The sequence below is a fragment of the Streptomyces marianii genome (assembly GCF_005795905.1).
In the GTDB taxonomy this organism is placed as follows: Bacteria; Actinomycetota; Actinomycetes; order Streptomycetales; family Streptomycetaceae; genus Streptomyces; species Streptomyces marianii.
Window position 1 is genome coordinate 3,514,976 of the sequence record NZ_VAWE01000001.1, and the last position, 55,825, is coordinate 3,570,800.

Genomic DNA, 55,825 nt, shown 5'->3' on the forward strand with positions numbered 1-55,825 from the left:
CCAGCCCCCACAGGACGAAGAAGCAGCCGGCGAAGACGCCGAGCCGCATGAGGGTGTACCGGAGCGTGGCGCTCGTCTTGCTGTCGGACACGACGGCCCCTTTCCTTCACTGAGTCGCCCGTCCAGTGAAGCACGTCCCGACTGTGGCCTTTTAGGCGGCTCCGGCAGGCCGGGCCGGGACGGCACCCCGGAGAAGATCAGACCAGCGGGAGCAGCATCGTGATGTCGTCGCGGTAGTCGCCGTCGGAGACGCGGATCGCGTCGGGCACCCGCCCGACCTCCTTGTAGCCGCACGAGGCGTAGAACCGCTCGAGTCCGGCGCCGCCACGGCAGGTGAGCCGTATCGCGTCGATCCCGCTCATCCCGCGTGCGGCGCCGGCGGCCGCGGCGAGCAGGTCCCGCCCGTACCCCTTGCCCTGGTGCCGGGGGTGCACCATCACCGTGTAGAGCCAGAGCCAGTGACGCATCAGCCGGTGCGCGTTGAACGTGAGGAACACTGCGGCCGCGACCTGCCCGTCCTCGTCGAGCCCGACGAGCAGCCGCGACCGCCCCTCGGCCATCGCCACCAGGTGCCGCACCAGTTCGGGACGCACGTCCTCCGTGCTCACCGGCGGTACGAACCCGACGGCCCCGTCGGCGTTGCTCACGTCCGTCCAGAGCGCCAGGATCCCGTCGCGGAGTGCGGGGTCGACAGGCGGATCCAGCGTGAATTCCAGAGCCATGACCCGACGATAACAACGCCCCGGCCCCTGTCCGGACGCCCCGGAAAGGGGCCGGGCACGCCCTCGCGGGCGGGTGGGACCGGGGCGCGACCGCCTCGGGTCCGGCTCCGTGCGGGCCGGATGCGTGCGGGGCCGGGTACGTCAGACGCGCATGGGCTGCGGCGACTCACGGCGGTCGCCGTCGGGGCCGGGGTACTCGCGGATGACCTCGTAGCGGGTGTTCCGCTCGACCGGGCGGAAGCCCGCGTCACGGATGAGCTCCAGCAGGTCGTCGCGCGTCAGCTTGTTCGGCGTGCCGTAGTTGTCCGCGTCGTGGGTGATCTTGTACTCGACGACCGAGCCGTCCATGTCGTCCGCGCCGTGCTGGAGCGCCAGTTGCGCGGTCTGCACCCCGTGCATCACCCAGAAGACCTTGACGTGCGGGACGTTGTCGAAGAGCAGCCGGGAGACCGCGAACGTCTTCAGTGCCTCGGCGCCCGTCGCCATCGTCGTGCGGGCCTGGAGCCGGTTGCGGACCTTGCCGTCCTTCATGTCGACGAAGTCGTGCTGGTACCGCAGAGGGATGAAGACCTGGAATCCGCCGGTCTCGTCCTGCAGTTCGCGCAGCCGCAGGACGTGGTCCACGCGGTGGCGGGGCTCCTCGATGTGCCCGTACAGCATCGTGGACGGGGTCTTCAGGCCCTTCTCGTGCGCGAGGCGGTGGATCCGGGACCAGTCCTCCCAGTGGGTGCGGTGGTCCACGATGTGCTGACGGACCTCCCAGTCGAAGATCTCGGCGCCGCCGCCGGTCAGCGACTCCAGCCCGGCGTCGATGAGTTCGTCCAGGATCTCCGAGGCGGTCAGCCCCGAGATGGTCTCGAAGTGGTGGATCTCGGTCGCGGTGAAGGCCTTCAGTGAGACGTTCGGCAGCGCCTGCTTCAGTTCGCGCAGTGACCGGGGGTAGTAGCGCCAGGGGAGGTTCGGGTGGAGCCCGTTGACGATGTGCAGCTCCGTGAGGTTCTCGCTCTCCATCGCCTTGGCGAGGCGGACGGCCTCCTCGATGCGCATCGTGTACGCGTCCTTCTCGCCCGGTTTGCGCTGGAACGAGCAGTACGCACACGACGCCGTGCAGACGTTCGTCATGTTGAGGTGGCGGTTGACGTTGAAGTGGACCACGTCACCGTTCTTGCGCGTACGGACCTCGTGCGCGAGGCCGCCCAGCCAGGCCAGGTCGTCCGACCCGTACAGGGCGATGCCGTCCTCACGACTCAGCCGCTCGCCGGCCCGGACCTTCTCCTCCAGCTCGCGCTTGAGCCCCGCGTCCATGCGGCCGCCTCCCAGATGTCCTCGTACTGCGCTCGTCCCAGGGCCTTTTCCCGGGAGCGCCTCCGGGGTTCGCCGGAGGCCCCACCCACGTTACGCCCAAGGGCCGTCCCGCAATCCCCGGGGGACCAGCGCGGCGGCGTCGGATGCGGCGGGCCGCAAGGCGGAGAATCGTCCTCATACCGGGCGTATTCGGATGATTCGACAACACGGCGAGGCGCCGTGGCCGTTGCCCGCCCGCCCGCCGGGGATCGCGGGACAGCCTCAGACCTCCTCGGGCAGGTCCCCGACCCGGTTCTCCCACTTCGTGGACAGCACGATGGTGGTACGTGTCCGCGAAACGCCCTTCGTCCCCGACAGCCGGCGGATCGTCTTCTCGAGTCCGTCGACGTCGCTGGCGCGGACCTTGAGCATGTACGAGTCGTCGCCCGCGATGAACCAGCAGTCCTCGATCTCCGCCAGGTCGCGCAGCCGGTGCGCCACGTCCTCGTGGTCCGCGGCGTCGGAGAGGGAGATCCCGATCAGCGCGGTGACGCCGAGACCGAGCGAGGCGGCGTCGACCGTCGCCCGGTAGCCGGTGATGACGCCCGCGGCCTCCAGGCGGTTGATGCGGTCGGTGACGGAGGGACCGGAGAGTCCCACGAGCCGGCCGAGCTCTGCGTACGAGGCCCTGCCGTTCTCGCGCAGGGCCTGGATGAGCTGCCTATCCACGGCGTCCATATGCCTGAGCCTTCCATTATTCATCGCTACCGCAATTTTACGTGTGAAATCCAAGGCATGCAGGGTGAACACCCCCGCGCTGCCCATGCGTGTCCGAACGATCGGGAACAGGGACGGCCGGTCCCGCCGGCCGCCCGGCCCCGTCGCCGATCGATCGGTCGGCTAGGAGCGTGTCCCAGTAATCAACGCCGGGCCTGTCATCGGGCGACTGCTCTGCTCGCCCGAAACTTGATGTCGTATTGCCGCCAGAGTTGGCGTCTCGCTCGCGAGAGAGTCGGCGACGGTTCGTGTTCCTGATCGCGGACCTGTCCGTCTGGCACTCCGCGAAAGGCACAGCGCATGCACGTCGTCCCCGGGCTCAAGGTCTTGTACTTCGGAACTCCGGTGGTGCTGATCAGCTCACTCAACGAGGACGGCACTGCGAACCTCGCGCCGATGTCCTCAGCGTGGTGGCTGGACCAGTCCTGCATGCTCGGTCTCGGCAACAACGCCCAGACCACCGCGAACCTGCTGCGGGAAGGCGAATGCGTGCTCAATCTGCCCTCGTCGGCGATGGTCGATGCCGTCGACCGGATCGCGCTCACCACCGGGAAGCCGGCCATGCCGGACTACAAGGCGAAGCAGGGCTACCGGTACGAGCCGGACAAGTTCTCGACCGCGCAGTTGACCGAGCAGGCATCGGATCTGGTCCGGGCCCCCAGGGTTGCGGAATGCCCGGTCCAGATGGAATGCAGGGTCGTCGCGGCCCATCCTTTCGGCGGTCCCGAACCGCATGCCACCGCCTTCGAGGTCGAGGTCCTTCGCGCCCATGTCGAGGAAAACCTGGTCATCCCGGGGACGCACTACGTGGACCCGCTCGGCTGGGACCCTCTGATCATGAAGTTCTGCGAGTTCTTCGGCGGGGGACGCAACGTTCACCCGTCGAGACTCGCCGAGGGCTGGAGCATGCCCCACCAGCTCCGGTCGGCGACCGCCTGAACAGGCATCCGGCGCCCTCATCCATATCTCGTGACCATTCATGCGGGATGATCTCGGTATGCGTGATGGGGATGGGCTGTTCGAGGTCGAGCCGGTCGGTAAGAAACGGCCGCAGGGCCGTCCGACCGCGGTGAACAAGACGTTCCGGGCGTTCGACCCACGCCAGGTCCTGCTGTTGCCGCCGTCGCTGGACGACTGGCTGCCCGAGGACCACCTGGCCCGGTTCGTCGCCGACCTGGTCGACGAGGTGCTCGACCTCGGGCCGGTCCTGGCGGACTACACCGAAAAGCGCGGCTACCCGCCCTACGACCCGCGGCTGATGGTGCGGCTGCTGATCTACGGATACACCACCGGGGTGCGCTCCTCACGGGCGATCGAGCGCCGCCTGGCCGACGACGTCGCGTTCCGGTTCCTGGCCGCCGGCCAGGAACCGGACTTCCGCTCGATCGCCCGGTTTCGCCGCCGCCACCTCGATGCGCTCGCCGGTCTGTTCGCCCAGTCGCTGCACCTCGCGACCAAGCTCGGCATGGTCAAGATGGGACGCGTCGCGCTGGACGGCACGAAACTTGAGGCCAGCGCCTCCAAGCACAAGGCGATGAGCTACGGTCGCCTGGTCGACAAGGAAGAACGCATCGAGGCCGAGATCGCACAGCTGGAGGCACAGGCCCAGGCCCTGCTGGCCGACGCGGAGGCCATCGATGAAGCCGAGGACCACGCCTTCGGCGTGGACGGCAAGGAGACGGACCTGCCCGCCGAACTGGACCGGCGTGAGAAGCGCCTGGCGAAGCTGCAGGCCGCCCGCACGCAGATTGAGGCCGAGGCCGCTGACAAGGCCCGCAAGCATGCCGAGGACAAGGAACGCCGCCGTCAAGAGCGCGCCGACATCCACGACGGGCAGGCCGTCACCAGCGCCGGGGAGAAGGCCGCCAAGGCGGCACGCCCCAAGCCGAAGGCGCAGGCCAACTTCACCGACCCCGACTCGCGGATCATGAAGAACAGCGACGGCGCCTACATCCAGGCCTACAACGCCCAAGCCGTCGTCGACGAAGAACACCAGGTCATCACCGCCGCCGACGTGACGACAAACCCTTCGGATGCGCTGAACTACACCACGATGCTCGACCAGTCCGCCGCCAACACCGGCGTTCATCCCAAGCAGGCCCTGGTCGACGCCGGCTACTGCTCCGAGACCAACCTCGAAGCAGCGCGAGAGCGCCATCTGGCCTGCGGCACCGACACCTTCATGGCCACCGGCCGGCTGACCCACGACGAGCAGGTCCCGCCCGCACCGCGCGGACGCATACCCAAGGACGCCACACTCAAAGAGCGCATGGCCCACAAGCTGCGGACCAAGCCGGGCAAGGCCGCCTACAGCCGCCGCAAGGCCATCGTCGAACCCGTCTTCGGACAGATCATGACTTGCCAGGACGGCCGCCAGCTCCTCCTGCGCGGCGAGGACGGTGCCCGTGGTGAATGGCGACTGCTGGCGGCCTGCCACAACCTTCGCAAGATCTTCCGACACGCCGGGACCGCCGGGCTCGCCGGCCTGACCGGGTAACCCACCAGGCCTCCCCGGCCACACCACGAGCCCTGCACCTGGCAGACCCCCACCGAAGCCCCACAGACCCCGACAGGCCCTCCGCAACCGATCCGCCGACCACAGAAGCCGAGCCGCTTGCTCGTTACTGACCCACGCTCCTAGTCGGCCCTGGAGCCCCCCAGCTCTCCCTCCCAGCGGCGGTACAGGTCGTGCACGACGCCCGCCGCGTCCAGCACCCGCCCCGCCACGAAGTCCACCAGGTCCTGGATATGCGTCGCTCCCGCGTAGAAGGCGGGGGACGCGGGCAGGACCACCGCGCCCGCCTCGTCCAGCGCCACCAGGTGCCGCAGGGTCTGGCCGCCCAGCGGGGTCTCCCGCACGGCCACCACGAGCTTCCGGCGTTCCTTGAGCGTGACGCTCGCCGCCCGCTGGAGCAGGTCCTTGGACAGCCCGAGCGCCACACCGGCGACGCAGGCGGTGGACGCCGGCACGATCAGCATGCCCTTCACCGGGTACGACCCCGAGGACGGTCCGGCGGCCAGGTCACCGGCCGCCCAGTGGCGCACCTCGCTCACGTCCACCCGGAAGGTCCCGGGCTTGCCGTCCGCGCCGCGCTCCAGCCAGGTGCGCAGATCGTCCTGCCAGCGCGCGTCCCGGAACGCGATCCCCGTCTCGTCGAGCAAGGTGAGCCGCGAGGCCCGCGACACCACCAGGTCGACGCTCTCACCGGCGTCGAGCAGCCCGCGCAGTACGGCTGCGGCGTAGGGAGTCCCGGACGCCCCGGAGACCCCGACGACCCACGGGGTGCGGTTGGCGTCGTTCATGGGATTGAGCCTATCCGGCCACCGGGTGGCGGAACTGAGTCAGGTGCCCCGGACGTTTCCGGGGAGAGACGCGGGAATCACAGGGGGCCACGATGTCGACAGCCTCGCTCGAGCCGAGCCGGACCGACCGGGCGAAGGCGGCCGGCAAGCTGGTGCTTGCCTGGGTGGCGCTGCTGTGGGCGCTGGAGGTGGTCGACCACGCCACGGGCCACAGCCTCGACGCGTACGGGATCACACCGCGCGAGCCCGGTGAACTGGCGGACGTCGTCCCGGCGTCCTTCCTCCACTTCGGCTTCGACCATCTGGCGTCGAACACCGTTCCGCTGCTGGTCTTCGGCTTCCTCGCCGCACTCGGCGGCGTCCGCCGGTTCCTGGCCGTCGCCGCGCTGATCATCGTCGCCGACGGCGTCGGCGTCTGGCTGATATCGCCGCCGGGCTCGATCACGGCGGGCGCGTCCGGTCTCGTCTTCGGCCTCTTCGGCTATCTGCTGGTCCGCGGTTTCGTGGACCGGCGGCCGCTGGACATCGGCGTCGGTCTGCTCGTCGGCGCGATATGGGGCAGCTCGATCCTGCTGGGCCTCTCCCCCGCCAACACGGGCGTGAGCTGGCAGGGGCACCTCATCGGACTGGTGGCGGGCGTGGCGGCGGCCTTCATGTTCCGCCGCCGCAGACCGACCGCGACCACTGCCTGACGGGGCCGCTCGGGTCCGGACACGGGCCGGGGCGCGCGGCGTGCTCAGTCCCGGACCGCGGGATCCACGGGCAGTTCTCCCGTGTCCAGCGTGAGTCTTCCGACGCCCGTCTCCACGACCACCGTCTTGCCGTACGGCAGCGTGTCCCGGCCGAGATAGCCGTCCGGGCCGGGATTCCAGAGCGTGAGGCATTGAGCCTCGTAGGGGTCGAAGACCAGGTAGTGGGGGATGCCGCGCCTCGCGTAGGCCCGGTCCTTGATCTCGTAGTCGTTGCGGACGCTGCCCGGCGAGACCACCTCGACGGCGAGTTCGATGAGGTCGGGTGAGTAGGCGCTCAGGTTCTTCTCGCTCTCGGCCCTCGGGATGACGGCGAGGTCCGGGCAGAACTCGTTCGCGTCGTCGAACGGGATCGTGACGTCGCTGATGAAGTCCCACTCGTCGGAGAGCTGGGCCTCCAGGGCATTCCACACCGCCCTGATCGTCTTGGCGTGGTGCGGTTCGACCGGGCTCATCACGATGGCACCCTCGACGATCTCCGTCCGGTAGCCCGGGAACATGCCCTCGAGACGGCTGAGCTGCGAGTGCAGACGGTCGATCTCCGAGACGGTGACGGTCACATCGGCCTCCCTGTCCATGCACTCGATGGTAGGCCGCACGGTACCTACGGGGTGAGGCCCCGAACGCCCAGATCGATCAGGGCGCACACGAACAGGGCAATGCCGATGAAGCCGTTGACGGTGAAGAAGGCCCGGTTCAGCCGGGAAAGGTCGTGCGGCGTCACGATCGTGTGCTCGTAGACGAACGCGACCGCGACGATCACCAGACCCAGCCAGAGGAAGAGCCCGGCGCCGGTGGCGAGGGCGTACCAGACGAAGAGGGCCATCGTCACGGCATGGCAGGCCCGGGCGCCCCACAGGGCCGCCGGGATGCCGAAGCGGGCCGGTACGGACAGCACGCCCTGGGCCCGGTCGGCCTGGACGTCCTGGCAGGCGAAGATCAGGTCGAAGCCGCCGATCCACACCCCGACCGCCAGTCCGAGGATCACCGCGTCCCACGACCAGGCCCCCGTCACCGCCAGCCAGGCCCCGACGGGCCCCATGGCCTGGGCGAGTCCCAGGATCGCGTGCGGGAAGTTCGTGAAGCGCTTCCCGTACGGATAGACCACCATCGGAACGACCGCGACCGGCGCGAGTGCCAGGCACAGGGGGTTGAGCAGGGCGGCGGCGCCGAGGAAGACCACGACGGCGATGCCCGCCCCGGTCCAGGCGGACCGCACCGACACCGCTCCGGTCACCAGTTCGCGGCCGGCCGTCCGGGGGTTGCGGGCGTCGATCTCCCGGTCGATGATCCGGTTGCAGGCCATGGCGAACGTCCTCAGGCCCACCATGGCGACGGTGACGAGCAGCAGCGTCACCCAGTCGACGCTCCCGCCGCCCTCGTACATCGCGGTGAGCGCCGCGATGTACGCGAACGGCAGCGCGAAGACCGAGTGCTCGATCATCACCAGCCGCAGGAACGCCTTCGTCCGGCCGGGACCCGGCACCGTTGCCGCGGACGCGCTCACAGGCCGTACTCCTTCCACCTGCGGTCGACCAGCGCCGCCGTCTCCGGGTCCGAGAGGACCATCTCCGGCCAGCCTCCGTCCCGGGTGTAGCCCTCCTCGGGCCACTTCCGGGTCGCGTCGATCCCCGCCTTGCCGCCCCAGAACTGCTGGTAGGAGGAGTGGTCGAGATGGTCCACGGGCCCCTCGACGACCGTCAGGTCGCGGGAGTAGTCGGTGTTGCCGAGCGCCCGCCACGACACCTCGTGGAGGTCGTGGACGTCGCAGTCGGCGTCCACGACGACGATCAGTTTGGTCAGCGACATCATGTGCGCGCCCCAGATGGCGTGCATGACCTTCTGCGCGTGCTTCGGGTACTTCTTGTCGATCGAGACGATCGCGCAGTTGTGGAAGCCGCCCGACTCGGGCAGGTGGTAGTCCACGATGTCCGGCACGATGATCTTGAGCAGGGGGAGGAAGAAACGCTCCGTCGCCCGGCCGAGTGGACCGTCCTCCGTCGGGGGGCGTCCCACCACGATCGACTGGAGCAGCGGACGCCTGCGCATCGTCACGCAGTCGATCGTCAGCGCGGGGAAGTCCTCCTGCGGCGTGTAGAAGCCGGTGTGGTCCCCGAACGGCCCCTCGGGAAGCATCTTCCCCGGCTCCAGCCAGCCCTCCAGAACGACCTCCGCCTGCGCGGGCACCTGGAGCGGCACGGTCTTGCAGTCGACCATCTCGATCCGCCTGCCCTGCACGAAGCCGGCGAACAGGTACTCGTCGATGTCCCCGGGCAGCGGCGCGGTCGAGGCGTACGTCACGGCCGGCGGGCAGCCGAAGGCGATGGCGACCGGCAGCTTCTCACCCCGCCGCGCTGCCACCTGGTAGTGGTTGCGGCTGTCCTTGTGGATCTGCCAGTGCATGCCGATGGTGCGCTTGTCGTGGCGCTGGAGCCGGTAGAGGCCGAGGTTGCGCACCCCGGTGTCCGGGTCCTTGGTGTGGGTGAGGCCCAGGTTGAAGAAGGAGCCGCCGTCGTCGGGCCAGGTGAACAGCGCGGGCAGCCGGTCCAGATCGACCTCGTCACCGCGCAGCACCACCTCCTGCACCGGTGCGTCCTTCACCTTCTTCGGCGGCACGTGCGTCATCGCCCCGAGCTTGCCGAACGCCTCGCGCACCCCGACGAAGCCGTGCGGCAGCTCCGGCTTCAGCAGTCCGCCGATCTTCGTGCTGATCTCGTCGTACGACTTCAGTCCCAGTGCCTTCAGCAGCCGGCGGTCGGTGCCGTACACGTTCATGGCGAGGGGCATCGACGAGCCGCGCACGTTCTCGAAGAGCAGCGCGGGCCCGCCGGACTTCTGGACCCGGTCGACGATCTCCCCGACTTCCAGGTACGGGTCGACTTCGGCCTTGATGCGCTTGAGGTCGCCCTCGCGCTCCAGCGCCCGGAGCAGCGAGCGAAGATCGTCGTAAGCCATGCCGTCCAGTATCTGCCACTCGCTACGCTGGACTCGTCACGGGGGCCGTTCCACGGCCCCGTTCTCCGCACGCAGGGGGCCGCCAATGCTTCGGGTGCTGATGTTCTTGGTGCCGCTGGCGCTCAGCATCTACGCCTTCATCGACTGCATCTCCACCGACGAGAAGGAGATCCGGCACATCCCCAAGCCGCTCTGGGCGATCCTCGTGCTGCTCTTCCCGCTCGTCGGTTCGATCTCCTGGCTGATCGCCGGAAAGGACCGCGGCGCGCCCCGTTCGACGCGGCGCGGCGGCTGGGTGGCGCCCGACGACAACCCCGAGTTCCTGAAGTCCCTCGACGACGAGGGCGGACCCGGGCAGCCCGGGGACCGGGCGAAGGACCCCAAGCGCGACGAGGACCCGGGCACGTCCTGACGACGGGAGGGCCGGGGTCGTGGACCGGGAGCTGGCACGGCGGTGGCTGTCCACCGCCTACGAGGAGGCGCGCGCCGGCCTCGCGGAGGGCGGCATCCCGATCGGTGCCGCGCTGTACGGGACGGACGGCTCGCTGCTGGGCCGCGGACGCAACCGCCGGGTCCAGGACGACGACCCCTCGGTGCACGCCGAGACGGACGCGTTCCGCGCCGCGGGGCGTCAGCGGTCGTACCGGGGAACGACCATGGTGACCACCCTCGCCCCCTGCTGGTACTGCGCCGGGCTGGTCCGGCAGTTCGGCATCTCCCGGGTCGTGGTAGGCGAGGCGGAGACGTTCCACGGCGCCCACGGCTGGCTGGCGGTGCACGGCGTGGAGGTCGTGCTCCTGGACGATCCCGCGTGCGCGGAGCTGATGCGGGAGTTCGTCGACGGCCGTCCGGACCTGTGGCACGAGGACATCGGCGTCGACGGCTGACCACCGCAGGCGCCGTCCCGTGCCGGCCGGTCAGGCGCGGGCGGCGTACTCCGCGCGGAGCTGCTCGAAGCGCTCCGGTGTCCAGGTGGACCAGTCGGCGGGCCGGCCGTCGAGTGCGTCGGACAGGTACTCGAAGTGCTGGTGCCAGCCGGCCAGGTTGTCGAGGCGCCGCCCGTCCGGGCCGGAGAACTCGTTGGTGAAGCGCAGCACGGTGGCGAGCGAGTCGGCGGGGGCCGGCTCCATGTGGAAGCGGATGCGGCCGTGCGTCGCGACGGTGTACTCGGCGACGGCCTCCCAGTCCCAGGCCGTGACCCGCCCGGAGACCACGGCCCCGTCGACGCTCTCGTCCGCGTTCAGCCAACGGAGCGTCACCGCACCGTCCAGCCGGGGTTCCAGCAGGTCGGCGGCGGCCAGCCACTGCGGCAGGCCCTCGGGGGTCGCCACGGCGGCCCAGACCCGCACCACCGGGTGCGGCAGATGGAGCACGTAGTGCAGGACGTGGACCGGGCCGTCGTCGCCGGCACGGGTCTCGCTGGTGCCGTACGGGATCGCTTCCGTCATGGCACCCAGCGTCGCCCGCACGTGCCGGGTCCGCTACCGCGTCTCGCCCACTCGGACGCCTGCCGGGACGTCCCCCGGGCGTCCCGGCACCGGCGCGGCGGCTCAGACCCCCGCGTAGCCGTGGAGGCTGTTCACGAAGAGGTTGACGCCGTAGTAGTTGAAGAGGAAGCAGGCGAAGGCGATCAGCGCGATGTACGCGGCCTTGCGGCCCTTCCAGCCGGCGGTGGCGCGGGCGTGCAGATACGCGGCGTACGCCACCCAGGTGATGAAGGACCAGACCTCCTTGGCGTCCCAGCCCCAGTAGCGGCCCCAGGCGTCGCCCGCCCAGATCGCTCCGGCGATGATCGTGAACGTCCACAGCGGGAAGATCGCGGCGTTGATGCGGTACGCGAACTTGTCCAGGGACGCCGCGGCGGGCAGGCGCTCCAGCACCGAGCGGGCGAAGGAGCCGGGATCGCCGCCGTCGGCGAGCTTGTTCTCGTAGGAGTCCCGGAAGAGGTACAGCAGGGTGGCGACCGCGCCCAGGTAGAAGACCGCACCGCAGAAGATCGCGGTGGAGACGTGGATCCACAGCCAGTACGAGTGCAGGGCCGGGACGAGCTGGTCGCTCTCGGTGTAGAGCCAGGTGACCGCGATGCCCAGGTCCAGCAGGACGGTGGTGACCAGCGGCAGGCCGATCCAGCGCACGTTCTTCCTGGCGAGCAGGAAGCCGAGGTACGCGCCGACCGCCACCGTGGAGAAGGTGGTGGAGAACTCGTACATGTTGCCCCAGGGGGCACGCTGCACCGAGACCGCGCGGGTGACGACGCCGGCGGCCTCGACCAGGAAGGCGAGGGCGGTCAGCGAGACCGCGATCCGGCCGTACATGTCGCCCTGCCGGTCGCCGCCGGCCGCGCCGGGGCCGTCGGGCACGTCCCGGGCACCGGCCGACGACCGCGTGACGACCTCGGGTCGCTCCAGGACGGCGGTCCCGCCGCCCTTGCGGGCGACCCGGACCTTCGGTGCGGCGGACGAGCCGTCCGCGGTGAGCGCGGCGGCGGTGCGACCGACCTTGCTGCGGCTGCCGAACGTCCACTCGGCGATGTGCGCGAGGAAGGCCAGGGTGTACACGGCCATGGCCGAGTAGATCAGCACGTTGCTGAACTCGGCGAGGCTCTCGTTGTTGGCGGCGGCGAGATTCACTTCTCAGCCCCTTCGGAGGGAACAGCTTCGGCAGGTTCGGGATCGGGCGCGGTCGGCGCCTCGGCGTTGAGCGACGCGGCCAGCTCGGCCAGTTCCTCGGGGAGCCGGGCGGACTCGCTCCGGCCCAGTCCCGCCATCTCGACGACGGTGACGCCGTCCTCACCGCGCACGGCACGCACCCACACGCGGCGGCGCTGGATGAACAGGGAGCCGACGAGTCCGGTGATCGCGGCGACGGCACCGGCGAGGGCGAGTCCGTTGCCCGGCTGCTGGGAGATCTGGAAGCTCGCCCACTCCTTGATCTCCTTCTCGAAGGTGATCGAGCCGGCGCCGCCGGGGAGCTTCATCGTCTCGCCGGGCAGCAGGGTCTGCTTGAACACCTCGCCCTTGCCGTCCCTGAAGGGCTCCATCTTGCGGGTGTCCAGCTGGTACACGTTCTGCGGGACACCCGAGTCGACGCCGAGACTGCCGTGGTACGCGCTGAGGTTGAGCGCCGGGAAGACCAGGGCCGGGAACTGCGAGAACATCTGGCCGTTGCCCTTGCCGGCGTAGGTGGGCACGAAGAACGCCGGGAAGCCGAGCTGTTCCTTCCGGCCGTCCTTGTTCCGGTAGCCGTCCATCACCTTGATGACGCCGGTGGAGCTGACGTTGTTGTCGACGGGCAGCAGCGGCACGGCGGCCTGGTGGACGATCTGGCCCCTGCCGTCGCGGACGGTGACGACCGGCGCGTAGCCGTGGGCGAGCAGATAGACCTTGGAACCGTCGATCTCCAGCGGCTCGTTGACCCGGATGACGGCGTTCTGCTCCTTGCCCTCGGCGCCCTCGGCGTAGGTGACCGCCGCCTCGTAGGTGCGGGCCGTGCCCTTCTGGGGGCCGCTGGGCTCGTACGTGCCCGTGAACTGGTCCAGGGTGAAGTGGAACGGGGGCAGGTCCTCGATGTCGAACATCGACCCGGACTTGAAGTCGTCGTACTGGGTGAGGGTGTTCGCGAAGCCGTCGCCCTCGACGACCAGCTTGCCGCCCTCGGACTTGAAGAGCTGCCCGGCGGCGAAGGCCACGAGCATCACGATCAGGGCGACGTGGAAGAGGAGGTTGCCGACCTCGCGGAGGTAGCCCTTCTCGGACGCCACGGCGTCCCCGGCGGCATGGGCCCTGAACCGCCGCTTCCTGAGCAGCGCGAGGGCGGCCTCGCGGACCGCCTCGGGCTCGGCCCCGGTGCGCCACGTGGTGTACACGGGCAGCCGGGTGAGGCGCTTGGGCGCACCCGGCGGACGGCCGCGCAACTGGTCGGCGAACTGCCAGGTCCTGGGCACGATGCAGCCGATCAGCGAGACGAACAGCAGGATGTAGATCGCGGAGAACCACACCGAGCTGTAGACGTCGAAGAGCTGGAGCTTCTCGAAGACCGGCGTCCAGAACTCGTTGTTCGTCTTCCAGGTGCGGACCTTCACCTCGTCCACGCTGTTCTGCGGGATGAGGGATCCGGGAATCGCGCCCAGCGAGAGCAGGAAGAGCAGGATCAGCGCCACCCGCATGGAGGTCAGCTGGCGCCAGAACCAGCGGATCCAGCCGGCCGTCTCGCGGACGCCCCAGGCGAGCGCGCCGGCGGGGCCCGGCGCGCGCCGTCCGCCGAAGGAGCCGGGCACGGCCCGTTCCTGCGGGGCGGTGGACAACTGCTCACCCGCCCTGCCGAGGTCCCCGGCCTCCTGCCCGGCCCGTGCGGCGTCGGCGCTCTCCGTCGTCGTGTCGGTCTTGCCCATCGATCAGATTCCCACCTGGAAGCCACTGGACCAGCTCTGCATCTCCTGCACGAGGATGTCCCACACGCCTGTGAGCAGCAGCACGCCGGTCGCGATCATCATGCCGCCACCGATCCGCATCACCCAGACGTAGTGCCGCTTGACCCAGCCGAACGCACCGAGGGCCTTGCGGAAGGCGATGGCCGCGAGCACGAACGGCAGTCCGAGGCCGAGGCAGTACGCGGCGGTCAGCAGCGCCCCCCGGCCGGCGCTGCCCTGCTGGGCGGAGAGGAACGTCACCGAGGCGAGGGTCGGGCCGATGCACGGGGTCCAGCCGATGCCGAAGAGCGCGCCCAGGACCGGCGCCCCCACCAGTCCCGTCGCGGGCCGCTTGTGAAAGCGGAACTCGCGCTGGGTGAGGAAGGGCATCAGGCCCATGAAGAACACGCCCATCAGGATCATCAGGACGCCGAGGGCCGTGGTGAGGACTTCGCGGTGTTCCTGGAGGGTCCAGCCGAAGAAGCCGAAGAGGGCCCCTCCGGAGACGAAGACGGCCGAGAAGCCGAGCACGAAGAGCGCGGCCCCGGAGGCCATCCGTCCCTTGCGGGCCTCCGCAAGATCGGTGCCGGTGACGCCGGTCACGTACGACAGGTAGCCCGGGACCAGCGGCAGTACGCAGGGGGAGAAGAAGGACACCAGGCCCGCCAGGACGGCGACGGGAAGCGCGAGCAGCATCGCGCCGCTCATGACCGTCTCGTTCTGCATCCCTACTTCTCCGCGACCACGGGGTCGATCATGGAGCGGAGCTGCTTGTCGTCCAGTGCCGTCAGGGCGCGGGCCGCGATCTTCCCCTCACGGTCGATGACGATCGTGCTGGGGATCGCCTGCGGGTTGAGGCTGCCCTTGGGGAACTTCAGGATCAGCTTGCCGATGGGGTCGTGGAAGCTCGGGTACCGGACGTCGTAGTCCTTCTCGAAGGCGAGCGCCGGGCCGGTCTGCGGGTCGCGGGTGTTGATCCCGAGGAACTCCACGCCCTTGCTCCGGGTCTCCTCGGCGATCCCGGTCAGGTAGGGCGCCTCGGCGCGGCAGGGCGCGCACCACGAGCCCCACAGGTTCAGCACGACGACCTTGCCCCTGTAGTCGGCCAGGTCGAGCGGCTTGCCCGTGAGGTCCTTGCCGGACAGCCGGGGGGCCGCCATGCGCTTGCCCTTGGGAGCGGTGACGATCCCGCCCGTGCCGGTGACGAAGTTGGTGTCACCGCCGCCCCCGGACCTGCCGTTAGCATCACCGGTGCACGCCGACAGCGTGAGCGCGGCGGCGAGCGCGCCGACGGTGAGCAGGATGCGTCGAGGGGCGGGGGCAGACATCATGTGAAAAGTTTCGCATGAGGGTTCAGGCGATCTCGGCCGCCCCCCTGACTGCCCGTAACGCCCCTTGTCAAGGGTGGTTAAGGAGTGTGGCGCGCCGGGGATCCGCACCCCGCTTTCCGGTGTGCGGGCTACGCGGCGTTCTTGAGGAAGGCGTTCCAGCCGCCCACAGGGGGCTGCCCGACCTCGAGGGAGCGGAGTTTCGTGAGGATCTTCGGGTCCTGCACGTCCAGCCAGTCGCAGAACTGCCGGAACGACACGAGCCGCACGTCCTTCTTTCCGGCCATGGACTTCAGGGCCTCCTCGACGGCGTCCATGTATATGCCGCCGTTCCACTGCTCGAAGTGGTTGCCGATGAAGAAGGGGGCGCGATTGGACTCGTAGGCCCGCCGGAATCCGTTGAGGTAGGCGTCGGTGGCCTGCCTGCGCCAGCCCGGGTAGCGGGACGGCATGCCGTTGGTCGAATTCTTCGACTGGTTGGCGAGGATGTTGTAGTCCATCGAGAGCACCTCGAAGGAGTGGCCGGGGAACGGCACGGCCTGCAGCGGCAGGTCCCAGACGCCGCCGCGCTTCTCGGGCCACTTCTGGCGGCCGCCGGGGGAACTCGCGTCGTAGCGCCAGCCGAGCTTCTTCGCGGTCGGCAGGAGACTGTCCTGGCCGAGCAGGCAGGGAGTGCGGCCGCCCACGAGTTCCTTGCGGTAGTCGAAGGGGAGCGGATCGAGGCCCGTCCAGCCGCTGTTGCTCTTCCACCGGGTGACGAAGGACACGGCCTGGTCGATCTCGTTCTCCCACTGGGCCGGCGTCCAGTTGCCCACGGACCCGGGTCCACCGCAGAAGTGTCCGTTGAAGTGGGTGCCCATCTCGTGGCCTTCGAGCCACGCCTGCCGCACGTACTTCAGGGTGTCCTTGATGTGCGCGTCGGTGAGGTAGCCGATGTCGGAGGCGCCGACCGGATTGTTCGGCGGACGGTAGAGCGATTTCCTGGACTCGGGGAGCAGATAGAGCCCGGAGAGGAAGAACGTCATCGCCGCGTCGTGGCTCCTGGCGAGTTCCAGGAAACGCGGGAAGAGCCCGTTGCCGACCTCACCCGCGCCGTCCCAGGAAAAGATCACGAATTGCGGCGGGGCCTGCCCCGGTTCGAGCGGAACCGGGGCCTCGGGCTGCTTCGGCTGCTTTCCCGTGTCGGCGGTCGAGCCGTCGCCTATGAGACGCACCGGTTCCTTTCCGGGACCGGGCGCCCTGCCGTCGTCACCGCCTTCCCGCCGCTGCTTCCCCCCGCCGCCCGAACCGGCGCCGCAGCCCGCGGCACCGAGGGCTGCGGCGGCACCGAGTCCCACTCCCAGCAGGCTCCTTCGGGTGATGTTGCGCATGCCGACCGTCCCCGCTTCCCTGTCGCGTCCCCGCACGTACTCGTATGGAGAGAGATGGCGTGCGGAACGCGAAGGTTCCCGGGGCTAGCACGGAATATGCGGAACGCGCCAGACGGCTATGCGCCAAACGCCTTCGATTTCCCCTTGACCGGTTTGGCGCCGGCGAGGAGATGAGCCGGAACAAGATCCCGCGCGGGTTCCGAATACGCGACCGAGACGATCCTGTCGCCCTGGAACGTGAAGGTCGTCAGCGACGCCAGGGTGCACTGCCGCCGGCGCGGGTCGTGCCAGAGCCGGCGCTGCTCCACATGGCTTCGGACGATCCAGATCGGCAGCTGGTGGCTCACCAGGACCGCCTCGTGGCCGCGGGCGGCGTCCCGGGCGGAGCCCAGTGCGCCCATCATCCGCACCACCTGGTCCACGTACGGCTCGCCCCAGGACGGCCGGAACGGGTTGGTCAGGTGCCGCCAGTTGCCCGGCTTGCGCAGCGCGCCGTCGCCGACCCCGAAGGTCTTGCCCTCGAAGACGTTCGCCGCCTCGATCAGCCGCTCGTCGGTGTCCAGGGTCAGCCCGTGGGACTTCGCCACCGGCGCTGCCGTCTCCTGCGCCCGCTCCAGCGGAGAGGCCACCACATGGGTGACGTCGCGGTCGGCGAGGTGCTCGGCGACGCGGTCCGCCATGCGCCGGCCCAGCTCGGAGAGGTGGTAGCCGGGGCGGCGCCCGTAGAGAACGCCGTCCGGATTATCCACTTCGCCGTGCCGGATGAGATGGACGACGGTCCTTTCCGTATTCATACCCGTACCAGTCATGCCGTGGCCTCCGCGGCGGCGCGGGCGGCGGCGGGCAGCGCGGCGGCGATGCGCTCGACGGCGGCGTCGTCGTGGGCGGCCGACACGAACCAGGACTCGAAGGCGGACGGCGGAAGGTAGACCCCTTGGGAGAGCATCGAGTGGAAGAAGGCGTTGAAGCGGAAGGCCTCCTGGCGCTTCGCGTCCTCGTAGTCCCGTACCTCGCCATCGGTGAAGAACACCGAGAACATGTTGCTCGCCGTCTGGAGCCGGTGGGCGACGCCCTCCTTGGCCAGCGCGTCCGTGACCAGGCCCCGGACTGCCGCGGAGACCGCGTCGACCCTCTCGTACGCGGCGTCGTCCAGCAGTCGCAGCTGGGCGAGGCCGGCGGCGGTCGCGACCGGGTTCCCGGAGAGGGTGCCCGCCTGGTAGACCGGCCCGGCCGGGGCGAGGTGCCCCATGACGTCGGCACGGCCGCCGAACGCCGCCGCCGGGAAGCCGCCGCCCATGACCTTGCCGAAGGTCATCAGATCCGGTACGACACCGTCGACGCCGTACCAGCCGGCCTTCGACGTACGGAAACCGGTCATGACCTCGTCGGAGATGTACAGCGCGCCGTTCTCGGCGCATACGTCCTTGAGGCCCTGGTTGAAGCCGGGCAGCGGCGGGACGACGCCCATGTTGCCCGGCGACGCCTCCGTGATCACACAGGCGATCCCGCCCGGGTGCGCCCGGAAGGCCGCGCGGACCGAGTCCAGATCGTTGTACGGCAGCACGATCGTGTCGCCGGCCTGTGCTCCCGTGACACCCGGGGTGTCCGGCAGCCCGAAGGTCGCGACCCCCGAGCCGGCCGCCGCCAGCAGCGCGTCCACGTGCCCGTGGTAGCACCCGGCGAACTTGATCACCTTGGCCCGCCCGGTGAATCCGCGCGCCAGCCGGATCGCCGACATGGTGGCCTCGGTGCCGGACGAGACGAGTCTCACCTGCTCGACCGGGGCCACCCGGGCCACGATCTCCTCGGCGAGCGCGACCTCGCCCTCACCGGGCGTGCCGAACGAGGTGCCGCGCGCGACGGCCTCCTGCACGGCCGCGGTGACCTCGGGGTGGGCGTGGCCGAGGATCATCGGCCCCCAGGAGCACACGAGGTCCACGTACTCGCGGCCGTCCGCGTCCGTCAGGTACGGGCCGGTGCCGGAGACCATGAACCGGGGTGTGCCGCCCACGGCGCGGAAGGCCCGGACGGGAGAGTTCACGCCGCCGGGCGTCACGAGGGACGCGCGGTCGAAAAGCGTCTGCGAAACTGGGGCGTCATAGGGAAAGCTCACGGAATCCATGGTGTCAGAGGCACGCGACGTTCTTGCGGACAGGTGTTTCACCACACGTCCGTGGGGGAGGTCACTGTCACGATGATCGGGTTGCGCGGCGGGGGCCGTGCGTCCTAAAAAGCAGTCGGGTGGAGATATGCATCGCGGTGGCGGACTGGGCGAGGGGACTGACGACCTGGGTCCTGAGCCTGCCCGGCGTGGGAGGCACCGGAGGCACGAGGCGGGTGCGCCCGAGCCCGTGGAGAACAGGGGTGGCCGAGGTATGGGGGTGACCTACAAGTACTTCGGCGCGCCCGACGGCGCGACGGCCGCCCGAGTGCCGATCTCGATGCGCCCGGAGGAGCTGGGCGGTGACGAGCTCGGCATGGGCGGAATGTTCACCAAGATCAAACCCGAGACGATAGCCGCGATGGTCCTCACGGGTATCCAGGGCATGCCCCTGCACAAGGTCCCCCCGCTCGAGCTCGTGGTCCTCCACCCCGACTACGCCGTGGTGAAACTCCCGATGACGGTCGTCGACCCGCTGCGCGACATCGGCGAGGAATCGGTGGGCGCGGCCGCGTTCATCTGGTCCACCGTCCCGGACCGCGGCGGCCCGCGGGACGCGTTCAACGTCTACCAGCTGCTGCACGAGTGGCAGGACTTCTCGCACCGGTTGCACGAGGCGGGGCACCAGCCGTACTGCCTGGTGTGGCCCTGAGCGAGGTCCCGCGGTCCGGGGCGGCGGCCCTGGACCACGAAGGCCCGCGGACCGGGAGCCCGGCGGGCGCACCGCCCCGGGCCCCGGCCGCACGGTGGACCCCGCCGCGGCTCAGAGCCAGCCGTTGCGGCGGAAGCCCCTGTGGATCACGTGACACGCGACCGCGATGACCGCGAGCACGAGCGGATAGCCCCAGACCGAGCCGGTCAACGGCATGTGCTCGAAGTTCATCCCGTACGCCCCGCAGACCATCGTCGGCACGGCGACGATCGCCGCCCACGCCGTGATCTTGCGCATGTCCTCGTTCTGCGCGACGGTCATCTGGGCCAGGTGCGCCTGCAGGATCGAGTCCAGCAGCGCGTCGTACCCGTGGATCTGCTCACCGGCCCTGGCCAGGTGGTCGGAGACGTCACGGAAGTAGGGCCTTATCTCCGGGGCGATCAGCGACGCGGGCTGGTGGGCCAGGGCCTCCAACGGGCGGTGGAGCGGTGACATGGCCCGTTTGAACTCCAGCAGCCCCCGCTTGAGCTGGTAGATCCGGCCCGCCTCGCTGCGCCCGGCGGCGCCGCGGCCGGCGTGCCCCGAGAAGACGGCCGACTCGACCGCGTCGATGTCCTGCTGGACGGCCTCCGCGACGGCGAGGTACTCGTCCACGACGAAGTCCGCCACGGCGTGCAGTACCGATGACGGGCCCTTGGCGAGCTGTTCCGGAGCGGCTTCGAGTGCCTCGCGGACCGGTCCCAGCGAACCGTGCCGGCCGTACCGCACGGTCACCACGAAGTCCCGGCCTGTGATCACCGTGATCTCGCCCGTCTCCACCACCTGGGTGGTGGAGGCCACCTCGGCGTGCGCCGCGTGGCCGACCGTCCTGAAGACCGCGAGCACGGTGCCGTCGTACGGCACGACCTTCGCCCTGCTGTGCGCGTCGACGGCGTCCTCGACCGTGAGGGGGTGCAGCTCGAAGAGCTCGGCGAGTTCCTCGAACTCCTCGCGGGAGGGCTCGTGCAGTCCGATCCAGACGAAGCTGCCGGCGGGGTCGGCGCCGTTCTCCTCGCGGACCCGGCGCAACGCCTCCGCGGCCGGACAACTCCCGGCCTGCCGCACCCCGTCCGCGTAGCCCACGCAGTCGACGACGGAACTGCCGAGGGGCGACCGGGCCGGATGGCTGAGGTCGACCCTGCGGCGGTAGACGCGGCGCACCGCGCGGCCGAGGGTGTGGATCATCGACAACGCGGGCTCCCGGGCGGGCAGGTGGTGGTGCTTCCCCGGCCAGCCTCCCGAACAGGAAGTCGCTTGTAAACGACGGCGGGTGTGCGAGGCTCCGCGGCCGGGCGCCCGTGTCCCCCACCCGCCGCACGAGCCCGGTGCCGGGTGCCCTCGAACCGGTGCGGGACGGCCGTGCGCCGGAAAGCCGTCGTCGGGCCGGCGGCGGGAGCGCCGGCGAAAGTCCGGTGAGGGCCCTGAGGCGATCTTGCGTTCGCGGCGTCTTTCGTGCCGTGCACGCATGGTTACCGGACATCCTTTTGAGCGGTGAACCAACTCCAGCCGGGCGCCCCGGCTGCCGATGTCCGGACTGCGACCGCCGTGAGTCGCTCCGGCGTGCCGTGGCGGTCCTGACACGAGACACGAGTCTCCCGAGCCCGAGGAGGTCCGGCGTGGGTGACGTTCTGCTGGCCCTGTGCATCCCGCTGACGCTCTGCGCGAGCGGTCTCTACGCGGTGTGCGACAGCTGGTGGCGCCGCCGCGGGCGCGGGGTGGCGCCACGTCACCTGTATCCGGGCGTGTGCTCCTACGTATACGCCTACGAGCACCCCCGCGCGCACGCCGGAGCGCGCCTCGCGGAGCGGGAGATGCTCGCCGCCGCGGAGGAGATCGTCGACGAGGCCTACTCGAGGCTGGCCTGGCTGTACGACGGCACGTGCACCGGCGCGGAAGGCGGCATGAGCGCCGCCCCGGGCAGCGACCCGCGGCCGGCGCCGGCCGGGTCAGTGCGGACTCCACCCCGGATCACGGCCCGTCACGGCCAGCACCCGCGCGAACGGTGACGCGTCCGCCGGAACGCTGACCGCCTCCCCGAACGCGCCGTACCGGCGCGCCCGCGGCGCCATCTCCTCGACGGCCGGACCGAGTTCCGCGATCACCCCGGGATCCGGTGCATACTCCTGTCCGGTCGCGCGCGCCAGGTCCCACGCGTGCACGGTCAGATCGGTCAGCACCATGTGCCCCACTGTCCTCGCGGGAAGACCGAGCGCACCCGTGGTGCCCTCCTCCGCGCCGGGCTCGGCCCAGGCCTTGACCAGGCGCGCGCACTCGTCGGCGAAGGCCTCCCGCCAGTCCCCCTCCGCCGTGCGGTCCGGTGTCGCTGAGAAGTCGGTGCCCTGCTTGGCCGCCAGCGCCCGGAAGTTGACCACGACCTGGAGGAGGTGGTTGATCAGGGCGCGTACGTCGTACTCGGGGCAGGGGGTCGGAGCGGTGAGTGCGTCCCCGGTCACTCCGCGCACCACGGGTATGGCGCGCTCGGCGGTCGCGGCGAGCAGCTCGCTGATGGTTTTCATGCCGCAACGGTGGCGGCGCCGGACCCCGGGCGTCTTGAACAAACGCGACATAGGATCCCGCCATGGCGAGCAGGAGCGAGCCCGGAGGGGCCGGCGGGGCCCCTACGGCCGGCGGGCCGGGACCGCGGCGCGACACCCGGGGCATCGTCGACGCCCCGGAGCTGTTCGCGCGCGTACGGTTCCGGCGTCGCGAACCGGCCCCTCCCCTGCGCCCGTACCTGGAGCACTACTGGCTCGTCGACTGGGACCTGCCCGAGCCGTACATCACGCACGTCGTGCCCCATCCGTCGGTGAACACCGTCTTCCAGCGGTACGGCGACGAGGAACCGTGGGCCGAGGTCGCCGGCATCGGTCTCGGGCTCTTCACCCAGAAGCTGCGGGGGCGCGGGCGGGTCTGCGGTGTGCAGTTCCGGCCCGGCGGGTTCCGGCCCTTCGCGCCCGGGCGGCCGGTGTCGGCGTGGACGGGCCACCGGGTCCCCGCAGCCGACGTGTTCACCGCCGCCGGCGGGTCCGCGGGGGCAGCGCCGTCGATGGACGCCGCGGCCGTCGTCCTCCCCGAGGAGGAGGACGCGAGAGTGGCCGCCCTCGACGCCTTCCTCCTCGCCCTGCGTCCGGAGGCGGATCCGCAGGCGGACCACGCGATGGCCCTGGTCGAGCGGGTGCGCACCGACCGCACGATCCGCAGGGTCGCCCAACTCGCCGCGGCGGACGGGGTGACGGCGCGTACCCTGCAACGGCTGTTCGCCGCGTACGTCGGTGTCGGGCCCAAGTGGGTCATCCTGCGCTACCGCATCCACGAGGCGCTCGAGCGGGCCGAGGCGGACGGCCCGGCCGCAGACCCGGGACGCACCGTCGTGCCGGACGGGGGTACCGGCGCGGATGCGGCCGGCGCGCGTTCCCGTGGCGCCGAGCCGGACTGGTCGGCCCTCGCGGCCGAGCTCGGCTACAGCGACCAGGCCCATCTCGTACGCGACTTCACCGCGACGGTCGGTGTCCCGCCCACGGCGTACGCGGCGACGAGGACTCCGGGGTGAGTTCCCGGCTCGGGGCGTTGCCGGCCGGTCGGGCGCGTTCCGGGCACTGTCGGTCCGGGGGCGTACCGTGCGGGGCATGGACGACACGACACCGATCGTGCGGATCGAGCCCTGGTCGGAGGGCGACTTCGAGCTGCTCCGCGCCCTGAACGCGCCGGAGTCGACGGTGCACCTCGGGGGGCCCGAGCCGGAGGGCAGGCTGGCCGAGCGGCACCGGCGCTACATGGCTCTGAGCGCGGACCGGTCCGGGGCGGGGCGGGTGTACCGCGTGGTGCCGACGGCCGGCGGGGCGCCCGTCGGATCGATCGGGTTCTGGGAGAGGACCTGGCGCGACGGCGAGGTCTACGAGACGGGGTGGAGCATCCTTCCCGGCTTCCAGGGGCGGGGTATCGCGACGGCGGCGACGCTGGCCGTCGTGTCGGAGGCCCGCGCGGAGCACAAGCACCGCCATCTGCACGCCTTCCCGTCCGTCGACAACACTCCGTCGAACGCGGTGTGCCGCAAGGCGGGCTTCTCCCTGATCGGGGAGTGCGACTTCGAGTACCCGTCGGGCACGCCGCTGCGCAGCAACGACTGGCGTCTCGACCTCGGCGGGCCGGAGCCGGAACGGGACGGTCGCGGTGCGGAACCGGGCGCGGACGGGTCGGATCCGGAGGCGGCGGCGACCGGTTCATGAGCGGCGACGCATCCCGAGGCGGTGTCTGGTCCGCACGGGCCGGACCGAGGGAGAACAGGGCACGGTCCGGACGCGGGAGCCAGGGCGGTCGGCCGCCGGGAGGCGAGGGCCGGGCGGCGGGACGGCAGCCGGGGTCCTCGTCCGGGCGCGCACGCGTCCGGCAGGGCGCGCACGCGTCCGGCAGGGCGGCGCCGACCGCCGCCGCGCCGTTGGAAACCGCTGGCTGGGGGCGTCTGCCCGATGGCATGCTGGCGGCGTGAACGGACCGGAGATCCACATCAGCTTCGCCCCAGAGCTGCGGCTCTTCGTCCCGCCAGAGCGCCGGAACGGGCGGACCCCCCTCGTCACGGACGGTTCGTCGAGCCTCGGGCACGTCGTCGAGTCGCTCGGGGTCCCGCTCACCGAGGCCGGGCGGATGCTGGTGGACGGAAGCCGTGTGCGGACCTCGTACGTCCCCGCCGAGGGCGAGCACGTCCAGGTCCTGGGCGTCGAACGCCCGCAGCGGGTTCCCGGCGCCCCTCTCCGGTTCCTCCTCGACGTCCATCTGGGGACCCTCGCCCGGCGGCTGCGGCTCCTGGGCGTCGACGCCGCGTACGAGAGCGAGGACATCGGTGACGCCGCGCTGGCCGCCCTCTCGGCGCGCGAGCAGCGCGTGATGCTGTCCCGGGACCGGGGACTGCTGCGCCGCCGCGAGCTGTGGGCCGGGGCGTACGTCTACAGCGACCGCCCCGACGACCAGCTCCGTGACGTACTGCAGCGGTTCGCGCCCGCTCTCGAGCCGTGGACCCGCTGCACGGCCTGCAACGGCCGTCTCGCGGACACGGACAAGGCGGCGGTGGAGCACCACTTGGAGCAGGGCACGCAGCGTTCGTACGACGTGTTCGCACAGTGCACGGCCTGCGAGCGGGTCTACTGGCGCGGCGCCCACCACGCCCGGCTGGAGGCGATCGTCGAGGGCGCGATGCGCGAGTTCGGCGGCGCGATCGCCTAGCTAGTGCCGCATCAGGCAACGTTCGCCCCGTCGCGGCGCCCGGCACGGCGACTCGCGGCGTTGCCGAAGCAACCGAGTAGGCCCACCACGAGGTCGATCCGGCGCCTTGCGATCTACCCGCACCGGACGCCGCTCCTTGACGGGCAAACCCTGCCTGACGCGGCACTAGCGCCCTGTGAGGTTGAGGACGCGGTCGCCTCGTCGCGCCCCTCTGGACGCGGTCGCCCCGTCGCGGTCGCCGGCAGGCCACGGAGCCACCGGCGTCCGTCGGCGCGGGCGCGCCGAAGGCCGGTGCCCGGCCGCTACGGGCCCTCGGCGGTGAGATACCGCTGGATCGTCGGGGCGAGCCACGCGATCACCTCGTCCCGGGTCATGTCGACCGCCGGCGGGATCCGCAGCACGTAGCGGGCGAGGGCCATGCCCAGGATCTGCGAGGCGGCGAGCGCGGCCCGGCGCGGAACCTCTTCCTTTACGGGGCACACCCCGTCGGCGATGGGCAGCAGCTGTCCCCGGAACACCTCCGCCATGCGCTCGGCGCCGGCGGCGTTGGTGACACCGACGCGGAGCATCGCCGTCAGCACCTCGTCGTGCTCCCACCGGTCGAGGAAGTGGGAGACGAGCACGGCGCCGATGTGCCGTCCGGGCATCGCCCCGAGCTCGGGAAACCGCAGGTCGATCTCGGAGGCCGCGGCGAACAGCCCCTCCTTGTTGCCGTAGTACCGCATCACCATCGACGGATCGATCGCCGCGTCCTTGGCGATGGCACGGATGGTGGCGCGCTCGTACCCGTCCGCGGCGAAGCGTTCACGGGCGGCTTCCAGGATCGCGGCGCGGGTGGCGTCGGAGCGGCGCGGGGCGGGAGGTGGTTCCGAGGTCATGCCAACAAATGTAGGCCAACGAGTGTTGACATGCCAGCACGCTCCCGCCTAGCGTTGCCTACAAGCGTTGGCCAACATTCGTTGACCCGCAGGCGCCGACCCCTGGCGGGAGATGGACATCGGCTCCCTCGGCGCCCGAGTGCTCACAGGAGGCACGCAATGACCGACCGAACCCGCACCGACCGGACCGCAGACCGCAACACCACTACCCCCGCCGCCGCGGAGACGGACGTGACGGTCGTAGGGGCGGGACCCACGGGGCTCCTACTCGCGGGGGACCTCGCGGCGGCCGGCGTCCGCGTCACCGTCGTCGAGCGCCGGCCGCCGACGCGGAGCAACCTGACCCGGGCCTTCGGGGTGCACGCACGCACCCTCGAGCTCCTCGACGCCCGGGACCTCGCCGACGAACTGGTGTCGAAGGGCACGCCCATCACGGGCCTGCGGCTGTTCCGCCGGCTCTCCCTCGATCTCTCCCGGCTGCGCTCCCGCTTCCCGTACCTGCTGATAGCCCCGCAGTACGAGGTGGAGCGGCTGCTCGAGCGCCGTGCACGCGACGCCGGGGCCGCATTCCGGTACGGCACGGAACTGTGCGGCCTGCGCCAGGACGCCGGATCGGTCACCGCCGAGCTCCGCGAGGAGGACGGCGGAGACTCGACGCTGAGCTCCCGCTACCTCGTCGGCACGGACGGGATGCGCAGTTCGGTGAGGCAGTCGCTCGGTCTGCCGTTCCCCGGGGTCTCGGCCATCCGCTCGATCCTGCTCGCGGACGTACGGCTCTCCGAAGAGCCGGAGAACCTGCTGACGGTCAACGGCACGGGGCGGGCCTTCGCCTTCATCGCCCCGTTCGGCGACGGGTGGTACCGCGTGATGGGCTGGCGGCGCGACCGCTCCCAGCCGGACGGCCGGCCGGTGGAACTCGACGAGGTGCGCGATGTCGCCCGCGAGGCCCTCGGCACCGACTACGGCATGCGGGACGCCCGCTGGCTCTCCCGCTTCCACAGTGACGAGCGCCAGGTCCCCGAGTACCGCCGGGGCAGGGTCTTCCTCGCCGGGGACGCGGCGCATGTGCACTCCCCGGCGGGCGGCCAGGGTATGAACACCGGCCTTCAGGACGCGGCGAACCTGTCCTGGAAGCTCGTGGCCGTCCTCCGCGGCGACGCCCCGGACCCCGAAGGGCTCCTCGACACCTACCAGTCCGAGCGGCACCCGGTCGGTGCCCAAGTGGTGCGCAGCAGCGGGGCGATCGTACGCCTCGCCATGGCGCACTCACCCTTCGAGCGCCTCACCCGGGCCCTGGCGGCGAGCTTCCTCAACGCGGTCCGGCCCGCGTCGGACAGGGCGATGGGCGTGATCTCGGGCACAGGTCTCTCCTACGGCGCCCCGCGCGGCGCACACCGGCTGACCGGCAGGCGCGCCCCCGACCTCTCGCTCCGGGAGGGCCGGCTCTACGAGTTGCTGCGCAAGGGCGAATTCGTCCTGGTGACACCGGACGGCGCGGACACGGCTCCACCGGCGGCGCCCGGCCCCGTCTCCAGGGCCCACTGGCGCGGCCCGGACCGCACGGCCCTGCTGGTCCGGCCGGACGGATACATCGCATGGGCCCGGGGCTGAGAGTGCGGGACGACGGCGACGCTCATGGCGTCGCGGCGCCCCGGCGCGGACGCGCCCCCGCGCCCTCGCGCCCGGTCACCGCGGCCGGACGTGCCAGGCTGACCCCATGGTCGTCGCCCGCTCCGTCCTCCTGTTCGCCGTCGCCGCCGTCTTCGAGATCGGCGGCGCCTGGCTGGTCTGGCAGGGCATGCGGGAGCACCGGGGCTGGCTCTGGATCGGCGCGGGCGTCCTCGCGCTCGGCGCGTACGGGTTCGTGGCCACGTTCCAGCCGCAGGGTGACTTCGGACGGGTTCTGGCAGCCTACGGCGGCGTGTTCGTCGCGGGCTCGATCGCCTGGGGCATGGTGGCCGACGGCTATCGTCCCGACCGCTGGGACGTCCTGGGCGCCCTGGTCTGCCTGGCAGGCATGGCGGTGATCATGTACGCGCCGCGCGGCCGGTGACCTCTGCCTATCCTGACCTCTGCCATCGATCAGTTGCCCGAGGAGCCGTCATGACCGCCACGCCCATCGCCGTCGTCACCGGAGCGAGCAGCGGAATCGGCGCCGCCACCGCACGGGGTCTCGCCGCGGCCGGCTACCACGTGGTCCTCACCGCCCGGCGCAAGGACCGGGTCGAAGCCCTCGCCACCGAGCTGACGGACGCCGGGCACCGGGCCACCGCCCGCCCCCTCGACGTCACCGACCGTGCCGCCGTCGATGCCTTCGCGGCCTCCCTCGACGGCACCGGCCCGGTGAAGGTCCTGGTCAACAACGCGGGTGGAGCCCTCGGCGCCGACCCTGTCGCGACCGGCGATCCGGCCGAGTGGCGCCAGATGTACGAGGTCAACGTCATCGGCACGCTGAACCTCACACAGGCCCTGCTCCCCGCACTCACCACCAGCGGCGACGGCACGGTCGTCGTCCTCTCGTCCACGGCCGGCCACGGCACGTACGAGGGCGGCGCGGGCTACGTCGCCGCGAAGCACGCCGAGCACGTCCTCGCCGAGACCCTCCGCCTGGAGATCGTCGGCACGCCGGTCCGTGTCGTCGAGATCGCTCCCGGCATGGTCAGGACGGAGGGTTTCGCGGCCACGCGCTTCCGGGGCGACACCGAGAAGGCCGCCAAGGTCTACGAAGGCGTGGCCGAACCGCTCACCGCCGAGGACGTCGCCGACACCGTCACCTGGGCGGTCACCCGCCCGCCCCACGTCAACATCGACCTGCTGATCGTCCGTCCCCGGGCCCAGGCGTCGAACACGAAGGTCCACCGGGAGCACTGACCATCCTCGGGATGAGGGGAAGCGAGTCCCGTCGCCGGGACTCACGCTCAGCCCTGTGCCCCGAACCGTGTCGGGCGCGCTGACCCCCGCTTTCGCGACCGCTCCCGGACCTCGCGACCGCCGGCCTCCGCGGCCCGGCCCGTCCCGTCCCTTTGGTTCGGCCATTCGGCTGCGGTCTGCTGGCGTGCCCCGTCAGGCCGCGATGGTGTGGAAGCGGTTGTGCACCGGCCTCCAACACCTGGGCGGCATCGGGTGCTCAGCTCTTCTCAAGGAAGGGCGGAACATGCACATACCCGGACACAAAGCGGGCCGTCGGCACCACGCGGCGGCCCTTGCCGCGACGGTGTTCTGCTCGACGCTGTTCGTCGGGCCGGACCTCGCTCCGGCCGACGGCGCGCCCCCGCCGTCGGCGCACGCCCCGAAGCTGGACTGGAACCCCTGCGTCCAGGGGAGTCCGTTCGACTGCGCGACGGCGAGAGTGCCGCTCGACCACGCGAAGCCGGGCGGCCGCACCATCGAGCTGGCCGTCATCAGACGGAGGGCCACCGACCCCGGACGCCGCATCGGCACCCTGTTCTTCAACCCCGGAGGCCCGGGTGGGCCCGGCACGGTGCAGATGCCGCAGAACTACGAGGCCTTCCCCCGGGAGGTACGGGAGCGGTTCGACATCGTCAGCTGGGACCCCCGGGGAATCGGCAGCAGCACCGCGGTGAACTGCTTCGGCAGCCGCGCGGAGGAGGACGCCTGGGCCTCGGGCAAACCGGCCGGCTTCCCGGCCGGCGAACAGGAGCGGACGGAGTGGATCGCCGCGTACAAGGACCTGTCCCGCCGCTGTCGGCAACGCGACCCCGAGTTGCTGCGCCATGCGTCGACCGCCGACACCGCTCACGACCTCGACCTGCTCCGCGAGGCCGTCGGCGACGCGCGGCTCACCTATCTCGGGATCTCCTACGGGACGATCCTCGGCGCCACCTACGCCAACCTCTTCCCCGCCAAGGTCCGCGCGATGACCCTCGACAGCAACATCGACCCGCGGGCGTGGACCAACGACGCCTCCGACAACGCCCGGCTCCCGACATTCCTGCGCATGGGATCGGACCGCAGCGCCGCCTCGACCCTGGACAGGTTCCTCACTCTGTGCGGATCCACCACCGTCTCCCGCTGCGCCTTCTCGGCGGGGAGCCCGCAGGCGACCCGCGGCAAGCTCGACCGGCTTCTGGAGAGACTCCGGGAGCGTCCAGTGGGCCCGTGGACCTACGGCCGCACGGTCGGCGACGTCGTGAACGGGCTCTACGTCGTCCAGCCCGGCTGGACGGACCTCGCCCGCAGACTCCAGGACCTGTGGCAGGGCCGCGCTCCGGAACCGTCCCCGCTCCCGCCCGCGCCTCCGGTCCCGCATCCGGACCCGTACCTCGGCGACGAGCAGGCCGCCGCGGTGCTCTGCGGCGACAGCCCCAATCCACGTGACCCCGGGGTCTACCACTCGCTGGAAGAGACCGCCGCCCGCCGCGCGGGCCACGCCGGTCGCTTCTGGACCTGGGCGGCCGAGGGGTGCGCCACCTGGCCCGCGCTCGCCGCGAACCGCTACCGCGGCCCGTGGAACAGGAGGACGGCGCACCCCGTCCTGGTGGTCGGCACCACCTACGACCCCTCCACCCCGTACGCGAACGCGCGTGCCATGGCGGACGAGCTGGCGAATGCCCGTCTGCTCACCCACGACGGGTACGGACACACCGCTCTGCTCAACCCCAGCGCCTGTGTGCAGGCGCACGAAAGCCGGTACTTCATCGAGGGCACCCTCCCTCCGGCCGGAACGACGTGCCACCCGACCACGCCCCCGTTCTCCGCTCCCAGGCCGAGCGGCGGCATCGCCACCGGCGGCGGAGGACTGGCCGGCACGCTCCCCTGAGCCCTGCAGAGCCGGCGGTCGTCCCACGCCCCGGGCCGTCGCCGGCCCGAGCGGCTCCGGCGCGCGCCGGACCCACGGCGCCGGCCGCCCACGGCTGAGGGCCCCGGACTGCGGAGTCCGGGGCCCTCAGCCCACGGTGGCATGAGGGGGGTCAGCCCTTCACGCAGATGACCTGCTTCAGCCTGGCGACGACCTCCACGAGGTCCCGCTGCTGGTCGATCACCTTCTCGATGGGCTTGTAAGCGCCCGGGATCTCGTCCACGACCCCGGAGTCCTTCCTGCATTCCACTCCGCGCGTCTGTTCCTCCAGGTCCCTGGTCGAGAAGCGCCGCTTGGCCGCGTTGCGGCTCATCCGGCGACCGGCACCGTGCGAAGCCGAGTTGAACGACTTCTCGTTCCCGAGGCCCCTCACGATGTAGGAGCCCGTCCCCATCGAGCCGGGGATGATCCCGAAGTCGCCCGACGCGGCGCGGATCGCGCCCTTCCGGGTGACGAGCAGGTCCATGCCCTCGTACCGCTCCTCCGCCACGTAGTTGTGGTGGCAGGAGATGACCGGGTCGAACGTGACCCTCGCCTTCCTGAACTCCCTGCGGACGACCTCCTGGAACAGCCCCATCATGATCGCGCGGTTGTACTTGGCGTACTCCTGCGCCCAGAAGAGGTCGTTCCGGTAGGCCGCCATCTGTGGGGTGTCCGAGACGAACACCGCGAGATCACGGTCGACCAGGCCCCGGTTGTGCGGCAGCTTCTGGGCCTCGCCTATGTGGTGATCGGCGAGTTCCTTGCCGATGTTCCGCGAGCCGGAGTGCAGCATCAGCCAGACGGAACCGCTCTCGTCCAGGCAGAACTCGATGAAGTGGTTCCCGGAACCGAGCGTCCCCATCTGCTTGGCCGCCCGTTCCCGGCGGAACTTCACCGAGTCGGCGACGCCGTCGAACCGGGACCAGAAGTCGTCGAATCCCGTCGACGGGAATCCGTACACCCGCCCGGTGTCGACCGGATCGTCGTGCATACCGCGCCCGACCGGGATCGCGCTCTCGATCCTGGACCGGAGACGGGACAGATCGCCGGGCAGGTCGTTGGCGGTGAGCGAGGTCTTCACGGCCGACATCCCGCAGCCGATGTCGACGCCGACAGCCGCCGGGCAGACCGCGCCGTGCATCGCGATGACCGAGCCGACCGTCGCGCCCTTGCCGTAGTGCACGTCCGGCATCACGGCGAGCCCCTTGATCCAGGGCAGTGTGGCGACGTTCCGCAGCTGCTGCATCGCGCCGTCCTCGACCGTGGCGGGGTCGGTCCACATCCGGATCGGGACCTTGGCGCCGGACACCTCTACATACGACATACTCCCTCAATTCCCCCGAAAACTCTGATAACGCAAAACCAGCACCAAGCTCAAGAAAAGGGATATCGAACCGGCGTTCACAGCTGCGCGTGCGATACACATTGTGTCCACCGGCACGCATCGGGCGGCAACACGTTTTCGCCGCGGGCGGCCACGGCCGGGGCCGGGAGCCGGTGGGCGACCCGACCGGGCCGGAAGCGCAGGACGGCAGAGAAGGGAGCCTGGGAACGTGCGGCGAAAGGGGTTCGTACCCGGCGTTGCGGTGCTTCTCGCGGCGCTCGTCACCGGCTGTACCGGCGCAAGCACCGACGGCGGCGGCACCACCGAGGCGAAGGCCGGCGGGACCGCCGGCCCCGTCGCCGCCCCCGGCAAGTACCGCACGCTCTACGAGCCCTGCGGCGCCGTCGAGCGCTCGATGCTCAGGGACCTGCTGCCGGGCGCGGCCGAGCTGCCCGAGGAGCAGCAGGAGAAGGTCTTCCGCGGTACGGCCGCCGTCACCTACGACACGGACCGCCGCGTCGGCTGCAGCTGGAAGGCCGACTCCCCGGACGCCTCGCACAACCTCCGCGTCGACGTGGAGCGCGTGGTGTCCTACGCCCAGGACGTCAGCGACGACCAGCGTGCCGTCGAGGTGTACACGAGGAAGCAGGACGCGGCCCAGCTGCCGGCGCCCGCCGCAGGAGGCCAGGGCGACACCGGCACCCCCGTGACGGGTTCCCCCGCCACCGGCGCCGAGTCCCTCCCGGGCACCCCCACACCGTCCGGCGGAACTGCCTCCGGCTCCCCGACCCCGCCTGAGGGCCTGGAGCCGCGTGTACTCGACGGGCTCGGCGACGCCGCGTTCCTCGACGACGTCCTCACCCGGGCCGGTTCCACCGCCCGGCACCGCACGGTGAGCGTGGTGTTCCGCACATCCAACGTGATCGTGACCGTCGAGTACGGCGAGCAGCCCGCCCGTGTGACGGAGATCCCGGACAGCAGGGAACTGCAGGAAAAAGCCCGGGGACTGGCCCGGAAGCTGGCCGAACGGTTCAACGAGTAGCGCGAACGCCGGCCCGTCGGCACCACCCGGCGGTTCCGCCGCCCGGTCCCCTCGGGCGACCCGCCGTCGTACCGTGTCGGCGTACCGTGGCCGCCCGGGAACACCGGACCGTCCGCCCGGAGGACCCGGACCCCGCGTCCGGTACTCCGGAGGACCGTACGACAACCGACTGAAGGAACCATGCACCGATCAGCCCCGCGACTCACCCGCATACTCGCCTGCGCCGCCGTCCCGGTGATGCTCGTCGTCGCCGGCTGCTCGTCGGACTCCGACAGCAAGGACTCGGGTTCGGACGGCGGCTCGTCCACCTCGTCCGAGACCTCCTCCCCCGGCGGCGAGCAGTCGCCGCCGGCATTGGAGCCGGCGAAGTACGCCAAGCTTCCCGAGCCCTGCAAGGCACTGGCCTCCAAGACGGTCGAGGAACTGGTACCGAAGGTGAAGAACAAGTCCGGCACGGCCGGCACCTCCAACGATACGGGCGCCCGCGGCAGCTGCTCCTGGAACGGTCTGGAGGACAAGGGCGTCAAGGGCTCGAACTACCGCTGGCTCGACGTGTCGTTCCAGCGCTTCGAGTCCGAGTCGGGCATCGGCAGCGGCGAGGACCGCGCCGGCGACGCCTACAAGAAGGAAGTCGCCGCGGTCCGGGCAACGGAGAAGGCCGAGAGCGTCAACTCCTCGCCCGCGTCGGGTGTCGGCGAGGAGGCCACCGCGGTCAGCTACGGCCTCACCAAGTCCGGCGAGGACTTCAAGTACGCAACGATCGTGGCCCGCACGGGCAATGTCGTGGTGACCGTCGGCTACAACGGTACGGGCTTCGCCGGTGCCAAGAACCCGGACCCGTCGCAGCTCATGAAGGACGCGGTGACCGCGGCCAAGGAGGCCGTCGCCTCCGTCGCCAAGGCCAACCAGGTGTCGTGACCGGATGGGTTCGCCGAGCCGGTGAACCCATCCGGTCGCGGCACCGGGGCCGGGACGGGGTCCGGCGGATCCGCTGCCCCGACCCCGGTGCTCACTCGCCCGGCACGGTGACCGGCCCCCGGCACGCTCTGCTGGTCGGCCCGGGCCGCCCGGCATCCGGCCGGAGGTCCACGGTCCCCGGAGGGCCGGACTCCGGATTCGTGTGCCAGGCTTGGGCCGCGCCACGGGCGCCATGAACAGAAGAGGGAGGGGATCGCGGGTGGCCGCGATGCAGCTGACACGCACGCACCGCATACTCATCGGCGTGGTGGTCGCCGGTGCGGTGATCATCGCCGCGATCGGTTTCGCCGGGTCGTACGCCGCCGTGCGCGAGCTCGCCGAGAAGAAGGGCTTCGGCCGGTTCTCCCTGGTCTTCCCCATCGGCATCGACGCGGGCATCTGCGTACTGCTCGCACTCGACCTCCTGCTGACCTGGATCCGCATCCCCTTCCCCCTGCTGCGCCAGACTGCCTGGCTGCTCACGGCGGCGACGATCGCCTTCAACGGCGCGGCCGCCTGGCCCGACCCGCTCGGCGTCGGCATGCACGCCGTCATCCCCGTCCTGTTCGTGGTGTCCGTCGAGGCCGCCCGCCACGCGGTGGGCAGGATCGCGGACATCACCGCCGACAAGCACATGGAGGGCGTGCGCCTCACCCGCTGGCTGCTCTCCCCGGTGCCGACGTTCCGGCTGTGGCGGCGGATGAAGCTGTGGGAGCTGCGCAGTTACGAGCAGGTCATCAAGCTGGAGCAGGACCGGCTGATCTACCAGGCCCGGCTGCAGGCCCGCTTCGGACGGGCGTGGCGCCGCAAGGCCCCGGTCGAAGCCCTGATGCCGCTGCGGCTCGCGAAGTACGGCGTGCCGTTGGCGGAGACCGCGCCGGCGGGCCTGGCCGCGGCCGGCATCGAGCCGCAGTTGCTGCCGCCGCAGCCCGCGGCACCGGAGCTGGAACCCACCGGGCCCGCACGGGCGCAGGGGCCGGTGGTGGCCGCCGGGGAGGAGCCGAGCCAGTGGTTCGCCACCCCTCAGCAGGTGCAGTACAAGGGCGACTACGACCCGGACTACGAGCCGGCCACGTACGTCCCGGGGCCGGACCACCGGGCCTGGTACGACGAGCAGCCGCAGCGCATCCCGGTGCCGCAGCCGCGCGCGGCCGAGCCCGGACCCGTCCCGCAGCCGCAGGCGTCGGAGCCCGAACCGGTGCCTGTCCGGACTCAGGCGCCGGAGCCGACGTTCCCGGTGCCGAACGGGGCGGGCGGCATGAGGCCGTTGGGTGAGGGCGTGCAGGACGCCCTGCCTTCGGACGAGAACCTGTACCAGGTGTTCCGGCGCTCGATAGAGGGCGAGGGCATGCCGACGCCCGGCGCCTTCGCGTCGAACGTCGAGGCCGCGTACGGGCTGCACCTCCAGCCCCGTGAGCTGAACCAGTACATGGACCGGTTCACGACCCGCTTCAACAACGAACTGATGGAAGACCACATCGCGTAGGACGCCGACGTGGCCACCGGACGGCCGTGGAGGGACCGGGTACGCCGCCCGCGCCGGCGCGCCGATGGGCACCGTGAACCGGCGGTCCCGGGCGGTACTGCCGATCGGCCGAGTCCGCATGACGCAGCGACGCCGAAGGGCTCCCACCCGCCGAGGGGGAGAGCCCTTCTTCCGTCCGGCCGCCGGAGCCCCCGGGGCCCCGGCCGGTCAGGACGCCAGCAGCTTGCGCACCCGGTCGGCCCCGACGGCCAGGAGCAGCGTCGGGAGGCGCGGGCCCGTCTCGCGACTCACCAGCAGTCGGTAGAGCAGCGCGAAGTAGGAACGCTGGGCGGTCTTCAGCTCCGGCGTCGGCTTGGCGTCCGGATCCAGGCCCGCCATCACCTTCGGCACTCCGTAGACGAGGGTCGTCAGACCGTCCAGTGACCAGTGGGTGTCCAGCCCCTCCATCAGCAGGCGCAGCGACTCGCGCGCCTCGCCGTCGAGCGAGCCGAGCAGCTCCGCGTCCGGCTCGGAACGCACGACGGTGCGGGCGTCGGCCGGGACCTGGGTCGTGATCCAGTTCTCCGCGCGGTCCAGCCGGGGACGGGCCTCGTCGAGCGAGGACAGCGGGTTCGCCGGGTCCAGCTCACTGAGGATGCGCAACGTCTGCTCATCGTGACCGGCGGTGATGTCGACGACCGAGGCGAGTGTGCGGTACGGCAGCGGGCGGGGCGTGCGCGGCAGCTCACCCGCGGCGGTGCGGGCCGCGCGCGCGTGGGCGGCGGCGTCGGCCGGGAGCGCGGAACCCTCCGCGACCTTGGACTCCAGCTTGTCCCACTCGTCGTAGAGCCGCTGGATCTCCTGGTCGAAAGCGATCTTGAAGGACTGGTTGGGCCTGCGGCGGGCGTACAGCCAGCGAAGCAGGGGGGCCTCCATGATCTTCAGCGCGTCCGCCGGCGTCGGCACACCACCGCGCGACGACGACATCTTGGCCATACCGGAGATGCCCACGAAGGCGTACATCGGGCCGATCGGCTGGACGCCGTCGAAGACCTCGCGGACGATCTGACCGCCGACGACGAACGACGACCCCGGAGACGAGTGGTCGACACCGCTCGGCTCGAAGATCACGCCCTCGTAGGCCCAGCGCATCGGCCAGTCGACCTTCCAGACCAGCTTGCCGCGGTTGAACTCGCTCAGCCGGACCGTTTCCGAGAAGCCGCACGCCGTGCAGGAGTACGTCAGCTCCGTGGTGGCGTCGAGGTACTCCGTGACGGTCGTCAGGTCCTTCTCGCAGTTGCCGCAGTACGGCTTGTACGGGAAGTAGCCCGCGGAGCCGCCGCTGCCGTCGTCCTCGGACGCCGCGCCCGAGCCCTCGGCGGCCTCCAGCTCGGCCTCGTCGACCGGCTTCTGCTGCTTCTTCTCCTGAGCCTTGGCCTTCGTCCGGTACTGGTCGAGGATGCCGTCGATCCGGGCACGGTGCTTCATGGCGTGCAGGATCTGCTCGCGGTAGGCACCCGAGGTGTACTGCTCGGTCTGGCTGACCGGATCGAACTCGACACGGAGTTCGGCGAGCGACTCGACCATCGCGGCCTTGAAGTGCTCCGCCCAGTTCGGGAACGGGGAGCCGGCGGGCGCGGGCACCGAGGTCAGCGGCTTGCCGATGTGCTCGGCCCAGGTGTCGTCGACGCCCTCCACTCCGGCCGGCACCTTGCGGTAGCGGTCGTAGTCGTCCCAGGAGATCACGTGCCGCACCTCGTACCCGCGGCGGCGGATCTCGTCCGCGACCAGGTGCGGGGTCATGACCTCACGCAGGTTGCCCAGGTGGATGGGCCCGGACGGCGACAGGCCAGACGCAACCACGACCGGTTTCCCGGGCGCACGCCGTTCCGACTCGGCGATGACATCGTCCGCGAAACGGGAGACCCAGTCGGTCTCGGTGCTGCTCTGAGCCACGATCGGCACGTCCTTGATTGCTTGATTGCTTGGTCTGTCGAAGCTGGCGTCTGCCATTGTCCCAGACGGAACACGGGGCCCGTTGGTTGTCCACAGGCCAACGCCGTCCGGTCCGAACTCCGCTCCGGGCGTCCACAGGTCCGGGGTCCGTGGGACAAACGGGTTGCTCCCCCGTGGGACACTTGACTACCGAAACAGCGGTGCCGATCACACCCCGACGACCCACGACGCCCCGCTCACAGGAACACTCACAGGAAACGGAAGCTCATGGCCTCGGTCCCTTCCCTCGCTTCGACCGTGCAGCAGCGCCTCGCGGACGCCCTCTCGGCAGCCCTGCCGGAGGCCGGCTCCGCGGATCCGCTGTTGCGACGCAGCGACCGGGCCGACTTCCAGGCCAACGGCATCCTGGCGCTCGCCAAGAGGCTCAAGGGCAATCCGCGTGAGCTCGCGGCCAAGGTCGTCGAGTCCGTTCCGGCCGACGACGTACTGCGGGAGATCGAGGTCTCGGGCCCCGGATTCCTGAACATCACGGTCTCCGACGAGGCGATCACCGAGACGCTCGCCGCCCGCGCGGCGGACGACCGCCTCGGGGTGCCGTTCACCGACGCGGCGGGCACCGCCGTGATCGACTACGCGCAGCCGAACGTGGCCAAGGAGATGCACGTCGGTCACCTCCGTTCGGCCGTGATCGGCGACGCCATGGTGCGGATCCTGGAGTTCACCGGCGAGAAGGTGGTCCGGCGCCACCACATCGGCGACTGGGGCACCCAGTTCGGCATGCTCATCCAGTTCCTGATCGAGCACCCGCACGAGCTGGACCACAAGGACGAGGCCGCCGTATCCGGCGAGGAGGCCATGTCCAATCTGAACCGGCTGTACAAGGCCTCGCGCGCCCTCTTCGACTCCGACGAGGACTTCAAGGAGCGCGCGCGGCGGCGGGTGGTGGACCTCCAGTCGGGCGACGAGGAGACCCTCGCCCTCTGGCAGAGGTTCGTCGACGAGTCGAAGATCTACTTCTACTCCGTCTTCAACAAGCTCGACATGGAGATCCACGACCCCGACGTCGTGGGCGAGTCGGGCTACAACCACATGCTCGACGAGACCTGCCGCATCCTCGAGGAATCCGGCGTCGCCGTGCGCTCCGAGGGCGCGCTGTGCGTGTTCTTCGACGATGTCAAGGGCCCGGACGGCAAGCCCGTCCCCCTGATCGTGCGGAAGTCCAACGGCGGCTACGGCTACGCGGCCACCGACCTCTCCGCGATCCGGGACCGGGTGCGGAACCTCGGCGCCGACAGCCTGATCTACGTCGTCGACGCCCGGCAGTCCCTGCACTTCAAGATGGTCTTCGAGACCGCCCGCCGGGCCGGCTGGCTGAACGACGAGGTCAAGGCCGTCCAGCTGGCGTTCGGCACGGTCCTCGGCAAGGACGGCAAGCCCTTCAAGACCCGTGAGGGCGAGACGGTGCGGCTGGTCGACCTGCTGGACGAGGCGATCGAACGGGCGGCGGCCGTCGTCAGGGAGAAGGCCCAGGACCTGTCGGAGGAGGAGATCGCCGAACGGGGCGCACAGGTCGGCATCGGCGCCGTGAAGTACGCGGACCTCTCCACGTCGGCGGCCCGGGACTACAAGTTCGATCTGGACCAGATGGTGTCCCTCAACGGCGACACGTCGGTGTACCTGCAGTACGCGTACGCCCGTATCCAGTCGATCCTGCGCAAGGCCGGGGACGCGAAGCCGCAGGCTCACGCGGAGATCGGGCTGACCCCGTCCGAGCGTGCGCTGGGCCTGCACATGGACCGGTTCGGCGAGACGGTCGAGGAGGCCGCGTCCTCGTACGAGCCGCACAAGCTGGCGGCGTACCTCTACCAGCTGGCGTCGCTGTACACGACGTTCTACTCGGAGTGCCCGGTCCTCAAGGCGGACACCCCCGCGCAGGTGGAGAACCGGCTGTTCCTGTGCGACCTGACCGCCCGCACGCTCCACCAGGGCATGGCTCTGCTGGGCATCCGCACCCCCGCGCGCCTCTGACGCGCGGCGCCCGGCCCCGGCGCGTCCGGGCGCATCCGGGCACGGACGGTCCTCGGCGAGCGAACCGCCGAGGGCCGTCCTCCGTTCGCCTCACGTCACCTCGTCAACGGTTCAACGGGTGCGCCGGCCTTCCCGTGGTCTCCTCGATCTCGTCGTGCGCCTTCTTGAGCAGTGTCTGCGCGACGTCCATGAGCGCCCGGGCGCCGGCGATCTCCTCACCGACGCGCAGTTGGGCCGGGTCGGACGGATGGCGGCTGGCGTGTCCGTGACCGCGCACCTCCGTGCCGTCGGCGAGCCGGAGCATCGCGGCCGCCTTGGTCTTGTCGCCCTCCTCGAGGAACTCCATCTCGACATGCCAGCCGACGAGAGTCTGCATGACGGATCACCTCCACAGCGGTACCTCTCCCAGGGTGCGCCGACCGCGGGCTGATCACCACCCCTTCCCCGTCCGTGCAGATGGCCCCGAGTTCGCCGTCGTACGCCGCTCCCGGGTCCGAGACGGGTTCGCGCGCCTTACCGCGAAGCGGTCCTCACGGTGCGCTTCGCCCCGCGGGACGTCGGCGGCCCGACCGGTGCCCCGCCGAACTCGCGCTCCCTGCGGGGACTTACAAGGACGGCACCGCGGCCGTGACGACGGGCAGGGCGACGTGTCGGACGCGCTCGCCCGGCGACCGCCCACCGACCGCCGGTCACCCACGCCGGACCCGGAGGCCGCCGTTCCCGCACTGCGGCCTCCGTTGTCAGTGGCGGCCTCTACCTTCGGACCATGGCGATGCTTCCCAACCCTCTGCCGGCCCTGGCCACCGACCCCACGGGCCGCGCCCTGGGCCTCGATCTGCCGCCCGGCCGCCTGGTGGACACCACCGTCGACGGCCCGTGGCACGAGCCCCTCCTCTGGTGCGGCGACGAACCGGCCGCTCCCGGCACCTGGGACCGGCTCCTCCCGGCCCGCCGGGCGGGCGGACTGCATCCCGTGCTGATCGGCGGCGACGGCGACCCGCACGAGTGGGAGCTGTCGCCGCGGCGGGTGTCGTATCCGGGAGACCATGACGCCGAAGAGGTGCTCGCGGAGTTCTGGGACTCCGGCGCGGCGGACGAGTCGGACGGCGACTGGCCCGGCCTGGCTCCGGGCGGCACGCTCGTGGAGGATCCGGACCGGCTCGCCGCCGAGGCCGTGGAAGCGCTGTCCGCCGGCGAGGGCGGCGCCGTGCTGAAGGGTGCCCGCCCCGCACTGGTCCGCGCCCGCCGCAGCGCCGACATACCGGCGGCCATCGGCTGGTCCGGCCCGCTTCACCACGAGGGGGACGTGGCCCGCCTCTGCTCGGTCCTGCGGTCGTGGGAAGACCGCTTCGGCATACGGGTCGTCGGTCTGTCCTTCGACCAGTTGGTCCTCTCCGTGGCCGCGCCGCCCACCAGGACCGCGGACGCCGAGGCGCTCGCGGCCGAGCACCTCGCGTTCTGCCCGGACAGCGTGCGGCAGGGAACGCGCCCCGGCCTCGGGTCCCATGCCCAGGGTCTCCTCGGAGCCCCCGTCTGGACGTTCTCGTGGGACTGAGGACACCCACCCCGGCCGCGCGGCCTGTGGTCGCGCGGCCGTCGGGACTCCGCTCGGTCCCGGGCCGCTACGCGCGGCCGAGCTTCTGTGCGGCCTCCGTCGCCCAGTACGTCAGGATCATCTGCGCGCCCGCGCGCCGGATGCCGGTCAGGGTCTCCAGGATGGCTTTGTCGCGTTCGATCCAGCCCTTCTCGGCAGCGGCCTCGACCATCGCGTACTCCCCACTGATCTGGTACGCGGCGACGGGCACGTCCACGGACTCCGCCACCTTCGCCAGCACATCGAGGTAGGGCCCCGCCGGCTTGACCATCACCATGTCCGCGCCCTCCCCCAGGTCGAACGCGAGTTCCCGGAGCGACTCCCGCAGGTTCGCCGGGTCCTGCTGGTACGTCTTGCGGTCGCCCGTCAGGGAGGAGGCGACCGCCTCGCGGAACGGCCCGTAGAACGCGGAGGAGTACTTCGCGGTGTACGCGAGGATCGCCACGTCCTCCCTGCCGATGGTGTCGAGCGCGTCCCGGATCACGCCGACCTGGCCGTCCATCATCCCGCTGGGACCGACGACATGGACGCCGGCGTCCGCCTGGACCTGCGCCATCTCGGCGTAGCGCTCCAGCGTGGCGTCGTTGTCGACCCGGCCGTCCGCGTCGAGCACCCCGCAGTGGCCGTGATCGGTGTACTCGTCCAGGCAGAGGTCGGACATGACGACCAGTTCGTCGCCGACCTCCTCCTTCACCGCTCGGACGGCGACCTGGAGGATCCCGCCCGGGTCCGTGCCCGCGGTCCCGACGGCGTCCTTCTTCGCGTCCTCCGGCACGCCGAAGAGCATGATCCCGGAGACTCCGGCCTCCCGGGCCTCGACCGCGGCCTTCCTCAGCGTGTCCAGCGAGTGCTGCACGACCCCGGGCATCGCCGCGATCGGCACGGGCTCGCTCACGCCCTCCCGCACGAACGCGGGAAGGATCAGATCGGCGGGGTTCAGCCTCGTCTCGGCGACCATGCGCCGCATCGCGGGGGTGGTCCGCAGCCGTCGCGGCCGCGATCCGGGGAAGGATCCGTACACAGTCATGCCCCCACGCTACGCCCGTGCGGGGACCGCTTTTGCCGACATGTTGTCCCCGGAAACGGGCGAACCGCTCCGGTGCGATCCGGTCCGCAGCAAACGGAAAGGGGCCGCGGGGAACAACCCCGCGACCCCTTCCGATCACGTCGTACGACTTCACGTGGTACGGCGTCTGCGTGCGCCCGGACGGCGCTCGCTCGGCCGCGTCACCGGGTCGCCTGCCTCCCGCGCCGCCTCCCGGCGCCTCGCACCGAACTCGGCGAGCGCCTCGGCCAGCTTGTGGACCGACGGCTCGGGCGACAGCACGTCAACCCGCAGCCCGTGCTCCTCGGCCGTCTTCGCGGTCGCGGGTCCGATACAGGCGATCACCGTCACGTTGTGCGGCTTGCCGGCGATACCGACCAGGTTCCGCACGGTGGAAGACGAGGTGAAGAGCACGGCGTCGAAACCGCCGCCCTTGATCGCCTCCCGGGTCTCCGCCGGCGGCGGGGAGGCCCGCACGGTCCGGTAGGCCGTGACGTCGTCGACCTCCCAGCCCAGCTCGATCAGCCCTGCCACCAGGGTCTCGGTCGCGATGTCGGCCCGCGGCAGGAACACCCGGTCGATCGGGTCGAACACCGGGTCGTACGGCGGCCAGTCCTCCAGCAGCCCCGCCGCCGACTGCTCACCGCTCGGCACCAGATCCGGCTTGACCCCGAACTCGATCAGGGCGCGTGCCGTCTGCTCGCCCACCGCCGCGACCTTGATCCCGGCGAAGGCACGGGCATCCAGTCCGTACTCCTCGAACTTCTCCCGCACGGCCTTCACGGCGTTGACCGAGGTGAAGGCGATCCACTCGTAGCGGCCGGTCACCAGTCCCTTGACCGCGCGCTCCATCTGCTGCGGCGTGCGCGGCGGCTCGACGGCGATCGTCGGGACCTCGTGCGGCACGGCGCCGTAGGACCTGAGCTGGTCGGAGAGCGACGCGGCCTGCTCCTTCGTGCGCGGCACGAGCACCTTCCAGCCGAACAGCGGCTTGGACTCGAACCAGGCGAGCTGGTCGCGCTGCGCTGCGGCGCTGCGCTCACCGACCACGGCTATGACCGGCCGGTGGCCCTCGGGCGACGGCAGCACCTTGCCCTGCTTGAAGACCTGGGCGATCGTGCCGAGCGTCGCGGTCCACGTCCGCTGCCGCGTCGTCGTGCCGGCCACCGTCACCGTCACCGGAGTGTCGGGCTTGCGCCCGGCCGTCACCAGCTCTGCGGCCGCCGACGCCACGGCGTCCAGCGTCGTGGACACGACGACGGTGCCGTCGGAGGCGCCGACCTCGGTCCAGCAGCGGGCGTCCGCCGTCCGGGCGTCGATGAACCGCACGTCCGTGCCCTGTGCGTCACGCAGCGGCACACCGGCGTAGGCGGGCACGCCCACGGCGGTCGCCACTCCCGGCACGACCTCGAAGGGGACGCCCTCGGCGGCGCAGGCGAGCATCTCGGCGCCCGCGTCGCCGTCGAGCCCGGGGTCCCCGCTCACGGCACGGACCACCCGCTTGCCGCCCCGCACGGCCTCCATGACAAGATTGGCCGCGTCCCTCAACACCGGGACACCGGCGGTTGTTGAGGCATCGTCAACAACCGTCAGCTCAGGCGTGCTCACTCCGGCGCGCGCGTGACCGCGCACGACGTCGAGGACTTCCGGCTCGGCGATCAATACGTCCGCGCCCGCCAGCGCCTCGACGGCGCGCAGCGTCAGCAGGCCCGGATCGCCGGGACCGGCGCCGAGGAAGGTGACCTGCCCGTGTACGGGACCAGCCGGGACGTTCGAGGTGGTGGGGCTCAAAGTGCTCGCTCCCCCATAAGACCGGCCGCGCCCTTGGCGAGCATCTCGGAGGCGAGTTCGCGCCCGAGTGCCACCGCTTCGTCGTGCGAAGAGGGCACGGGACCGGTGATGGACAGCTGCACCAGCGTGGAACCGTCGGTGGTACCGACGACGCCCCGCAGGCGCATTTCATGAACAGCCTGTTCGTCGGCAGGCAGGTCGGCCAGCGCGCCCACGGGCGCACTGCAGCCGGCCTCCAGGGCGGCGAGCAGGGACCGCTCGGCGGTCACGGCGGCCCGGGTGTACGGGTCGTCGAGCTCGGCGAGCGTGGCGGCGAGGGCGGTGTCGGCCGCCGGGCACTCCACCGCCAGGGCCCCCTGGCCGGGGGCGGGCAGGATCGCGTCGACCGGCAGGAAGTCGGTCGCCTCCTCGATCCGGCCGATACGGTTCAGACCGGCCGCGGCGAGAACCACCGCGTCCAGTTCCCCGTTCCGCACGAATCCGATGCGGGTGTCTACGTTCCCGCGGATCGGCACGGTCTCGATCTGCAGCCCGTGCGAGCGGGCGTACGCGTTGAGCTGCGCCATCCGGCGCGGCGAGCCGGTGCCTACCCGGGCGCCCCGCGGCAGCCGGTCCAGCGTCAGCCCGTCCCTGGCGACCATGACGTCACGCGGGTCCTCCCGCCGCGGGATCGCGGCCAGCGCGAGGTCGTCCGGCTGCGTGGTCGGCAGATCCTTCAAGGAGTGCACCGCGAAGTCGACCTCTCCCGCGAGCAGCGCGTCGCGCAGCGCGGTGACGAACACACCGGTGCCGCCGATCTGTGCCAGCTGCTCGCGCGAGGTGTCGCCGTACGTGGTGATCTCCACCAGCTCGACGGGGCGGCCGGTCAGCCGCCGCACGGCCTCCGCCACATGCCCGGACTGGGCCATGGCGAGCTTGCTGCGCCTGGTTCCGAGCCGCAGGGGCCGCTCGGTCCCCGATGCCCTCTCGGTCATACTCGCCCTCGGTTCTTGATGTCGGCGTCGGTGACGTCGGCCCGGCTGACGGAGGCGACCGTCTCCGGGTCGAGGTCGAAGAGAGTGCGCAGCGCGTCCGCGTACCCGGCGCCGCCGGGTTCGGCCGCGAGCTGCTTGATCCGCACGGTGGGCGCGTGCAGGAGCTTGTCGACGACCCGGCGGACCGTCTGGGAGACCTCGGCGCGCTGGCGCTCGTCCAGGTCGGGCAGCCGGCCCTCGAGCCGGGCGATCTCGCTCGCCACGACGTCGGCGGCCATGGTGCGCAGGGCGACCACGGTCGGCGTGATGTGCGCGGCGCGCTGGGCGGCGCCGAACGCGGCGACCTCGGCGGACACGATGGTCCGCACCCGGTCGACGTCGGCGGCCATGGGGGCCTCCGCGGACGCCTCGGCGAGCGATTCGATGTCGACGAGGCGGACTCCTTCGAGCCGGTGGACCGCGGCGTCGATGTCCCGGGGCAGGGCGAGGTCGAGCAGCGCCAGCCGTCCCGTACGGCCTTCGAGCGCGGCCTCGACCGCCTCGGTCCTCAGCACCAGCCCCGTGGCGCCGGTGCAGGAGACGACGACGTCGGCACGTGTCAGTTCGTCGCCGACCGAGACCATGTCGACGGCCCGGGCGCGGACTCCCGTCCCGCCGGGTTCGGTCAGGATCCGGACCAGCCGTTCGGCACGCTCACGGGTGCGGTTCGCGACGGCGATCTCGGCGACCCCGGCGCGCGCCAGCGTGGCGGCCGCGAGGGAGGACATCGAGCCCGCACCGATGACGAGCGCACTCCTGCCCGCGGCCCACTCCCCGGTGGGAGTGCCGTCGGCGAGCTGTTCCAGGCCGAAGGTGACGAGCGACTGCCCGGCCCGGTCGATGCCGGTCTCGCTGTGTGCGCGCTTGCCGACCCGCAGGGACTGCTGGAACAGGTCGTTCAGCAGCCTGCCCGCACTGTGCAACTCCTGGCCGAGCGCCAGGGAGTCCTTGATCTGGCCGAGGATCTGGCCCTCGCCGACGACCATCGAGTCCAGCCCGCAGGCCACCGAGAACAGGTGGTGGACGGCCCGGTCCTCGTAGTGCACGTACAGATAGGGGGTGAGCTCCTCCAGGCCGACGCCGCTGTGCTGGGAGAGCAGGGTGGACAGCTCGGCGACCCCGGCGTGGAACTTGTCCACGTCGGCGTAGAGCTCGATGCGGTTGCAGGTGGCGAGGACGGCCGCTTCCGCCGCGGGTTCCGCGGCGAGGGCGTCCTGCAGCAGCTTGCCCTGGGTGTCCACGGAGAGGGAGGCCCGCTCCAGGACGCTGACGGGGGCGCTGCGGTGGCTGAGGCCGACGACCAGGAGACTCATGCCGGCATCACGGCGGGCACGTCCCCGTCGGGTCCCTTCCGGCCGTCGGCCGTGGCGGAGGTGCCGGCCGGGGCGACGGGTGGCACGGCGGCCTCGCCCTCGGTCTCCTCGCCGGCCTTGCGCTGCTCGTGGAAGGCGAGGATCTGCAGCTCGATCGAGAGGTCGACCTTGCGCACATCCACTCCGTCCGGCACCGAGAGCACGGTGGGGGCGAAGTTCAGAATGGACGTCACACCAGCGGCGACGAGCCGGTCGCACACCTGCTGGGCGGCGCCCGCGGGAGTCGCGATGACCCCGATGGACACGCCGTTGTCCGAGATGATCTTCTCCAGCTCGTCCGTGTGCTGGACGGGGATGCCGGCGACCGGCTTGCCGGCCATCGCCGGGTCGGCGTCGATCAGCGCGGCCACGCGGAATCCGCGGGAGGCGAAGCCGCCGTAGTTGGCGAGCGCGGCGCCGAGGTTACCGATACCGACGATCACAACCGGCCAGTCCTGGGTCAGGCCGAGCTCCCGGGAGATCTGGTAGACGAGGTACTCGACGTCGTACCCGACGCCGCGGGTCCCGTAGGAGCCGAGGTACGAGAAGTCCTTGCGCAGCTTCGCGGAATTGACTCCCGCGGCGGCCGCGAGCTCCTCGGAGGAGACGGTCGGCACGGAGCGCTCCGACAGCGCGGTCAGCGCGCGCAGATAGAGCGGAAGCCGGGCGACGGTGGCCTCGGGGATTCCTCGGCTGCGAGTCGCCGGTCGGTGGGTTCGGCCAGTTGCCACGGTGCTCCTGCGGGATGAGCGAGGCTGGCGGCCATGCGTCCCAGGACCGCCCCGTCGAAAGCAGGCTATGTCTTTGTGAACGCGTGCACAAAGATGGTGTCCGCTTTGTCCGTGCAAAGTGACCGGGGTCACGCGAGCCGATCGCGCCATTCCGGAACCGGGGACGACCGGCACCCGTTGCGAATCCGAAGAGGGCAAAGCGATACACACTCCTCACGGCCACGCCCCCGAGACCACAACAAAACGCCCACGATGGTAGCCGCCTTTCCGGTCACACCCCCAGTTCGCGGCGGAGCCGGCCGGCGTCCACGCGCCAGAACGTGTGCTGCTCCCCATCCACGAGCACCACGGGGATCTGCTCCCAGTAGGCGCGGTGCAGTTCCTCGTCCTGGGTGATGTCCTTCTCCTCCCAGGACGCACCCGTCTCGGCGCACACCTGCCGGATCACGGACCGCGCGTCGTCACAGAGATGACACCCGGGCTTCCCGATCAGGGTCACCACACGGTCGCCGGCCTTCTTCTTGCTACGCCGCAGCAGAGGACTCATGCCCTCCATTCTCTCGCCCGCGCGCGACACGCCCGAATGGCCCCTTTAACAATCCGGCCGCGGAGAGTTCACGCCTTCGCATCCCGGCGAGTCGGGAACTGCCGAACGGACTGGCTATGCTCACGACATGGCCGCACTGGGATGGCTCACCCCCCGCAGGCGCTCCTCGACCGCCCGGAGCGTTCTCGCCGGCGAGGCCGCTGCCGAGGCAGCACGCAAGACGTCACAGCAGTTCGAGGCGGACGCCCGGGCCGGGACCGACGCGGACACCGCACCGTCCGAGCCCGACTTCCCCGTGGCCGGGGACGTCAGCGCCGCCGCGTTCTTCGACCTGGACAACACCGTCATGCAGGGCGCCGCGATCTTCCACTTCGGCCGCGGGCTGTACAAGCGGAAGTTCTTCCAGCGCCGGGAGCTGGCGAGGTTCGCCTGGCAGCAGACGTGGTTCCGGATCGCCGGCGTCGAGGACCCCGAGCACATGCAGGACGTGCGCGAGTCGGCGCTGTCCATCGTCAAGGGCCACCGGGTCTCCGAACTGATGTCGATCGGCGAGGAGATCTACGACGAGTACATGGCCGACCGCATCTGGCCGGGCACCCGTGCCCTCGCCCAGGCCCATCTCGACGCGGGCCAGAAGGTGTGGCTGGTCACCGCCGCGCCGGTGGAGACCGCGACGATCATCGCCCGCCGGCTCGGACTGACCGGCGCACTCGGCACGGTCGCCGAGTCCGTCGACGGCGTCTATACGGGCAAGCTCGTCGGCGAGCCGCTGCACGGCCCGGCCAAGGCCGAGGCGGTGCGGGCCCTCGCGAGCGCCGAGAACCTCGACCTCGCCCGCTGTGCGGCCTACAGCGACTCGCACAACGACATCCCGATGCTCTCCCTCGTGGGACACCCGTACGCCATCAACCCGGACACGAAACTGCGCAAGCACGCCCGTGAGCGCGACTGGCGGCTGCGCGACTACCGCACGGGCCGCAAGGCGGCGAAGGTCGGCATCCCGGCCGCGGCGGGAGTCGGCGCCCTCGCGGGTGGTACGGCGGCGGCCGTCGCCCTGCACCGCCGCCGGCGCTGACCCGGGCGGCACCGGAGACGCGGGCGACCGGGCTCCCCCACCGCCACTCTGCGTATCAGTGCCCGCGTTACGGATCCGACCGCCCGTGTTCGGGCCCTCCGCCGCGGCCACGAACGCTCGGTACCGGCATGTCCCGCGACGACGCACAGCAGGCGTTACGCGGCATTCCGGGAGCCATACCCCTCCACGCCGCCCGCCAGTCGCGATGCTTCCGGACGAACACAACCCATCACGCCTCTCCATAGAAGGCGAAGTAATCCGATCAGCAAGCGATCACAATCTGCGACTGGTTGTGCCGCCTTGCCGTAACAGAAGCGACGGATTCGATGATTTGGGCAACTGGGTGTAGCACTGCCTGTACGAAGCGTTATTCTCCTCAGACGCACATGGACCCCCACACGTCGCCACGACGAGTGAACGGTCCCGCACAGCACGTGATGGAAGCTCTGCCTCTGGGAGTCCCGTGTACCCACACGTCGGGGTTGACGCCTCGGGCCTGGCTACGCTCCGCGCAGTGGTCCTCGACCACCTGCGCGGCTTCGTCCCCACCGCGTACGCCGTCCCCGCCTTCGCCGCGAGCCCTGCCGCCCTCGGCCCTGCCGGTCCCTGCTACGCCCTGGCCGACCGCATCGAGAAGGTGCCGGCCCGCAGCGGTGCGGTCGACGCGCGATCGGGCGAGCGCGAGGCCGGCAGACGAGGCGGCCGGCACGCCGCCACCTCGACCACCGCCCGCCGGCCGAGTGCCGACAGCGACAGCGCGCGGATGATGGAACTGGTCGAACGCGCCCAGGCGGGCGAGGCCGAGGCCTTCGGCCGGCTCTACGACCAGTACAGCGACACCGTCTACCGCTACATCTACTACCGGGTCGGCGGAAAGGCGACGGCGGAGGACCTCACCAGCGAGACCTTCCTCCGCGCCCTGCGTCGCATCTCCACTTTCACCTGGCAGGGCCGCGACTTCGGCGCATGGCTGGTCACGATCGCCCGCAACCTGGTCGCCGACCACTTCAAGTCGAGCCGATTCCGGCTGGAAGTGACCACCGGCGAGATGCTCGACGCCAACGAGGTGGAGCGCAGCCCCGAGGAGTCGGTACTGGAGTCACTCTCCAACGCCGCGCTGCTCGAAGCGGTCCGCAAGCTCAATCCTCAGCAGCAGGAGTGCGTCACCCTCCGCTTCCTCCAGGGCCTCTCCGTCGCCGAGACCGCCCGCGTGATGGGCAAGAACGAGGGCGCGATCAAGACCCTTCAGTACCGGGCCGTGCGCACCCTGGCACGGCTCCTGCCCGACGACGCCCGCTGAAGCCGCGCCCGAAGCGCGGCGTCCCCCACAGCAGCACCGGCACCCTCCCCACCCATGCGCCCGTCCCGGCCCGTCCACCCTCAACTCACCATCCGTGAGCACTTGATGACGCACTGGTCCGATCATCCTCCGCGCGTAACCCAACTGCCGAGCCGCTCGTTGTGCGCAATGCAGGCTCCCTGCGGTCACGTCTTGCGTGCAACCACTCACTCCTTCGTGTGGATGTGCTCAAGTCGTGCAACCTTCCGGACCCCCCGGGGAGTCGACCGTCATGACGAGAGGAGGTGCCGCCAGTGATCGCGAACGTTTCGGCGCACCGGCGGGCGAACGCCTTCGCCCAGGACCTGGAGAACCAGACGCTCCGGGGCACGGCGGCCGAGCAGCCCGAGAGTTCGGCCGAGCCGGCCGAACAGGGGCAGCTGTTGGCCTTGGCGAACGGCCTCGGCGAGCTGCCGAAGCCGGAGTTGGATCCCGATGTCAAAGTGGTGCAGCGAGCCCAGCTCGTGGCCGCCATGGAAGCCATGTTCGCGGAGGGCTCCGCGTCCAGGAGCCCTACCGTTCCGGAGCAGCGGAGCTCCCGCCGCGGTGCCCATCGGGCCTCCCCGCTCCGGAAACTCCGTCCGCGCTCCCGGTGGGCCAAGGGCCTCGCGGCCGGCGGACTGACCGTAGGGGTGGCCGCCGGCGCCTTCGGCGGTGTGGCGGCCGCCAGCTCGGACGCCCTCCCCGGTGACTCCCTCTACGGGCTGAAACGGGGCATGGAGGATCTGAGACTCGGTATGGCCGACGACGACGCGGACCGCGGCGGGCTCTACCTCGACCAGGCCTCGACCCGGCTGAACGAGGTCCGTCGCCTCATGGAGCGCGGGCGTGCGGGCGAGCTGGACACCGAGTCGGTGAACGAGGTCAGACGCACCCTCAGCGGCATGCGCCACGACGCCTCCGAAGGTCACCGGCTGCTGCACCAGGCGTACGAGCGGGACGGCTCGCTGGGCCCCATCGCCACCCTTTCCTCCTTCGCGACCAGCCACCGCGACGTGTGGAACGGGCTGCGGGGCAGGCTGCCCGCCCAGCTCACGGACGTCGGCGACGAGGTGAGTTCGGTCTTCGACGCCATAGACCAGGAGGTCGGTCCGCTCCGGTCGCTGTTGCCCCGTGCCCCAGAGGGGGAGCGGCGGGGTTCCAGTCGGCCCGGATCGTCCCCGCAGGACTCCTCGAGCTCCTCGGAGACGTACCCGTCGGCGCCCTCCCTGCCGTCCGTCGGCAGCTCGACCGCCGACCAGCTGCCGCAGCCGTCCGGATCGGGCGCGGTGGAGGACGACCAGCTGATCGGGGGCAACACGGGCGGGCTGCTCAACCCCCCGCAGAACAGCGCCTCACCGTCACCGTCCGGCGGACTCTCGGACCCGGCTGCGCCCGTGCCGGACGTGACGATCCCGCCGTTGCTGCCGGGGCTGCTGCCCGGCCTGGGCCTCGACACCGAGGACAGTCCGTAGCCCGTCGGCCCGGAAGCCGGTGAAAGGCAAAGGGCGGGGCCGGATACGCTCAACGCGTATCCGGCCCCGCCCTTTCGTCGGGGGCCGACAGGGCAACCGGCGGGCAGTCGATCAGAAGAAGACGGACCGCCGCTGAACCAGCAGCTTGTACAGCGTGTGCTGGATCTGCTCCCGCACCTGGTCGGTGAGATTGAACATCAGCATCGGGTCCTCCGCCGCCTCCGGCGGATAGCCGTCCGTCGGAATCGGTTCCCCGAACTGAATCGTCCACTTCGTCGGCAGCGGCATCGCGCCCAGCGGCCCGAGCCACGGGAATGTCGGAGTGATCGGGAAATACGGGAACCCCAGCAACCGCGCGAGCGTTTTCGCGTTGCCGATCATCGGATAGATCTCCTCGGCCCCGACGATCGAGCAGGGCACGATCGGCACGCCCGCCCGAAGCGCCGTCGAGACGAAACCGCCCCGCCCGAAGCGCTGGAGCTTGTAGCGCTCGCTGAAGGGCTTGCCGATGCCCTTGAAGCCCTCCGGCATCACCCCGACGACCTCGCCGCCCTGCAGCAGGCGTTCCGCGTCCTCCGTGCACGCCAATGTGTGCCCGGCCTTGCGCGCCAGTTCGTTTATCACCGGCAGCACGAAGACGAGGTCCGCGGCGAGCAGCCGCAGATGCCTCCCGGCCGGGTGGTTGTCGTGAACGGCGACCTGCATCATCAGCCCGTCCAGCGGCAGCGTCCCCGAGTGGTTGGCCACGACCAGCGCCCCGCCGTCCGAGGGAATGTTCTCGATGCCCTTCACCTCGACCCGGAAGTACTTCGCGTACAGCGGTCGCAGCAACGACATCAGCACCTGGTCGGTGAGTTCCTCGTCGTAGCCGAACTCGTCGACGTCGTAGTCACCGGTGAGCCGGCGGCGCAGAAACGCCAGTCCGCCCGCGATGCGCTGGTCCCAGCCGATGTCGGCGCCGACAGCCCCGGAACCGCGCGGCGGCCGCGCGGACTGCCCGGGCGCGCCCGTACCGCCACCGACCGAGGCGTTCCTCGGCACCGCCCGCTCCCCACCCAGCTGCCCGGGCACGGAACCGACCGGGATATCACGCGCCGACTCGGCCACGGATTTCCGCCGGCCCGATCCGGCGCGGCGCCGCACCGACCGCTGAGGTGCGCCGTTGCGCGACCGGTCGTCGTCGAACGGAATGACCTTGGCGTCCGCCATCGTTGCTCGCGCTCCTTATCCGGCGCTCTGAGGGGTGGCGCCACCTGCCGTCGACAGCGCGGCGACCTTGTCGACCGCCCTTGCCAGGGCCTCCGGCGGCAGCAGGCCGGGCCCGCGGCTGCGCGCGAAGTCCGCGAACGTCTCCGCGGTCGTGTAGACGGGGTCGAAGCCCAGTGTCTCGCGCATCTGCACGGTGCTGACCACCCGGCCGTGCGTGAGGAGCCGGATCTGCTCCGGCGAGAAGTCGGTGATGCCGACCGTCCGCAGCGCCGAACCGACCCAGGTCACGGCCGGCAGCAGCACCGGTACCGTGGGCCGGCCGAGTCTCCGCGAGCACTGCGACAGCAGCAGCACGCCGTCGCCCGCGATGTTGAACGTGCCGCTGTTCAGCGTGCCGCGGCGGGGCTCGTGGGAGGCGATCCGCAGCACGTCGACGACGTCGTCCTCGTGGACGAACTGCAGCCGGGGGTCGTAGCCCAGGACGGTCGGCATGACGGGCAGCGAGAAGTAGTCCGCCAGCGGCGAATCGGCACGCGGTCCGAGGATGTTGGCGAAGCGCAGCACGCACACCGCCACATCCGGCCTGCGGCGCGCGAAGCCGCGTACGTACCCCTCGACCTCGACCGCGTCCTTGGCGAAGCCACCGCTCGGCAGGGACTTGGGGGGCGTGGTCTCGGTGAAGACGGCCGGGTCACGCGAGGCGGAGCCGTACACGCTCGTACTGGACTTGACGACCAGGCGCCGGACGGTCGGCGACTTCTGGCACGCACCGAGCAGCTGCATGGTGCCGATGACGTTGGTCTCCTTGACCGCCGTACGGCCCCCGGACCCGAGCGGTGTGCCCGTGACGTCGAGATGGACCACGGTGTCCACGTCGTGCTCGGCAAGGACGCGCGCTATGGCGGGCTGCCGGATGTCGGCCCGTACGAAATCGGCTCCGCCGAGACGGTGCTCGGGAGTCACCGCGTCGACGCCCACCACCCGTGCCACTTCGGGGTCCCGCTGGATGCGGCGTACGAAGCGGCCCCCGAGTTGCCGGGCCACACCGGTGACAAGCACGACCTTGCCCAAGATCAGCGCCTTCCGTTCGGTCCTGGCTATGCGTCACCGTAGCGGGTTGACGTTGCGCTGTGATGACCGCAGGGCCTTCTTCGCGGCTCTTTGATCCCAACGCACGACACGGGCGGCCGGAAAAGCACCGTGGCCCCTCCACCGCGCAGGTGGAAGGGGCCACGACGTGTGCGGACAGCTGCCGCTTACTTCTTGTTGCGACGCTGAACGCGCGTGCGCTTGAGCAGCTTGCGGTGCTTCTTCTTCGCCATCCGCTTGCGCCGCTTCTTGATAACAGAGCCCACGACTACCCTCGCTCACTTCTCTTCACTCGGTGCGGGGCGTCTGGGCCCACACGACCTACGTCGGCCTAGCCTACCGGCCCGAGCTCCGAGCTTGTAATCCGAGGGACATCTCAGGCCGATTCGACCCCCACAAAGGATTCCCGGAGGTACTCGTGAACCGCTTGCTCCGGGACCCGGAAGGACCTGCCCACCCGGATCGCCGGCAGATGACCGCTGTGTACCAAGCGGTACACGGTCATCTTCGACACGCGCATCACCGAGGCGACTTCCGCCACGGTCAGGAACTTGACCTCGTTGAGAGGCCTTTCGCCAGCAGCCATGACCCACCTGTACCTTCCGCACACGACGCACACCGGCTTCCCCTCCGGTGACTCTTCGTCGCTGTGCGCTCACTCCCAGAGTAGGGGCGGGTGGTGCGAGTGGGGAAGAGGAGCAGCCATCGGCCGTTTACTGTGACAGACACGCTCGATTGAGTACATAGCGAGTAAGCGGCTGGTAGTAATCGGACCGCACAGCGTCATCGAGGGGCACGACGACGGAGACATACCCCTCGGCCTCGCCGACGAACAGCGCCGGATCGTCCGTGTCCGCCAGACCGATGGTCTCGAAACCGAGCTGACCTGCGCCGCAGACCCAGCCGTGGTCGCCGACGACCAACTCCGGCAGAGGGTCCCCGGACTCCGCGACACCCTCCAGCGCCGCCCGTACCGGCAGAGGTGAATGGGTGTGCACGCCGGTCGCACTCCCCGGCTCACACGCTCCGGGCTCCCGCACCATCGCGACTCCCCGTACGTAGTCGATGGTGTGCGTGCGTACACCGAACCGGGTCGTTATGTCGACACATCGCCCCTGCGCGGGTGTGAGAACGAGACAGCCCGCCGCCGACAGGGCGTCTGCCAGCGAGGCGTAGAACCCAAGCAGCCGGTGCGGATGCCCGGTCCCGAACAGCACGCTCCCGCACCGTTCCGCGACCGCCGCCAACCGCCCGGCGAACGCGTCGAGCCCGCTCAACGTGCGCTCCGGGTCGATGACGTCCTGACCGGAAACATGCGCCGGGTCCCCGGAGACCCCGCACCTGTCCGCCATCAACCTGATCAGGTCCCGCTCGCTCCAGCCCCGTTCGGGATCGAGCCCGAGCGTGGCCCTGGGATCCCGCGCCGCGAACAGCCGGTAGCTCCGCAGGCTCCGCTCCCGGGACGTCGCCACGGGGCCGGCCAGCCGCGCCGCCAACAGATGCGCCCGCAGCGCCCCTCTGCTCAACACAACGACGATGGTCCCGCAGCACCCGGCACCGCACCCCGGAAACCGGGCAGATGCCCACAGCCGGCGTAACGGCCACGAATGGCCCTCCGCGGCCGCGCGCCCACCGGTCAGGGCAGCAGGCCCCGCAGCGGGAAGACCGCCCTCCGGGTCGCGAGCACCGCCTGGTCCAGCCGGTCCGCCGGGTCGTAGCCGTCCTCCCAGGACCGCCACGTCGGAGTCCGCCCGTCCGTCATCCGCCCGGGCCCCAACTGTCGTGTCCGCGCGTAGGCCTCGTCGCGCCACGAGGACGGGATCAACGACTCCGGGTCCACGGGGGCATGGGCCGCGATCCCGACGAGATGGGTCCAGGACCTCGGTACGACGTCCACGACCGCGTATCCGCCTCCGCCGAGGGCCACCCAGCGCCCGTCCTCCACGTGCTCGTGGGCGAGCGCGTGGCAGGCCTCCTGCACCAGCCGCTGGGCGTCCAGCGACACCGCAAGATGCGCCAGCGGGTCCTCGAAGTGCGTATCCGCACCGTGCTGCGTCACGAGGGCCTGCGGCCGGAAGTCCGCCAGTAGTTCGGGTACGACGGCGTGGAACGCGCGCAGCCATCCCTCGTCCCCGGTCCCCGCGGGCAGGGCCACGTTCACCGAGGAGCC

The 55,825-nt window shown here is 70.9% G+C and carries 56 protein-coding genes (2 of these 56 cut by a window edge); 22 read left to right on the forward strand and 34 right to left on the reverse strand.

The features are described from left to right. The 4 genes from FEF34_RS15745 to FEF34_RS15760 all read right to left on the reverse strand — a co-directional run. Positions 1-91 carry the 5' portion of a DUF4229 domain-containing protein gene (locus FEF34_RS15745; RefSeq protein ID WP_138053752.1) on the reverse strand. It extends 200 nt beyond the left edge of the window, so only the first 91 of its 291 coding nucleotides appear in the window; the start codon lies at positions 89-91; its stop codon lies beyond the left edge, outside the window. 106 nt (positions 92-197) lie between these two features. Then, a complete protein-coding gene (locus tag FEF34_RS15750; RefSeq protein WP_138053753.1) occupies positions 198-722 on the reverse strand; it encodes a GNAT family N-acetyltransferase in 525 nt (174 codons plus the stop codon). A gap of 141 nt (positions 723-863) precedes the next feature. Continuing rightward, complete coding sequence (mqnE, locus tag FEF34_RS15755; RefSeq protein WP_138053754.1) at positions 864-2,027, reverse strand: aminofutalosine synthase MqnE; 1,164 nt, start codon at positions 2,025-2,027, stop codon at positions 864-866. A 261-nt stretch (positions 2,028-2,288) separates the two neighbouring features. Further along, a complete protein-coding gene (locus FEF34_RS15760) occupies positions 2,289-2,744 on the reverse strand; it encodes an Lrp/AsnC family transcriptional regulator (RefSeq protein ID WP_138053755.1) in 456 nt (151 codons plus the stop codon). Between the two features lie 339 nt (positions 2,745-3,083). Here FEF34_RS15760 and FEF34_RS15765 point away from each other — a divergent pair, with 339 nt between their 5' ends. Then, on the forward strand, positions 3,084-3,722 hold the full coding sequence (locus FEF34_RS15765; RefSeq protein WP_138051936.1) for a flavin reductase family protein: 639 nt from the start codon (positions 3,084-3,086) through the stop codon (positions 3,720-3,722). Between the two features lie 130 nt (positions 3,723-3,852). Continuing rightward, positions 3,853-5,280, forward strand: coding sequence for an IS1182 family transposase (locus tag FEF34_RS15770; RefSeq protein ID WP_456114791.1), 1,428 nt, complete (start codon positions 3,853-3,855; stop codon positions 5,278-5,280). A gap of 140 nt (positions 5,281-5,420) precedes the next feature. Here the strand turns inward: FEF34_RS15770 and FEF34_RS15775 are convergent, their stop codons facing one another. Then, a complete protein-coding gene (locus tag FEF34_RS15775) occupies positions 5,421-6,086 on the reverse strand; it encodes a UbiX family flavin prenyltransferase (RefSeq protein ID WP_138053756.1) in 666 nt (221 codons plus the stop codon). A 92-nt stretch (positions 6,087-6,178) separates the two neighbouring features. Between FEF34_RS15775 and FEF34_RS15780 the strand changes: the two genes are divergently transcribed. Next, complete coding sequence (locus FEF34_RS15780; protein ID WP_138053757.1) at positions 6,179-6,778, forward strand: rhomboid family intramembrane serine protease; 600 nt, start codon at positions 6,179-6,181, stop codon at positions 6,776-6,778. 44 nt (positions 6,779-6,822) lie between these two features. Here the strand turns inward: FEF34_RS15780 and FEF34_RS15785 are convergent, their stop codons facing one another. From FEF34_RS15785 to FEF34_RS15795, 3 genes are read right to left on the reverse strand one after another with little or no spacing between them, the layout of a single operon-like run. Next, the gene (locus FEF34_RS15785) at positions 6,823-7,413 is read right to left on the reverse strand and encodes a Uma2 family endonuclease (RefSeq protein ID WP_138053758.1); all 591 of its coding nucleotides are present in this window, start codon (positions 7,411-7,413) and stop codon (positions 6,823-6,825) included. 26 nt (positions 7,414-7,439) lie between these two features. Beyond that, on the reverse strand, positions 7,440-8,342 hold the full coding sequence (mqnP, locus tag FEF34_RS15790) for a menaquinone biosynthesis prenyltransferase MqnP (protein WP_138053759.1): 903 nt from the start codon (positions 8,340-8,342) through the stop codon (positions 7,440-7,442). Continuing rightward, complete coding sequence (locus FEF34_RS15795; RefSeq protein WP_138053760.1) at positions 8,339-9,790, reverse strand: menaquinone biosynthesis decarboxylase; 1,452 nt, start codon at positions 9,788-9,790, stop codon at positions 8,339-8,341. Before FEF34_RS15795 ends, mqnP begins: the two co-directional genes overlap by 4 nt. An 85-nt stretch (positions 9,791-9,875) precedes the next feature. On the opposite strand from FEF34_RS15795, the gene FEF34_RS15800 reads away from it, so the two are divergent. After that, positions 9,876-10,202 carry a PLD nuclease N-terminal domain-containing protein gene (locus tag FEF34_RS15800; protein WP_138053761.1) on the forward strand — a complete coding sequence of 109 codons (327 nt, stop codon included), beginning with the start codon at positions 9,876-9,878 and terminating at the stop codon, positions 10,200-10,202. 19 nt (positions 10,203-10,221) lie between these two features. Further along, entirely contained in the window at positions 10,222-10,677 is a 456-nt protein-coding gene (locus tag FEF34_RS15805; protein WP_138053762.1) for a nucleoside deaminase, read from the forward strand. A 30-nt stretch (positions 10,678-10,707) separates the two neighbouring features. Here FEF34_RS15805 and FEF34_RS15810 read toward each other — a convergent pair whose 3' ends face one another. The 8 genes from FEF34_RS15810 to hemL all read right to left on the reverse strand — a co-directional run bounded on the left by FEF34_RS15810 (position 10,708) and on the right by hemL (position 19,018). Next, positions 10,708-11,238 carry an SRPBCC domain-containing protein gene (locus tag FEF34_RS15810; protein ID WP_138053763.1) on the reverse strand — a complete coding sequence of 177 codons (531 nt, stop codon included), beginning with the start codon at positions 11,236-11,238 and terminating at the stop codon, positions 10,708-10,710. Between the two features lie 102 nt (positions 11,239-11,340). Continuing rightward, complete coding sequence (gene ccsB / locus FEF34_RS15815; protein ID WP_138053764.1) at positions 11,341-12,420, reverse strand: c-type cytochrome biogenesis protein CcsB; 1,080 nt, start codon at positions 12,418-12,420, stop codon at positions 11,341-11,343. Further along, positions 12,417-14,180 carry a cytochrome c biogenesis protein ResB gene (gene resB, locus FEF34_RS15820; protein ID WP_138053765.1) on the reverse strand — a complete coding sequence of 588 codons (1,764 nt, stop codon included), beginning with the start codon at positions 14,178-14,180 and terminating at the stop codon, positions 12,417-12,419. Before resB ends, ccsB begins: the two co-directional genes overlap by 4 nt. Before the next feature lie 3 nt (positions 14,181-14,183). Further along, a complete protein-coding gene (locus FEF34_RS15825; RefSeq protein ID WP_138053766.1) occupies positions 14,184-14,924 on the reverse strand; it encodes a cytochrome c biogenesis CcdA family protein in 741 nt (246 codons plus the stop codon). Positions 14,925-14,926: 2 nt separating this feature from the next. Beyond that, positions 14,927-15,529, reverse strand: coding sequence for a TlpA family protein disulfide reductase (locus FEF34_RS15830; RefSeq protein ID WP_138053767.1), 603 nt, complete (start codon positions 15,527-15,529; stop codon positions 14,927-14,929). Between the two features lie 128 nt (positions 15,530-15,657). Next, positions 15,658-16,896 (reverse strand): polysaccharide deacetylase family protein, encoded by a 1,239-nt coding sequence (locus tag FEF34_RS15835; protein WP_138053768.1) that lies wholly within the window; start codon positions 16,894-16,896, stop codon positions 15,658-15,660. A 116-nt stretch (positions 16,897-17,012) separates the two neighbouring features. Then, a complete protein-coding gene (locus FEF34_RS15840; protein ID WP_138053769.1) occupies positions 17,013-17,705 on the reverse strand; it encodes a histidine phosphatase family protein in 693 nt (230 codons plus the stop codon). Further along, entirely contained in the window at positions 17,702-19,018 is a 1,317-nt protein-coding gene (gene hemL / locus FEF34_RS15845) for a glutamate-1-semialdehyde 2,1-aminomutase (RefSeq protein ID WP_138053770.1), read from the reverse strand. Before hemL ends, FEF34_RS15840 begins: the two co-directional genes overlap by 4 nt. Before the next feature lie 127 nt (positions 19,019-19,145). On the opposite strand from hemL, the gene FEF34_RS15850 reads away from it, so the two are divergent. Next, entirely contained in the window at positions 19,146-19,709 is a 564-nt protein-coding gene (locus tag FEF34_RS15850; protein WP_138053771.1) for a hypothetical protein, read from the forward strand. Between the two features lie 111 nt (positions 19,710-19,820). Here the strand turns inward: FEF34_RS15850 and FEF34_RS15855 are convergent, their stop codons facing one another. Further along, complete coding sequence (locus FEF34_RS15855) at positions 19,821-20,933, reverse strand: magnesium and cobalt transport protein CorA (protein ID WP_138057509.1); 1,113 nt, start codon at positions 20,931-20,933, stop codon at positions 19,821-19,823. Between the two features lie 431 nt (positions 20,934-21,364). On the opposite strand from FEF34_RS15855, the gene FEF34_RS15860 reads away from it, so the two are divergent. Next, entirely contained in the window at positions 21,365-21,754 is a 390-nt protein-coding gene (locus FEF34_RS15860; protein WP_234042410.1) for a hypothetical protein, read from the forward strand. Here the strand turns inward: FEF34_RS15860 and FEF34_RS15865 are convergent. Next, positions 21,695-22,264, reverse strand: a complete 570-nt coding sequence (locus tag FEF34_RS15865) for a TIGR03086 family metal-binding protein (protein ID WP_138053772.1) — start codon at positions 22,262-22,264, stop codon at positions 21,695-21,697. The genes FEF34_RS15860 and FEF34_RS15865 overlap by 60 nt on opposite strands. A 62-nt stretch (positions 22,265-22,326) precedes the next feature. On the opposite strand from FEF34_RS15865, the gene FEF34_RS15870 reads away from it, so the two are divergent. The 3 genes from FEF34_RS15870 (at position 22,327) to FEF34_RS15880 (ending at position 24,965) form a co-directional block, all read left to right on the forward strand. Then, positions 22,327-23,298 (forward strand): helix-turn-helix domain-containing protein, encoded by a 972-nt coding sequence (locus FEF34_RS15870; protein WP_138053773.1) that lies wholly within the window; start codon positions 22,327-22,329, stop codon positions 23,296-23,298. Positions 23,299-23,374: 76 nt separating this feature from the next. Next, entirely contained in the window at positions 23,375-23,974 is a 600-nt protein-coding gene (locus FEF34_RS15875; RefSeq protein ID WP_138053774.1) for a GNAT family N-acetyltransferase, read from the forward strand. A gap of 256 nt (positions 23,975-24,230) precedes the next feature. Further along, a complete protein-coding gene (locus FEF34_RS15880) occupies positions 24,231-24,965 on the forward strand; it encodes a Mut7-C RNAse domain-containing protein (protein ID WP_138053775.1) in 735 nt (244 codons plus the stop codon). Positions 24,966-25,267: 302 nt separating this feature from the next. On the opposite strand, the gene FEF34_RS15885 is transcribed toward FEF34_RS15880, so the two are convergent. After that, complete coding sequence (locus FEF34_RS15885; RefSeq protein ID WP_138053776.1) at positions 25,268-25,843, reverse strand: TetR/AcrR family transcriptional regulator; 576 nt, start codon at positions 25,841-25,843, stop codon at positions 25,268-25,270. A 159-nt stretch (positions 25,844-26,002) separates the two neighbouring features. On the opposite strand from FEF34_RS15885, the gene FEF34_RS15890 reads away from it, so the two are divergent. The 4 genes from FEF34_RS15890 (at position 26,003) to FEF34_RS15905 (ending at position 30,623) form a co-directional block, all read left to right on the forward strand. Next, complete coding sequence (locus FEF34_RS15890; protein WP_138053777.1) at positions 26,003-27,454, forward strand: FAD-dependent monooxygenase; 1,452 nt, start codon at positions 26,003-26,005, stop codon at positions 27,452-27,454. A gap of 106 nt (positions 27,455-27,560) precedes the next feature. Further along, positions 27,561-27,896, forward strand: coding sequence for a YnfA family protein (locus FEF34_RS15895; RefSeq protein ID WP_138053778.1), 336 nt, complete (start codon positions 27,561-27,563; stop codon positions 27,894-27,896). Positions 27,897-27,946: 50 nt separating this feature from the next. Further along, positions 27,947-28,714 (forward strand): SDR family NAD(P)-dependent oxidoreductase, encoded by a 768-nt coding sequence (locus tag FEF34_RS15900; protein ID WP_138053779.1) that lies wholly within the window; start codon positions 27,947-27,949, stop codon positions 28,712-28,714. A gap of 283 nt (positions 28,715-28,997) precedes the next feature. Beyond that, a complete protein-coding gene (locus FEF34_RS15905; RefSeq protein WP_138053780.1) occupies positions 28,998-30,623 on the forward strand; it encodes an alpha/beta hydrolase in 1,626 nt (541 codons plus the stop codon). A 151-nt stretch (positions 30,624-30,774) separates the two neighbouring features. Here FEF34_RS15905 and FEF34_RS15910 read toward each other — a convergent pair whose 3' ends face one another. Beyond that, a complete protein-coding gene (locus FEF34_RS15910) occupies positions 30,775-31,968 on the reverse strand; it encodes an RtcB family protein (RefSeq protein ID WP_138053781.1) in 1,194 nt (397 codons plus the stop codon). A gap of 229 nt (positions 31,969-32,197) precedes the next feature. Here FEF34_RS15910 and FEF34_RS15915 point away from each other — a divergent pair, with 229 nt between their 5' ends. The 3 genes from FEF34_RS15915 (at position 32,198) to FEF34_RS15925 (ending at position 35,453) form a co-directional block, all read left to right on the forward strand. Beyond that, positions 32,198-33,010 (forward strand): DUF3558 domain-containing protein, encoded by an 813-nt coding sequence (locus tag FEF34_RS15915; RefSeq protein ID WP_138053782.1) that lies wholly within the window; start codon positions 32,198-32,200, stop codon positions 33,008-33,010. A 180-nt stretch (positions 33,011-33,190) separates the two neighbouring features. Further along, a complete protein-coding gene (locus FEF34_RS15920; protein ID WP_138053783.1) occupies positions 33,191-33,928 on the forward strand; it encodes a DUF3558 domain-containing protein in 738 nt (245 codons plus the stop codon). Between the two features lie 268 nt (positions 33,929-34,196). Further along, positions 34,197-35,453 carry a DUF2637 domain-containing protein gene (locus FEF34_RS15925; protein ID WP_138053784.1) on the forward strand — a complete coding sequence of 419 codons (1,257 nt, stop codon included), beginning with the start codon at positions 34,197-34,199 and terminating at the stop codon, positions 35,451-35,453. A 207-nt stretch (positions 35,454-35,660) separates the two neighbouring features. On the opposite strand, the gene lysS is transcribed toward FEF34_RS15925, so the two are convergent. Further along, complete coding sequence (lysS, locus tag FEF34_RS15930; protein WP_138053785.1) at positions 35,661-37,397, reverse strand: lysine--tRNA ligase; 1,737 nt, start codon at positions 37,395-37,397, stop codon at positions 35,661-35,663. Positions 37,398-37,655: 258 nt separating this feature from the next. Here lysS and argS point away from each other — a divergent pair, with 258 nt between their 5' ends. After that, positions 37,656-39,416, forward strand: coding sequence for an arginine--tRNA ligase (gene argS, locus FEF34_RS15935; protein ID WP_138053786.1), 1,761 nt, complete (start codon positions 37,656-37,658; stop codon positions 39,414-39,416). Positions 39,417-39,519: 103 nt separating this feature from the next. Here argS and FEF34_RS15940 read toward each other — a convergent pair whose 3' ends face one another. After that, positions 39,520-39,792 (reverse strand): DUF1876 domain-containing protein, encoded by a 273-nt coding sequence (locus tag FEF34_RS15940; protein ID WP_138053787.1) that lies wholly within the window; start codon positions 39,790-39,792, stop codon positions 39,520-39,522. 390 nt (positions 39,793-40,182) lie between these two features. Between FEF34_RS15940 and FEF34_RS15945 the strand changes: the two genes are divergently transcribed. Beyond that, positions 40,183-40,971 carry a DUF4253 domain-containing protein gene (locus FEF34_RS15945; RefSeq protein ID WP_138053788.1) on the forward strand — a complete coding sequence of 263 codons (789 nt, stop codon included), beginning with the start codon at positions 40,183-40,185 and terminating at the stop codon, positions 40,969-40,971. A gap of 67 nt (positions 40,972-41,038) precedes the next feature. On the opposite strand, the gene hemB is transcribed toward FEF34_RS15945, so the two are convergent. From hemB to FEF34_RS15975, 6 genes are all read right to left on the reverse strand, one after another. Then, on the reverse strand, positions 41,039-42,037 hold the full coding sequence (gene hemB, locus FEF34_RS15950; protein WP_138053789.1) for a porphobilinogen synthase: 999 nt from the start codon (positions 42,035-42,037) through the stop codon (positions 41,039-41,041). Positions 42,038-42,187: 150 nt separating this feature from the next. Next, positions 42,188-43,846: a bifunctional uroporphyrinogen-III C-methyltransferase/uroporphyrinogen-III synthase gene (locus FEF34_RS15955; protein WP_138053790.1), complete on the reverse strand. Its 1,659-nt coding sequence runs from the start codon at positions 43,844-43,846 to the stop codon at positions 42,188-42,190. Continuing rightward, positions 43,843-44,820, reverse strand: coding sequence for a hydroxymethylbilane synthase (hemC, locus tag FEF34_RS15960; RefSeq protein ID WP_138053791.1), 978 nt, complete (start codon positions 44,818-44,820; stop codon positions 43,843-43,845). The genes FEF34_RS15955 and hemC overlap by 4 nt, the downstream gene beginning before the upstream one ends. Next, positions 44,817-46,172: a glutamyl-tRNA reductase gene (locus FEF34_RS15965; RefSeq protein ID WP_138053792.1), complete on the reverse strand. Its 1,356-nt coding sequence runs from the start codon at positions 46,170-46,172 to the stop codon at positions 44,817-44,819. Before FEF34_RS15965 ends, hemC begins: the two co-directional genes overlap by 4 nt. Continuing rightward, positions 46,169-46,942: a redox-sensing transcriptional repressor Rex gene (locus tag FEF34_RS15970; RefSeq protein ID WP_138053793.1), complete on the reverse strand. Its 774-nt coding sequence runs from the start codon at positions 46,940-46,942 to the stop codon at positions 46,169-46,171. The genes FEF34_RS15965 and FEF34_RS15970 overlap by 4 nt, the downstream gene beginning before the upstream one ends. A gap of 271 nt (positions 46,943-47,213) precedes the next feature. Further along, complete coding sequence (locus FEF34_RS15975; protein WP_138053794.1) at positions 47,214-47,489, reverse strand: glutaredoxin family protein; 276 nt, start codon at positions 47,487-47,489, stop codon at positions 47,214-47,216. Between the two features lie 127 nt (positions 47,490-47,616). On the opposite strand from FEF34_RS15975, the gene FEF34_RS15980 reads away from it, so the two are divergent. The 3 genes from FEF34_RS15980 (at position 47,617) to FEF34_RS15990 (ending at position 51,357) form a co-directional block, all read left to right on the forward strand. Further along, positions 47,617-48,564 (forward strand): HAD family hydrolase, encoded by a 948-nt coding sequence (locus tag FEF34_RS15980; RefSeq protein ID WP_138053795.1) that lies wholly within the window; start codon positions 47,617-47,619, stop codon positions 48,562-48,564. 463 nt (positions 48,565-49,027) lie between these two features. Continuing rightward, positions 49,028-49,864 carry an ECF subfamily RNA polymerase sigma factor, BldN family gene (locus tag FEF34_RS15985; RefSeq protein WP_138053796.1) on the forward strand — a complete coding sequence of 279 codons (837 nt, stop codon included), beginning with the start codon at positions 49,028-49,030 and terminating at the stop codon, positions 49,862-49,864. Positions 49,865-50,157: 293 nt separating this feature from the next. Then, a complete protein-coding gene (locus FEF34_RS15990) occupies positions 50,158-51,357 on the forward strand; it encodes a DUF5667 domain-containing protein (protein ID WP_138053797.1) in 1,200 nt (399 codons plus the stop codon). Positions 51,358-51,468: 111 nt separating this feature from the next. Here FEF34_RS15990 and FEF34_RS15995 read toward each other — a convergent pair whose 3' ends face one another. The 6 genes from FEF34_RS15995 to FEF34_RS16020 all read right to left on the reverse strand — a co-directional run. Continuing rightward, positions 51,469-52,566, reverse strand: a complete 1,098-nt coding sequence (locus FEF34_RS15995) for a lysophospholipid acyltransferase family protein (RefSeq protein ID WP_138053798.1) — start codon at positions 52,564-52,566, stop codon at positions 51,469-51,471. 15 nt (positions 52,567-52,581) lie between these two features. Beyond that, positions 52,582-53,637 carry an NAD-dependent epimerase/dehydratase family protein gene (locus FEF34_RS16000; protein ID WP_138053799.1) on the reverse strand — a complete coding sequence of 352 codons (1,056 nt, stop codon included), beginning with the start codon at positions 53,635-53,637 and terminating at the stop codon, positions 52,582-52,584. A 185-nt stretch (positions 53,638-53,822) separates the two neighbouring features. Beyond that, positions 53,823-53,921, reverse strand: coding sequence for a 30S ribosomal protein bS22 (locus FEF34_RS16005; RefSeq protein ID WP_003948845.1), 99 nt, complete (start codon positions 53,919-53,921; stop codon positions 53,823-53,825). A gap of 110 nt (positions 53,922-54,031) precedes the next feature. After that, positions 54,032-54,241: a helix-turn-helix domain-containing protein gene (locus FEF34_RS16010; RefSeq protein ID WP_158687078.1), complete on the reverse strand. Its 210-nt coding sequence runs from the start codon at positions 54,239-54,241 to the stop codon at positions 54,032-54,034. Positions 54,242-54,368: 127 nt separating this feature from the next. Continuing rightward, positions 54,369-55,184: a phosphatase gene (locus FEF34_RS16015; protein ID WP_138053800.1), complete on the reverse strand. Its 816-nt coding sequence runs from the start codon at positions 55,182-55,184 to the stop codon at positions 54,369-54,371. A gap of 107 nt (positions 55,185-55,291) precedes the next feature. Continuing rightward, positions 55,292-55,825, reverse strand: the end of a protein-coding gene (locus FEF34_RS16020) for an acetoin utilization protein AcuC (RefSeq protein ID WP_138053801.1). It continues 642 nt past the right edge of the window; 534 of the gene's 1,176 nt are visible here — the last part of the coding sequence; its start codon lies beyond the right edge, outside the window — the gene reads right to left on this strand; its stop codon occupies positions 55,292-55,294.

What these genes read in the sequence shown, in the direction of transcription:
- FEF34_RS15750 (WP_138053753.1), bottom strand. Translation starts at nt 722, where the DNA reads ATGGCTCTGGAATTCACGCTGGATCCGCCTGTCGACCCCGCACTCCGC.
- mqnE (WP_138053754.1), bottom strand. Translation starts at nt 2,027, where the DNA reads ATGGACGCGGGGCTCAAGCGCGAGCTGGAGGAGAAGGTCCGGGCCGGC.
- FEF34_RS15760 (WP_138053755.1), bottom strand. Translation starts at nt 2,744, where the DNA reads ATGGACGCCGTGGATAGGCAGCTCATCCAGGCCCTGCGCGAGAACGGC.
- FEF34_RS15765 (WP_138051936.1), top strand. Translation starts at nt 3,084, where the DNA reads ATGCACGTCGTCCCCGGGCTCAAGGTCTTGTACTTCGGAACTCCGGTG.
- FEF34_RS15775 (WP_138053756.1), bottom strand. Translation starts at nt 6,086, where the DNA reads ATGAACGACGCCAACCGCACCCCGTGGGTCGTCGGGGTCTCCGGGGCG.
- FEF34_RS15780 (WP_138053757.1), top strand. Translation starts at nt 6,179, where the DNA reads ATGTCGACAGCCTCGCTCGAGCCGAGCCGGACCGACCGGGCGAAGGCG.
- FEF34_RS15785 (WP_138053758.1), bottom strand. Translation starts at nt 7,413, where the DNA reads ATGGACAGGGAGGCCGATGTGACCGTCACCGTCTCGGAGATCGACCGT.
- FEF34_RS15795 (WP_138053760.1), bottom strand. Translation starts at nt 9,790, where the DNA reads ATGGCTTACGACGATCTTCGCTCGCTGCTCCGGGCGCTGGAGCGCGAG.
- FEF34_RS15800 (WP_138053761.1), top strand. Translation starts at nt 9,876, where the DNA reads ATGCTTCGGGTGCTGATGTTCTTGGTGCCGCTGGCGCTCAGCATCTAC.
- FEF34_RS15810 (WP_138053763.1), bottom strand. Translation starts at nt 11,238, where the DNA reads ATGACGGAAGCGATCCCGTACGGCACCAGCGAGACCCGTGCCGGCGAC.
- resB (WP_138053765.1), bottom strand. Translation starts at nt 14,180, where the DNA reads ATGGGCAAGACCGACACGACGACGGAGAGCGCCGACGCCGCACGGGCC.
- FEF34_RS15825 (WP_138053766.1), bottom strand. Translation starts at nt 14,924, where the DNA reads ATGCAGAACGAGACGGTCATGAGCGGCGCGATGCTGCTCGCGCTTCCC.
- FEF34_RS15830 (WP_138053767.1), bottom strand. Translation starts at nt 15,529, where the DNA reads ATGATGTCTGCCCCCGCCCCTCGACGCATCCTGCTCACCGTCGGCGCG.
- FEF34_RS15835 (WP_138053768.1), bottom strand. Translation starts at nt 16,896, where the DNA reads ATGCGCAACATCACCCGAAGGAGCCTGCTGGGAGTGGGACTCGGTGCC.
- FEF34_RS15840 (WP_138053769.1), bottom strand. Translation starts at nt 17,705, where the DNA reads ATGACTGGTACGGGTATGAATACGGAAAGGACCGTCGTCCATCTCATC.
- hemL (WP_138053770.1), bottom strand. Translation starts at nt 19,018, where the DNA reads ATGGATTCCGTGAGCTTTCCCTATGACGCCCCAGTTTCGCAGACGCTT.
- FEF34_RS15850 (WP_138053771.1), top strand. Translation starts at nt 19,146, where the DNA reads ATGCATCGCGGTGGCGGACTGGGCGAGGGGACTGACGACCTGGGTCCT.
- FEF34_RS15855 (WP_138057509.1), bottom strand. Translation starts at nt 20,933, where the DNA reads ATGATCCACACCCTCGGCCGCGCGGTGCGCCGCGTCTACCGCCGCAGG.
- FEF34_RS15865 (WP_138053772.1), bottom strand. Translation starts at nt 22,264, where the DNA reads ATGAAAACCATCAGCGAGCTGCTCGCCGCGACCGCCGAGCGCGCCATA.
- FEF34_RS15870 (WP_138053773.1), top strand. Translation starts at nt 22,327, where the DNA reads ATGGCGAGCAGGAGCGAGCCCGGAGGGGCCGGCGGGGCCCCTACGGCC.
- FEF34_RS15875 (WP_138053774.1), top strand. Translation starts at nt 23,375, where the DNA reads ATGGACGACACGACACCGATCGTGCGGATCGAGCCCTGGTCGGAGGGC.
- FEF34_RS15885 (WP_138053776.1), bottom strand. Translation starts at nt 25,843, where the DNA reads ATGACCTCGGAACCACCTCCCGCCCCGCGCCGCTCCGACGCCACCCGC.
- FEF34_RS15890 (WP_138053777.1), top strand. Translation starts at nt 26,003, where the DNA reads ATGACCGACCGAACCCGCACCGACCGGACCGCAGACCGCAACACCACT.
- FEF34_RS15895 (WP_138053778.1), top strand. Translation starts at nt 27,561, where the DNA reads ATGGTCGTCGCCCGCTCCGTCCTCCTGTTCGCCGTCGCCGCCGTCTTC.
- FEF34_RS15900 (WP_138053779.1), top strand. Translation starts at nt 27,947, where the DNA reads ATGACCGCCACGCCCATCGCCGTCGTCACCGGAGCGAGCAGCGGAATC.
- FEF34_RS15905 (WP_138053780.1), top strand. Translation starts at nt 28,998, where the DNA reads ATGCACATACCCGGACACAAAGCGGGCCGTCGGCACCACGCGGCGGCC.
- FEF34_RS15910 (WP_138053781.1), bottom strand. Translation starts at nt 31,968, where the DNA reads ATGTCGTATGTAGAGGTGTCCGGCGCCAAGGTCCCGATCCGGATGTGG.
- FEF34_RS15920 (WP_138053783.1), top strand. Translation starts at nt 33,191, where the DNA reads ATGCACCGATCAGCCCCGCGACTCACCCGCATACTCGCCTGCGCCGCC.
- FEF34_RS15925 (WP_138053784.1), top strand. Translation starts at nt 34,197, where the DNA reads ATGCAGCTGACACGCACGCACCGCATACTCATCGGCGTGGTGGTCGCC.
- argS (WP_138053786.1), top strand. Translation starts at nt 37,656, where the DNA reads ATGGCCTCGGTCCCTTCCCTCGCTTCGACCGTGCAGCAGCGCCTCGCG.
- FEF34_RS15940 (WP_138053787.1), bottom strand. Translation starts at nt 39,792, where the DNA reads ATGCAGACTCTCGTCGGCTGGCATGTCGAGATGGAGTTCCTCGAGGAG.
- FEF34_RS15945 (WP_138053788.1), top strand. Translation starts at nt 40,183, where the DNA reads ATGGCGATGCTTCCCAACCCTCTGCCGGCCCTGGCCACCGACCCCACG.
- hemB (WP_138053789.1), bottom strand. Translation starts at nt 42,037, where the DNA reads ATGACTGTGTACGGATCCTTCCCCGGATCGCGGCCGCGACGGCTGCGG.
- hemC (WP_138053791.1), bottom strand. Translation starts at nt 44,820, where the DNA reads ATGACCGAGAGGGCATCGGGGACCGAGCGGCCCCTGCGGCTCGGAACC.
- FEF34_RS15965 (WP_138053792.1), bottom strand. Translation starts at nt 46,172, where the DNA reads ATGAGTCTCCTGGTCGTCGGCCTCAGCCACCGCAGCGCCCCCGTCAGC.
- FEF34_RS15975 (WP_138053794.1), bottom strand. Translation starts at nt 47,489, where the DNA reads ATGAGTCCTCTGCTGCGGCGTAGCAAGAAGAAGGCCGGCGACCGTGTG.
- FEF34_RS15980 (WP_138053795.1), top strand. Translation starts at nt 47,617, where the DNA reads ATGGCCGCACTGGGATGGCTCACCCCCCGCAGGCGCTCCTCGACCGCC.
- FEF34_RS15995 (WP_138053798.1), bottom strand. Translation starts at nt 52,566, where the DNA reads ATGGCGGACGCCAAGGTCATTCCGTTCGACGACGACCGGTCGCGCAAC.
- FEF34_RS16010 (WP_158687078.1), bottom strand. Translation starts at nt 54,241, where the DNA reads ATGGCTGCTGGCGAAAGGCCTCTCAACGAGGTCAAGTTCCTGACCGTG.